The organism is Kribbella sp. NPDC051586 (genome assembly GCF_044453965.1).
GTDB lineage: Bacteria > Actinomycetota > Actinomycetes > Propionibacteriales > Kribbellaceae > Kribbella.
Genome location: NZ_JBITDF010000005.1, coordinates 449307 through 504538, shown reverse-complemented (window position 1 = coordinate 504538; position 55232 = coordinate 449307). Strand labels below are relative to the sequence as shown.

The window sequence follows — 55232 nt, the reverse complement described above, 5'->3', positions numbered from 1 at the left end:
TCGGGAAGCATCCATGGCGCATTCTGCGCCGGTAGAGGTCAGCAGTCCATGGCTGGGAAGCTGTAGCCCTGGGCCTTCAGCAGCGGGAGGACCTTGTCGAGGGCCGCGACGGTCTCCGCGCGGTTGCCGCCGCCGTCGTGCATCAGGATGATGTTGTGGTTGTGCGCGTGGGTCATGATGTTGTGCACGATCGCGGTCGTGCCCGGGCGGGCCCAGTCGCGCGGGTCGACGTCCCAGAGCACCTGCACCATGCCGGCCGCCTTGATGTCGGCGCGGACCTTCGGGTTCGAGGCGCCGTACGGCGGGCGGAAGCAGGTCGACTGTGGTCCGTCGAAGATCTCGTGGTGCCGCTTGGCCGCTGAGATCGCGGTCAGCTGCGGGTGCGTGATCGAGTGGCTGCCGATCGCGTTGCCAGCGGCAAGCACCTGCTCGCGCAGACCCGGGTGCGCGGTCTGCATCGCGCCGAGTTCGAAGAACGTTGCGTGGGCGCCGTACTTCGCGAGCACCTGCAGCACCTTCGGTGTCCAGACCGGGTCCGGGCCGTCGTCGAAGCTGAAGAACAGCGCCTTTTTGTTGCCTGTGGCAAGCGCTGCGGTCGGGTCCGGCGCCGGCTTGCGCGGTGTCGACGGCGGTGCGTTCAGCGTCGGTGTGTCGGTCGGCGTCGGCGACGGTGTCGTCGAGGCCGACGTCTGCGTGGTTGCCGCGGTCGGCTCCGGCTGGCGTTGATGGCTGAGCGCCAGCACCAGCAGCGATCCGACGACGACGGCCAGCGCCACGCCGGTCGCGACGAAGGCGGCAAACTTTCGCGACATCATGCTCCCCTTGCACATCAGGCGGTTGTTCCCCAGCAACAGCTCCCCCTCAGGAAGCCTCACACCCCTGAAGACGCCTTACCTGTCAGCATGGTTGGCGTCCTGATGTTGCGGTGCGATCTCGACTGTTGCGGTCGTGCCACGGTGGTACAGCCGCCCCTCCAGCGACTTCACACTCGCGACCAGCACGAAGCTCATGCTGACCAGCAGCGACCACGCGCCGAACTTCGCCGGGTGCACGAGATGCCACACGTTCACCTGGTCCGGGTAGTTCCACGCGTCGAGGAACGTGCCCCCGTTCTCGGCGATCCACAAGAAGAATCCGATCAGCGCGAACGACATTGCGAGCGGCATGCGGTACCGCCGTACGCCGACGGTGAAGAAGACCCAGGTCCGACGCAGCACGACGAGCAGGCCGAGCGCGATCGGGATCCGCAGGTCGGGCAGCCACTGATGGGTGAAGAAGTTCGCATAGATCAGCACCGCGAAGATCGTGGTCAGCACCGGGCGGTAGTTGCTGACGCGGAGGTCGAACCGGCGCCAGGCCTGACACAGGTAGCTGCCGACCGCGGCGTACATGAACCCGGCGAACAGCGGTACGCCGGCGAACTTCGTCACCGCGTCGCCCGGGTACTGCCACGAGCCGACGCGCACCTTGAACAGCTCCAGCCCGAGCCCGACCAGGTGGAACCCGAAGATCACCGCGACCTCACGCCACGTCTCCAGCCGGATCACCCAGAACAGGAACGTCAGGCCGACGCAGTAGATCAGCAACGCGTCGTACCGGGCGATCGGCAGGTCGACGTACTTCGAGATCGCCAGGCCCGCGAACAGGAACGCCGGGAACAGGCAGGACACCAGCTCCAGGCAGCCGAAGCGCAGGAATTGCAGGCAGCCGAACACGAAGCGTGAAGGAATCCTGATGCGGTCCGTCCAAGTGGTCACCGAGTGGAGACGTCGCTCGATCCCGCCTGGTTGGGACCGATGGAGCCGTTCGTGCTCCGACGATTGGGGTACTTCGGGCTTCGCCGCGTAACCTTGACGCCCGTGGCACTCACCATTGGAATCGTCGGGCTCCCCAACGCGGGCAAGTCCACCCTGTTCAACGCGCTGACCAAGAACGACGTACTCGCCGCGAACTATCCGTTCGCGACCATCGAGCCGAACGTCGGGGTGGTCGGTGTGCCGGATGCGCGGCTCGGCAAGCTGGCCGAGCTGTACTCGTCCGCGAAGGTGATCCCCGCCACCGTCCAGTTCGTCGACATCGCCGGCATCGTCCGCGGCGCGTCGGAGGGTGAGGGGCTGGGCAACAAGTTCCTCAGCCACATCCGCGAGTCGGACGCGATCTGCCAGGTCACCCGGGTGTTCCGCGACGACGATGTCACCCACGTCGACGGCAAGGTCTCGCCGTCCGACGACATCTCCACCATCCAGACCGAGCTGATCCTCGCCGACCTGCAGACCGTCGAGAAGGCGATCCCGCGGCTGGAGAAGGAAGCCCGGCTGAAGAAGGAGTCGGTCGCCGTCCTGGACGCGGTCCGGGAGGCGCAGAAGCACCTCGAGGCCGGTACGCCGATCATCGCGACCGACGTCGACCGCGACGCGATCCGCGAGCTGATGCTGATGACGGCCAAGCCGTACCTGTACGTCTTCAACTGCGACGCCGACGAGCTCGCCGACGACGAGTTGAAGCAGCAGATGCGGGACCTGGTCGCGCCGGCCGAGGCGATCTTCCTGGACGCGAAGTTCGAGGCCGAACTGGTCGAGCTCGGCGACGAGGACGAGGCCCGCGAGATGCTCGCCGAGATGGGTATCGACGAGCCCGGCCTCGACGTACTCGCCCGCGTCGGCTTCGACACGCTCGGCCTGCAGACCTACCTCACCGCAGGCCCCAAGGAATCCCGCGCCTGGACGATCAAACGCGGCGCCACCGCCCCCGAGGCCGCCGGTGTGATCCACACCGATTTCCAGCGCGGCTTCATCAAGGCCGAGATCGTTTCGTACGACGACCTGATGTCAGCCGGCTCCATGACCGCCGCCCGCTCCGCCGGCAAGGTCCGCATGGAAGGCAAGGACTACATCATGCAGGACGGCGACGTGGTGGAGTTCCGCTTCAACGTCTGAGCTGCAAGGAGTGACGGTGTTCGATGCGCTGCCCTGTGTCGAGGGGCAGGTGCGGATCCGTACTCTCGAGCATGCGGATGCTGCTGCCTTCGCTCGGGGGTCCGATGATGAGTCGGTCAAGCGGAACGGACACCTGCCGCTGTCCGAGTACACGGAGAGCATCGTGCGGGAGCAGATCGACGGCGAGATCGCGGCCGTCTAGCCGACGGTTCTCTGGCTGTGCTCGCAATTGCCGATGCCGCCTCCGACGAATTCCTCGGCAGCATCGTCCTGTTCAACGTACGAGCCGACCGCGCGGAGGTCGGCTTCTGGCTGGCTCCATGGGGCCGAGGCAGAGGCGTGGCCCGAGACGCTCTTGTCGCGGCTGGGCGCGTTGCGGCTCACCAGGGGCTGACCTTCCTGGACGCCAGGACCGCCCCGGACAATCGGGCGTCGCAACGGACCCTGCTCAGCTCCGGCTACCGTCAGGTCGGCGAGCCCGAGACCGTGACCTCACCGTCCGGAGCAGACTTCACCGCCCTGACGTACGAGCGCTCGGTGGCCGAATTCCGCTCCACCATGTAGGACTAACGGCATGGCAGACCTGGGGCAGTTCGAAAACGCGTACGACCAAGCCGAAGCCGCTTATCTGAGCGGACTCCAGACGGACCTACCCAGGGTGGAGCTGGCCCGACTGGCCGGTGCAGTCGCCACGGCCGCAGCGGAGTTCAACACCGAGGCGTACCGCAGCCTCCACTCCGCCTCCGACGACGACGATCGCGAAGAACTAGACCGCCTGACCGACATCACGGAACCTCTCGCCGAGCTCTGGACCGACATCCAAGCGGCCTACCAAGGCACCTACCACGGGGTAGGCAGCTGACCCTAGTGGGACTTGGTGATGGAGTCCGCGGCTTTGTGGATGAGGGTTATTAGTTCTGGGGGGTCCAGGGCTATGGCGGCGCCTGCTTGGGATAGGACGGCGGCGCAGGCTTCGTGGGGGGATTCGAGGTCGGTGTGGATCAGCCACCAGCCGTCGGTGGTGGGGATCATCGGGGTGGTGGGGCGGAAGCGGCGGATTGCGTGGTCGCGGACCTTCAGGGTGATGAGGTAGGACGGACGGGAGGCTTGGAACTCTCGTTGGGACTGGGCCCAGTAGGCGGCCAGGTCGAAGGTGGGTGGGCGGGTGAAGGGCTCGCTGGTGAGCTCGGCCGAGGTCAGGCGGGAGAGGCGGTACGTGCGGAGGCGGCCGTCGGTGCGCGCCGCCACGAGGTACCAGGTGCGGGCCTTGGCCACCAGACCTAAGGGCGAGACCTCGAACGGTTCGGTGCCGTCGCCGTAGATGATCGCCAGGCGCAGTTCCTCCCACAGGGCTTGGCGGCAGAGGTCCAGCCAGCGCGGGGTTTCGCGGCGGTCGTCCCAGCCGGCGTGGTCGATGAGGAGGCGTTGGCGGGCGTACTCGGCCTCGCGGCGCGTGCCTTCGGGAAGTGACGCGATGAGCTTTCTGACGGCCAGATCGCTGGAGGCGTCGAGGCCGAGGTCGGCCAACACATGCGCGGTCGCGCCGACGAAGACCGACATCACCTCCGACGGCGTGAGTCCGGTCAGCCGCGTGCGGTAGTCGGGGAGGAGCGCCCAGCCGCCGCGGCGGCCGCGGATCGAGTAGATCGGGACGCCGGCCAGGCTGAGGACCTCGAGGTCGCGCTGGATCGTGCGCGGTGAGATGTCGAGCGCCTCCGCGAGTTGGGCGACCGTCGTCTGACCGTGGGTCTGCAGGTACAGCAGCAGCCGGAGGAGGCGTTCTGCGCGCATACGTCGACTATCTCAGGAAAATAAGACATAGATGGGCGTCTTTTCTTCCTACGGTCGCTCCATGACTGCAGTCGAGGTGGAGAACCTCTCGATGTCCTACCAGGCCCCGGTCCGCAAAGGCGGTCTCCGCGCCGCGCTCGGTTCGCTGATCAAACGCGAGTACAAGACCGTCCAGGCCCTGGATCAGATCTCGTTCACGATCGCGCCGGGCCAGGTCTCCGGCTTCATCGGCCCGAACGGCGCCGGCAAGACCACGACCATGAAGATCCTCTCCGGGATCCTGCATCCGACCAGCGGCCAGGTCCGCGTCCTCGACACGGTCCCGTGGCAGCGCCGCTCCACGTTCCTCAAGCGGATCGCGTTCGTCCGCGGCAGTCAGCCGGTCGGCGGATCGCAGGAGCTGACCGTGATGGACTCCCTCGAGTACCAGCGCCTGCTGTACGACGTCCCGCGCGCCACGTTCCGCCGTACGCTCAGCGATCTCCAGGCCCTCCTCGACCTCGAACCCCTGCTGGAGCGGCAACTCCGCGCCCTCAGCCTCGGTGAACGGATGCGCGTCGGTCTCGCGATGGCGCTGATCTACCGCCCCGAGGTCCTGTTCCTCGACGAGCCGACGATCGGCCTCGACGTCACCGCGGCGAGCCAGATCCGCGAGTTCGTCTCGGAGTACGTCGAACAAACCGGCGCGACCGTACTCCTGACCAGCCACTACATGGCCGACGTCGCATCGCTGTGTCCGCGCCTGATCCTGATCGACCACGGCCGCGTCCAGTACGACGGCCCGCTGGCGGAGCTTTCCGCCCGCCTGTCGCCGTACAAGCTGATCCGGATCTCCACGCAAGGCGATCCGACGGCGTTCGGCGAGGTGGTCGAGAAGGCGGAGGGGCAGTGGGTCCTGCGGGTGCCGCGGGACGAGGTGGCGGGGACGACGGCGCGGTTGCTGCAGGCGCTGGAGGTCGTCGATCTCGCCGTGGAGGAGCCGCCGCTGGAGAAGGTCATCGACCAGGCGTACCGCGAGGGGCTGCGATGAGAACCGCGGTACTGCTGGGGTTCCGGCTCCGCCAGGAGGTGCTCGAATGGTCGGGCGCGTGGTGGTTCCTGCTGACGCTCGTGGTGCAGGCCGTGGTGGCGCCGCTGATCGGGCTGTTCGTGTGGTCCGCGGTCTACCCGGACGATCCGGCCATCGCGCGCTACTACGTCGCGGTCATCCTGGTGACGCTCATGACGGAGTCCTTCGAGCAGCACACGTTCTCCGAGCGGATCTACGACGGGACGCTGAGCCACGAGCTGCTCCGCCCGCAACCGGTGGTGATCGGTGTCATCGGGATGAACCTCGCGATCCGCGCGTGGCTGACGTTGCTCGGGGCACCGATCGTGCTGCTCACCGGGGTCGGGTTGCGGGTCGGGTTCGAGTGGTCGGCGGTGCTGCGTTCGGTGCCGTACCTGTTGTTCGCCGCCGTCCTCGTCTTCCTGTGGACGTTCCTCCTGGCGTTGACGGCGTTCTGGACGGATCGCGTCCACGCGGTCGTGGGGTTCGGCAGTCAGTTGATGTTCCTGTTCGGCGGTACGGCGGCGCCGATCGGACTGCTGCCGGACACGTGGCGCCGGGTCGCGGAGGTGCTGCCGTTCTACGGGATGAACGGTCTGCCTGCCGAGATCGCTGCCGGGAGTGGGAGTGGCTCGCTGGTTTATCAACTGATCTGGGTGGTGGTGCTGGTGGCTGTGGTCACGGTCGTCTGGCGGATCGGCGTACGGCGGTACACGGCGGTGGGATCGTGAAGCTGCTTCGGTTGATGGGTGCGGGGTTCTCGATGGCGCTACGGCGGAGCGTTGCGTTCCGGGTCAACCTGGTGTTCGACGTACTGCTCGCGTTCACGGGACTTGGTACGGCGGTGGCGGCGGTCCTGATCGTGTTCTCGCGGGCCGACAGTCTGGCGGGGTGGTCGAAGGCGCAGTTCCTGGTGCTGATCGGGACGTACCAGCTGATCACCGGGCTGCGCGCGACGTTCATCGATCCGAACTTGTCGTGGTTCCCGGAGACCGGCATCCGGAACGGGAAGCTCGACGGGTACTTGCTGCAGCCGGCACCGAGTTTGTTCCTGGCGAGCCTGTCGTTGTCCTCCCCGCTGCAGCTGATCCAGCTGCTGCTGGGCTTCGGCGTGCTGGGTTGGGGAGTCGCGGATCAGACGCCGAGCCTTGCCGGAGTGGTCAGCTGGTTGGTGCTGGTCGTGGCGGGGCTGGTGGTGACGTGGGCGTTGAGCGTGTTGTTCGCCTGCTTGGCGTTCTGGGCGCCGAAGCTGCAGCTGGATGTGTTCTTCCACTCCGCTTGGCAGCTGGGCCGCTACCCGACGGACGTGTTCGCCCGCCCGATCCGCGTCGTCCTCACCTACGTCTTCCCGATGGCATTGATCGCCTCGGTCCCATCGGCCGCGTTGCTGCGCGGTCCGCGGGTGGGTGTTGTGGCCGCCGGGGTTCTTGCGGCTGGGGTAGCAGCCGCGCTGGCCGGGCTGGCGTGGCGAGCCGGGCTGCGGCGTTATACCGGAGCGACGTCGTGATGGTGGCCTAACGACAGGAGGTAGTGCCTCTCCGGCCGCGATCTCGCGCGCGCTCAGGCGGGAGGTGGGCTATACGTACAGATCTACGTCCTGTCGTTACGCACAGGAAATCAGGTCGCCGGGCGGCGGGTGGTGGGGATAGCGTCGCGGGATGGTTGATGCTTTGTTCGGGGTGCCTCGGTTGGTTGCGATGTATGACGTGCTGGAGGCGGGGCGGGGGGATCTGGAGCATTACGTCGCGATGGTGAGCGAGTTCGCGGCTCAGCACGTGCTGGATGTGGGGTGTGGGACGGGGGAGCTGGCGTGTTGGCTGGCTCGCGTCGGGGTGGACGTGGTCGGGATGGATCCGGCCGAGGCCTCGTTGGAGGTTGCCCGGGGCAAGGAGTTTGCCGACCGGGTGCGGTGGATCCACGGGGACGCGACGACCTTGCCGCCGTTGCAGGTGGATCTCGCGGTGATGACGGGGAACGTGGCGCAGGTGTTCCTGACCGATGCGGAGTGGTCGGCGACGCTCGACGGCGTACATGCGGCGTTGACGCCGGGCGGGCGGTTCGTGTTCGAGACGCGGGATCCGGCGAAGCGCGCCTGGGAGGAATGGACGCGGGAGAACACGCATCAGGTCCAGCCCGCCCCGGGAGGCGGGACAGTCGAGAGCTGGAGCGACCTGGTCAGCGTGGAGCCGCCGTTCGTGTCGTTCCACGCGACGTACGTCTTCTCGGCGGATGGCGCCGTACTCACGTCGGACTCGACGTTGCGGTTCCGGGAGCGGGACGAGGTCGAGGAGTCGCTGGTGGCAGCCGGGTTTGTCGTTGACGAGGTGCGCGACGCCCCGGACCGGCCGGGCAAGGAGTTCGTGTTCGTGGCTAGGCGACTTTGAGCAGCTCGGTCAGAGTGTGGTGGGCGGTGCGGGACATGACCGGGTTGGTCTCGACGTAGTACCAGAGACAGCCGACGGCCTGCGCCAACGCCCAGCCCATGCCGCGGCGCCATTCGGCGTCGTCGCTGCCGACCGCGATGCGGAAGACCTCGCGAGCGGTCGGATCGAAGAGATTCCAGGCGGGCTGGAGGTCCATCGCGGGGTCGGAGACGGTGAACGTGCCGACGTCGATCACGCCTGCGAGCCGGCCGTCCGCTACCAGCAGGTTGCAGGGCATGAGGTCGCGATGCGTCCACGTGTCGGGCTCGGTGCGCGGTGTCGTCCGGAGGTCGGCCCACAGGCGGGCGAGTCCGTCGACGTCGATCATGCCGCGGCTACGTTCGAGGCAGTCGGGGACCCACTCGTCCTGCGAGGTGAGTACGCCGCCGCGCCAGGAGCCCGTGAACACCCTTCCTTCGGTCGGCTCCGCCCGCAGCGCGAGTACGAACCGGGCGAGATCCTCGGCCAAGGCGGTCGATCCGGCAACGTCGGCGTCGTGTGCGATCGTCCCGTCGATCCAGCTGTACACGCTCCAGGCCTGCGGATAGTCGAGGCCCGGCGCACCGATCGCGATCGGCTCCGGCGTCGGGTACGGCGAGATGCGCCGCAACCGCCGTGCCGCATCGGCCTCGTCCTCGAGCTCGGCGCGTACCGTCGCCGGGTCACCGGGCATGATCGGGAACCGCGCCACCAGTTCGTCGCCGATCCGGAACAGCGCGTTGACCGTCCCGTTCGACGCGACTGGCCGCACCGCGAGCCCGCTCCAGTCCGGGTACTGCTCCTGGATCAGCCGCTCGACCAGCTCGACGGTCACACTCAGTTGCCCGACATGCATCATCACGCCCAGCAGTATCCGCGAGCCATCCGTCTACTGCACATCAATTAGCAGCGCCGGAGCGACCCGCGCCGAACCGATGCCGCGGTCCGGTTTGCCCAGCCGGAACCGGACCTTGCCCTTCAGCACGGTCCCGGACTCGGCCTGCCCGTCGACGAGCTCCTCGCCAGGGAACAGCGTGAACGTCCACCGCTCATTGTCCTCACAGTCCGGCGGCGTCGCACCACACTGCAACACGCGAGCCCCCCAGACCTGGCGCGTCATCCACCGCCGCGTGTCCTGTCCCAGTACGACGAAGTCGTCGGAGTCGATCACGTCGTTGTAGCTGCCGAGCGACGGCCCGTAGGACCCGATGACGCTCACCACGAGCTGCCACGGGCCGAGTCACCGGAAGCGCAACGCCGGCCGGCAGACGTTCGTCGAAGAGGTCGCTCGTGGCTCCGCCGAGCCGTACCTCGCTCGGGAGCGGGCGCCGGGTGTCGAGCCGACGCGGATCCGGCACGAGCCCCAGGCTGCGACCAGCCGATCGATGTTCATCGCGGGTCACGCTAACGGCCCGGTCCGACAGCTCTCAGTGGGTGGCGAGTGGGCGGGCTCGGTCGGTGGCGAGGCGGACGGCGAAGACGGCGAGCGCTGTGCCGGTGACGTAACGGTGGATGCGCATCCAGGTGGGGCGGCGGGAGAGGAAGACGGCGACCGAACCGGCGGTGATCACGAAGACGGCGTTCATGACGACGCCGACGGTGAGCTGGGTGAGGCCGAGGACGAGGCTCTGCGCACCGAGATGGCCGCGGGACGGGTCGAGGAACTGGGGGAGCAGCGAGATGTAGAGGATCGCGATCTTCGGGTTGAGCAGGCAGGTGAGCAGGCCCATCCCGAACAGCTTGCGTGGGCCGTCGGGCTCCAGCTCCTGGGTGGCGAAGACCGACGCGCCGCCGGGGCGGAGCGCGTTCCAGGCGAGCCAGAGCAGGTACGCCGCGCCGGCGAGCTTCAGCGTCAGGTAGATCTCGGGGACGAGCGCGAACAGGGTCGCGAGGCCGGCGCTCGCCGCGAGCAGGTACACCAGGAAGCCGATGCCGACCCCGGCGAGCGAGATCAGCCCGGCGCGGCGGCCCTGGACGATCGAGCGGGACACGAGGTAGATCATGTTCGGCCCCGGCACGATCACCAGGCCGAGCTCGACCAGCGCGATCCCGAGCAAAGCCTCGTTGCTCACCAGCATTTCGTGTCCCTCCGTCGGCGTACGGCGAACCTAACAGCGGCGCTCGGGCTGTCGGCGGGGGTTTTCTCCTGGTGAGATCGGTGGTATTCCAGTCGCGGTTCGCGTTCACCCTCGGTTAGCGTGGGTGCGTACGCCTGACGGTTTGTGAAGGAGACGGTATGAGCGACAAGTCCAGCGAGCCGGCGGACGATCTGCAGAAGAAGTTTCGGGAAGCGCTCGAGAAGAAGAACGCCGGGAAGCACTCGCATCCGGGATCCGGAGTGCGGGGGCAGGGCGTAGGCGACGCGCACAACGACAAGCAGAAGCGCCAGTTCCGGCGCAAGTCCGGCAGCTGAAGACCGCCACTGTCCATCCATCCGCATGAGCCCCGGGTTACCGCCCGGGGCTCGACCTTTCTCCGGGGCCTTCTACTCCTGGAGCCGGCCCGTACCACGTCGCGGCATCAAGCGGTCAGCTTGCGCCGACGGAGTTCAGTAGGTCGGTTAGTCGGACCAGCTCGGGCTCCCAGCCCTGCTGGTGGTTGGCGGCGTCCTCGGCGTCGGCGAAGCCGGTGTGGCTGAGGACCATCCGGGTGCCGTCGGCCACTTCGGCCAGGTCGACCTCGACGCGGGTCGGCTCGTCCTCGGTGCCGTCCCACTTCCAGCTGAACACGAGCCGCCGCGGCGGCTCGACCTCGAGGTACGTCCCGCGCACCACGTGCGGTCCCATCTCGACCATCCAGTCGCCGCCGACCCGGACGTCGGCGTCCACCTTCAACTCCCAGGTGGGATTCGGGCAGTACCACTGGACCAGCAGGTCGGCCCGCGTCCAGGCGTCGTACACCCGCCCGATCGTTGCCGGAAGCACCCTTTCGATCCGGATCTCAGTGTCCATCGTCGTCCCCTCGCAAGAGTTCTTCCAGCCGGTCCACGGTGCTGTTCCAGTACGTCGTGAGGTCGCCGAGCCACTGCTCCAACTCGGAGAGCGCCTCCGGCCGGAGCGTGCACACCACGGTCCGGCCGACCCGCCGCCGACGTACCAGACCCGCGTCCACCAGCACGCCGACGTGCTTGGTGATCGCGGGTGGGGTGATCCGGTGCGGCTCGGCGAGCTCGCCCATCGTCGCGTCGCCCCGGCTCAGCCGGCTCACGATGGCCAGCCGGGTCGGGTCCGCGAGCGCTCCGAACGTCCTCGTCAGCACGCGCAACACTTCACCAGGTGGTGAACTATCCTGTCAAGGGCGCACCTCGAACACCAGGTTGAACGGCGTCTCCGCGACGGTCCGGAACCGGGTGAACCCGGCCGCCTTGGTGACGTCCCGGATCCGCGCCGGGCCGGCCTGGGTGCCGAGCGCGAGGCCGACGGGCTGGGACAGCGAGGCCGGCGTGCAGAGCAGCGTGGAGAAGCCGTAGTACGCCCGGCCGACCGGGTTGAGGTTGTCCTCGACGTGATCGCCGGCCATCGGCTCGACCAGCATCCAGGTGCCGTCGGCCGCCAGCGCGTCCCGTACGTGCCGGGCCGCGCCGACCGGATCGCCCATGTCGTGCAGGGCGTCGAACGTCGTCACCAGGTCGAACCCGGACCCGCTGAAGCGGTCGGCCGCCGCGACCTCGAAGGACGCCCGATCGCTGACGCCCGCATCTGCCGCCCGCAGCCGGGCAGTCTCGATCGAGGCCTGGTGGTAGTCCGAGCCGACGAACGTAGACCGTGGGAACGCCTCGGCCATCAGGATGGTGGACGATCCGTGCCCGCAGCCGATGTCGGCCACCGTCGCACCCTGCTGGAGCTTCTCCACCACGCCGTCCAGCGCGGGCAGCCAGCTCGGCAACAGGTTCGCGTTGTACGACGGCCGGAAGAACCGCTCACACCCCACGTGAACGTCCGACGTGTGCTCGTGCCACCCGACCCCGGCGCCGCTCCGTGCTGCCTCGATCGTGTCCGTGGTGTGCTGCAGCGTGCCCAGTGCGATCTGGAAGAAGCCGGGCAGGTACGCCGGGCTGCTCGGATCGGTCATGGCCACGGCGTGCTCGGGTGGCAACGTGTAGCGACCAGTGCCCGCGTCGTACTCGACGATCCCGCCCGCTGCTTGGGCGTTCAGCCACTCGCGGGTGTAGTGCTCGTCGGTGCTGGTCCGCTCGGCCAGCTCGGTCGGTGTGGCCGGGCCCTGGTCGGCGAGCACCTGGTAGTACCCGAGCCGATCTCCCATCACCACCAGCGCCGCGTTCAGCGTCGCCCCTACCTCGTCGACCGCCTTGAACACGAAGCCCATCAACTTGTCGGCGTCGATTGCAACAGTCATTTGCTTTGCCCCCTAGTGGTTTTCGTACGGCGAACCTAGGCAGCGTGGACGGACCATCGCATCAGGTGGGCCCCCTAGGGCACACTGCGAGACATGCTCATCGGGCGGGAGGCGGAGCGCCGGGTGATCGAGCAGCTGGTCGCGGGGGCGCGGGTCGGAGCCGCTGGGGCGTTGCTCGTCACCGGCGAGCCGGGCATCGGCAAAACCAGCCTGCTGGACGAAGCCGCCGAACTGGCCGGCGGACTGCGCATCCTGCGAGCTCGCGGCGCCGAGGCCGAACGTGAGCTCCCGTTCGCTGCGCTGCTCCAACTGCTGCGACCGGCGTTGTCCAGCCTCGACCGCATCCCCGGCCCGCAGCAGTCGGCGCTCGCATCGGCGCTCGCACTACGACCTCAGACCGCGACTCCCGCGGATCGTTTCGCTGTCGGTGCCGCAACCCTCAGCCTGATCTGCCGGTACGCGGAGGACGCGCCGCTCGCACTGATCATCGACGACGCCCATCTACTCGACCGGCCATCCGCGGAAGCCTTGCTGTTCGCGGCCCGGCGTCTGGTTGCCGATCCGATCGTCATGCTGATCGCGGCCCGCGCCCACGAGCCACATCCGTTCGAGGCGGATCTCCCGAGACTGGAGCTGAACGGGATCACGCTGGAGGCCGCCCAGCAACTCGTGCAGCACCTCCCGGGTGACCTGGTCGAGCAGCTGTACCAAACCGTGGCAGGCAACCCACTAGCGCTCCTGGAGCTCGCAGACGACCCGGACCGCCTGCACCGTACGCCGCCTGGTGTGCCGCTCCCCGTCCCCGCGATGCTCGCAGAAGCCTTTGTCAGCAGAGCAAATCGGCTCAGCCAGGACGCCCGCACCGCACTGCTGGTGTCGGCGATCGACGACTGCGAACTCGGAGCCGTCGCGCGTGCGTGCGCAGAGCTGGGTGTCGACGTTGTTGTGCTCGAGGAGGCCGAAGCAGCCGGGCTGGTCGCGATCCGCGAGGGCGAGGTCGTCTGGCGGCATCCCCTGGTCCGCTCCGCGATCTACACGAGCGCAGACCCGGCAAAGCGACGTACTGCGCATCGCGCGGTGGCTCGGACCACGCCGGACGGGGACAGACGGGCCTGGCACCTGTCCGAGGCGGTTCTCGGCGCTGACGACGAGGTGGCGGCCGGGTTGGTCGTCGCGGCCGAGCACGCTGCTTCCCGCGGTGCACATGCGGTCGCCGCTACGGCGTACGAGCGTGCTGGTCGACTCAGTCAGGGACTGCAGGACCGTGCACTCAGACTGGTTGCCGCTGGTGAGGCGGCGTGGTCGGCTGGACTGGCGGAGCGTGCAGAGGCCTTGCTTGCCGACGCGTTGAGCCTGCAGCCGCCGCTGCCGGTGAAGCTCCGGGCGCACGAGATTCGCGGCGACATCGAGGTGAAGTGCGGGTCGCCGCGCCGGGCTCGCGACATCCTGGTCGCAGCTGCAGCGGAGTCCACCGACCCCGAGGTCGCTACCGGGCTGCTCGTTGATGCGGTCGCTGCGTGCTTCCGGCTGTGCGATGCTCCCGCCGGGCTGGAGATCGCCCACGAGATCGACCGGCTCAGGCCGGCTATCGATCGCCCTGGTCCGCGGATCATGAGCATGCTCGCGAGCGGAGTCGCGAAGGTCCTTGCGGGCAGCGGCGGTACGGATCAGATTCGCGCGGCGATCGGACTGGAACCGTCGGACGAGCTGGACCGCGACCGCCGTCGTCAGGTCTGGATGGTGCTGGCTGCGTTGTTCCTCCGGGAGACCGGCACCGGCCGGACGCTACTGCAGCAGGCGATGCTCGAACGGCGGGAGGAGGTCGCTCTGGGGACTCTGCCCGGTCTCTTGTTCGTGCTGGCCCGCGATGACGCCACCACTGACCGCTGGGCCGACGCGGAGACGTCGTACGACGAGGGGATCCGGCTGTCGCGTGAGACTGGTCAGACGACCGAACTGGCGATGAACCTGGCCGGGCTGGCGTGGCTGTGGTCCCACCAGGGCAGATCGGAATGCCAGGAGGTCGCTGCGGAGTGTCTGCGCATCTGTGCCGAGCAGGAGATCCACCTCGGGACGCTGTGGTCGCTGTTTGCACTCGGCGACCTGGAGCTAGGGCGTGGTGATCCGGCGGCGGCCCTGCCGCAGTACGAGCGGCTGGTCGACGTACTGGCCGAGTATGGGTTGAAGGACCCGGACCTGTCGCCCGCACCGGAGCTGGTCGAGGTGTACCTGCGGTTGGGGCGTGTCGAGGATGCGAAGCGAGTAGCTGGCGAGCACTCCGCTCTGGCGGAGGCGAAAGGTCAGCCATGGTCGTTGGCGCGAGCAGCGCGGGCGCGTGGTGTGGCCGGTGACAGCGAGGAGGACTTCCATCTGGCGCTCAGCCGGCACGAGGTGACGCTGGACGCGTTCGAGCTGGCCCGGACGCGTCTGGCGTACGGTGCGTGGCTGCGACGGGTACGGCGGCGCGTGGACGCCCGGACCCAGCTCAGGCTCGCTGTGGAGGGTTTTGACGCGCTCGGTGCGCTCGGTTGGGCAGACCAGGCCGCGGCGGAGCTCAAGGCGACGGGTGAGACCGCACGGCGGCGTGTGCCGAGCACAGCGGACGAGCTGACTCCGCAGGAGCGGCAGATCGCCGTACTGCTCGCTGACGGGCACAGCATCCGGGATGCCGCGGCCCGGCTGTTCCTGAGCCCGAAGACCGTCGAGTACCACCTGCGCAAGGTCTATACGAAGCTGGGCATCCACTCCCGCACCGAGCTCGCTGAGCAGCTGGGACGGCGAACGTAGGCTGGCCGCATGAGGCAGCCGTTCACGGAGACCAGCGGAATAGCCCGGCACTGGGGCTTCGAGGACCTGGCGGCCAAGGGACCCGTGCAGCGGCTCACGCTGTTCACCGGCGTCCCGGTCTGCCTGGTGACCGGGTACGCCGAGACGCGCGAGCTGCTCGCCCACCCGGACGTGGTGCGCTCGCCGCTGGACGGGCCGCATCGCGACACGATGATGGACGAGCTGATCAACCGGACCGAGCGGCACATGCTCGGCGCGAATCCGCCGGACCACACCCGGTTGCGCAAGCTCGTCACCGCCGCGTTCACCCGCCGCCGGATCGACGCGCTCGAGCCGCGGATCCGCGAGATCGCGGCCGGCCTGCTCGACGACATGGCGGCGACCGGCGATCGCGTCGACCTGGTGAACGCGTACAGCTACCCGCTGCCGATCACGGTGATCTGCGAGCTGATCGGCATCCCGCCGGTCCGCCGCGAGGACTTCCGCCAGTGGTCCTCGGTGTTCGTGAACGCGACCATGCACACCGCCGAGGAGTACATCGACGCGACCACGCTGATGCTCGATTTCGTCCACGAGCTGATCACGCAGAAGCAGCAGGCGCCGACCGACGACCTGCTGTCGGGCCTGATCGCGGCCCGCGACGGCGGCGACCGACTGAGTGAGGACGAGCTGACCTCGATGATCTTCCTGCTGCTCGCAGCCGGCCACGAGACCACAGTCAGCCTAATCACGAACGGCGTACACGCCCTGCTGCGGCACCCTGACCAGCTGGAACTGCTGAAGGCCGAGCCGGACCGGTTGCCCGCCGCGGTCGAGGAGTTGCTCAGGTACGACGGCCCGCTGCAGGCCGCGATCCCGTACATCTCCCAGGCGCCGATCGAGATCGCCGGGACCCGGATCGAGGCCGGCGAGGTGATCGTGTTCGCGCTCCTGCCGGCCAACCGCGATCCGCGCAAGGTCGAGCGGCCGGACGAGCTGGACATCACCCGCCCGGACTCCGCGCACCTCGCCTTCGGCCATGGGATCCACCACTGCCTCGGGGCGCCGCTGGCCCGGCTGGAGGGCCGGATCGCGCTCGGCATGCTCTTCGAGCGCTTCCCTGACCTGCGCCTGGCCGAGCCGGAGCGCGACCCGGTCCGCACCCCCGGCCTGCTCATGAACGCGATCCGCGAACTGCCCGTACAGCTCTGACCACGGTGAGCCGTCAGGACTGAACATCGGGTGAACCGCGGCTGAATCACACCGATGGGATTGCGGCGATGTTGGCAGGAGATGGCATCCTTTCCGGGTGACAGAGTTGATGGAGGTCGCGCGACACCTGCTCGGCATCGCGATGGCCTCGCACTGGCTGCTGCTCATCCTGTTCATCGCCGCGGCGGTCGACGCGGTGTTCCCGGTGGTCCCGAGCGAGGGCATGGTCATCACGGCCGGCATGGCCGCTGCCGCCGGCCACCAGAACCTGCTGCTCGTGATCGCGGTCGCGATGGTCGGCTCGGTCATCGGCGAGTCCACCTGCTACTTCATGGGCCGCGGTTCGGGCCCGGCGCTGCACCGCTGGATGAAGCGTCAGGAGCGCCGTCAGCAGGTCTACGACCGGGTCGCCGGCGCCCTGCACTCGCGGGGCGGGCTGATCCTGATGACGGTCCGCTACATCCCCGGCGCCCGGATGGTCGCCACGCTGACCGCGGGCGCGACGCGGTACTCGTTCAAGAAGTTCATCGTGTTCACGTTCTTCGGGGTGACGATCGCGTACACGTACGTCGCCCTGCTCGGCTACCTGGGCGGCGACGCGTTCGCGCACGACCAGTTGAAGGGGCTCGCGTTCAGCTTCGGCCTGGCCGCGACGGTCGGTCTGGTCGTCGAGACGTCCCGCCGGATCGTGGTCAAGCGCCGCGCGGTGAAGATCACGAGCGCTTAACGATCCCCGCCCCGGTTTCGCCGCGGGCGCGTGTCCCGGGCCAACCTCGGCCGGGTTTCGTGCGTCAGTAGGGGCGTGGTGAGGCCTGGGGCGAACCTCGTGGGCGCCGCGCTCGTTGTCGCGGCGGTCCTGGCCGGGTGTGCCGACGTACCACTCGAAGGCGCTCCGTCGACCACCACGTCACCCAGTGGCTCGCGCGCTACGCGGCCGTCGCACAAGCCGCCTCCGGCGCCGGCAACCGCCAAACCGACGCCCAGCCGCACGCCAACGCCGAGCCACACACCTACCTCGAAGCTGCCGGCCGCGGCGCCCGTCCTGCGGTCGTTCCCGGGACGCCTGCCGAGCGGCAAGCCGCCTCTGTTCGTCGTGGTCTCCTTCGACGGCGCCGGCGACCTCGCGCTCTGGGCGCACTGGCGTGCGGTCGCGAATCAGGTCAACGCGCGGATGACGTTCTTCCTCTCCGGCCCGTACCTGTACCCCGGTGACCACCGCACCGACTACAAACCGCCGTACCACCGGCCCGGCGCCTCCGACATCGGCTGGGGCGACGCCGCCAACGTCCTCGCCCGGACGAAGGTCCTGCGAGCGGCCATCGCCGAAGGCCACGAGATCGGCACCCACGCGAACGGTCACTTCTGCGGCAAGACCGGCATCGGCCGGTGGACCACCGCGCAGTGGACCGCTGAGTTGAGCGCATTCGACCAGATGGTGCGGACCGGGCCGACGCTCGCCGCCGGCAAGACCGTCGAGCCGCCGTTCGATCCGTCGACGGTCAAGGGCATGCGCACGCCGTGTCTGGAGGGCAACCGGCCCGCGTACCGGCAGGCGATGGTCCAGCGCGGCATGCTGTACGACGCGTCCGCGCCCGGCTACATCACCTGGCCGAAGAAGCAGAACGGGCTGTGGGACTTCCCGCTCGAGTCAGTGATCCTGGCCGGCACCAGCAAGAAGACGCTGACGATGGACTACAACCTGTGGTTCGCCCAGACCCAGGCACGCAAGGCTCCGCTCGCCCAGGCGCCCGCGCTGAAGGCGCAGGTGCTCGCGACGTACCAGCAGGCGCTGGCGAAGTCGCGGGCGAGCGGCAACCCGCCGCTGTTCCTCGGCAACCACTTCAACAGCTGGAACAACAGCGTGTACTCCGACGCCCTGACCGACTTCGTCAAACAGACCTGCACGCAGCCCGATGTGCGCTGCGTGTCCAACATGGAGCTGGCGAGCTGGCTGGCGAAGTACGGCGTACCTAGTGGGCAGAACCGCCCGTCATAGCTTCAGGTAGCCGTAGGCGCTCTGCCAGGTGCCGCCGTCCTTGATGCGGCCGACTACGAGGCGCTGCAGGCGGGTGTTCTGTGGGAGCTCGTCCAGGTGGTCCGTGCCGTGCGTGCGGAAGGTGAAGAAGATGGCGCTGTCCTGGCTGTCGTTCGGCGTGCCGTACGGCGTGAAGCGGCGACCGAACTTCACCATGTTCGAGTCCTGGGGGAGGTTGTCGAGCAGGTACGGGTCGAGCAACCAGGACCAGAGGTTCGCGGTCTTGACCGGGTACTCCGGGAAGTAGCGCGGGAAGAACTCGCGGGCCTGCTGGAGGCTGTCGTCGACCAGCTCAGGTGTCAGCGGGCCGGTCTCGGGGATGTGCACGCCGATGATCCATTCGCCCGGCTCGGTGCCCGGGACCGGCTGGTCCGCTGTGACCTGGAAGAGCATGTACTGCAGCCGCCCCAGCGTGTAGAGGTTGCCGACCCAGAAGTTCGTCAACCACCAATGTGTCTCGAGGCTGTACTCGCCGTGGGTCCGGCGGCTGACCTTGAGCTGCTGTCCGAGGTCGGCCAGCGAGGCCCAGCTGATGTCGTCGGGGATGCCGCGGCCGGAGTGGAACGCGCGGATGTCCGGCACGGTGTCCAGGTACGCCTGGACCGAGTTCCGCGCGTCCTCCGGCATCCGGAACTCCGGCTCACTCCCGAGCTTCCCGATCGCGGCCCGGATCTGGTCGGCCAGGTCCTTCACCACCGCCGCATCCGGCGTGAACGCCTCGGCCGCCTCCCGATCGGCATCGGCGAAACCCAGCAGGCGGTACTCCTCGGCAGTCGTCACTCATCAACGGTAACCGATACAAACGAGCCAGAGACTTACGATTCGCGTCGTGAGCCGGGGAAGGAAGAAAGAACGAGAGCGGGCTCGGGTGGGTTGGGTGGGTAGGTCGGGCGGGGGATTTCGTGCGCAGTTCCTTGGTGCGAGACGGTGGGGCATGGCTTATGAGCGGTTCTCGCCGGCGGTGCAGTTGCGGGAGGTGATCGACCACGTGTGGTTGGTCGACTCCGCACCGCTGCCCTCGCTGCGGCAGGAGATCTTGATTCCGAACGGCCGGCCGGGGCTTGCGGTCGCGCTCGGTGATCCCGGTACGCGACACGATCCGGTGACCCGCGCCGAGTGGCCGAACGCCGCGTCGGTGTTCGGGGTCATGACCCGGCCGCAGATGATCGGGCAGGTTGGTGTGGCGAGTTATGCCGGGGTCGAGTTCACGCCGTGGGGGCTCGCGGCGCTCGGCCTGCCCGCTCTCGTCGACGAGGTGCGGCCGATGACCGACTGGGTCGGACCGGAGACCACAGCGGGCCTGGTGGCGGAGCTGCGGTCGGAGCCGTTCGGCCAAGCGCGTGCGGACCGGTTGGCGGGCTTCCTCGCGGCGAGGATGACGACCACAGCCGCTCCGCCGATCGTTGCCGAGGCAGTCCGGGCGATCGACGAGCTACGCGGTCAGGTCGCCGTGGCCGACGTCGTACGCCGGTGCGGCACGTCGTACAGCACCTTGTATCGCGTGTTCCGGAGCAGCGTCGGCATCGGACCGAAGCAGTACGCCGAGATCATCCGGTACTACCACTTCGTCGGCGGCCTGCTCGGCGGTCCGGCAGACGCGGCAGCCACCTTGTCGGCGTTGCACGGGTACTACGACCAGGCGCACGCCGCACGCGACTTCAAGCGCTACACCGGGGTCAGCGCGACGTCGTTCCTCGCAGTACAGAACGGGATCGCGGAGTTGATGCACGGAAGATCTGTCCAAGACGACGCCGGCCCTGATGCGTGACGATCGGACACATGGGACGCATTGTGCATGTCGAGATCGTTGCCGAGGACCACAATCGGGCCGCGGAGTTCTACAGCAAGGTGTTCGGCTGGCAGGTGACGCCGGCGCCGGTGCCGGACGGCTACCTGCTCGCGGAGACCGGCCCGGGGGAGGGGATCGACGGCGCCATCATGAGCAGCCGGTACCAGTCCCAGCCCACGATCGCCTGGATCGAGGTCGACGACCTCGAGGCGACCCTGGAGGCCGCCCGTGGTGCGGGCGGCACTCCGGCCGGCGAGATCCAGGAGCTGCCTGGCATCGGACGCCTCAGCTACCTCCGTGACACCGAAGGAGTCCTGATCGGCCTTCGTCAAAGCTCTTCCGCCACCCCCAGCTAGAGGATGCGGCGGTGGTTGGGCGGCATCGTGCCGTGGGGGTACTGCGAGGCAATTGGTCCGTGCTAAATTCATCGGAAAGCGCGGATTAGTCTTTAGTCCGGGGCGCAACGGCGCAAGACGCCGAAAGGGCAAGGCCCACCTACTCCAGCTCACCCCTGGGAGGGACGCCATGCCCACACTCGAAACCTACAAGAAGCAAGCCAAGCAACTCCTGCGCTGGCACCACGACCGCAACCTCTCGGTCGGTGGCCGCATCCGCCAGCTGCCGCGATACCGCGAGGTGACGGATCACGAACTGCTCGCGCTGAACTTCAAGCTCACGGAGGCGCAGGAGATCATTGCGCTCGAGGCGGGCTACGACGGTTGGGCCGCGCTGAGGGCGGACGTCGAGGATGCCTCGCCACGATCACCCGAGGCTCCGAAGCCTGTCCTGCTCGGCGCCGCGCGGCCGGTCCTGTTCGTCCGCAATGTACAGGCGGCCGCCGAGTTCTATCGCGATCGCCTCGGGTTCCGTGTCGACTTTCTGCACGGGCACCCGCCGTTCTACGGCTCGGTGTCGCGCGACGACGCTACCTTGCACCTGCGGCTCGTGCATGAGCCGGTGCTCGCTGCAGACACCGCGCGCGAGGAAGGGCTCATCATGGCCTTCATCGAAGCTCGAAACGTCAAGGACTTGTACGCGGAGTATCTCGCGGCGGGCGTGGAGCCGGCCCAGAAGCTCACCAAGCAAGCCTGGGGCGGCACGGACTTCATCGTGCGCGACCTCGACGGCAACACAGTCGCCTTCGTCGGCTGACGAAAGCGGTCTCAGGTTCGCCGAGTCGTGGAGAGGGGTTCTGAGAATCTGCCTTGATCCACGACTCGGCGTTCGGGATCGGAACCATTCGCCACGACTCGGCGAGGCTGCGCGCGACTGCGGCCACCCCGAGGCGGTGAGCAGAGGGCCGGTTCGAGCGGCGGCATGACCCAGCGGTGGATCGGCGCTACCGGCGGCTGACCGATCCCCGTGCAGGTCGATGCACGTTCTGACCCGCCAATTGCCCTCTTCTTGAATACTCCTCTGGAGATCTTGTCAGCGCTCTTCCGCGAGGCCCAGGTAGAGGATCTTCGGGTTGGAAGGGTTGAAGGCCAGGGACGGGATGCCGTCGTTGCGGTTGTGGTGTTTGCTGAGCTCGCCGGTGGACGGGCGGAAGCGGTAGAGGTCGGCGCCGAAGTTGGCGAACGACGTGCCGTAGCTGAAGTAGACGAGGTCCGGGTCGACCGGCGACGCCCACATCCTGTTGCCGTTGATCAGGTCGGCCCGGCTCTGGTCCAGCACCTCGCGGAACTTCTGCCCGCCGTCGGTCGACTCCCAGATGAACCGCGTCGCCCGATCCCGGTCGTACCCCTCCATCCAGACCTTCGACGGATCGGCCGGCGAGATGGTCAGGCTGAACGCGTTCACCCGCTCCACCGCCCGCGACCGGATCCAGCTGCGACCGCCGTCGTACGTGACGTAGACGCCGTTCGACATCACCCCGATGACGATGTGGTCCGGGTTCCGCGGATCCACCACGGCGTCGTACACGAAGAGATCGCGACCGGGCAGTACGCCGGTGCGCTGCCACGTCACGCCGTCGTCCGAGGAGTCGTACAGCTGCCCGTCACCGGCGACCACGCGCAGCCGCCCGGGCCGCGCATCCAGTGCGGCGAGACCACCGCCGTCGACCGGTCCGAGCACTGTGCTGACGTGAGAGCCGTGTACGCGATGGATGGGCTGGTCGTTGACGCTGTAGATGTACGCCGAGTCACCCGGGCCGGGCTGTACGTCGTACGTGCTGAGGTCGTCGGGCGCCTTGTCGAGCAACTGCCAGCTGCAGCCCGCGTCGCTGGAGCGCTGGATGGACTGCTTGCCGATGGTGATGAGCGTGTTCGGCTCCTGGAGGGCGGCGACCTTCGCGTAGGTGACGGGGCGCAGCTTGCCGGTCGTCGGTGCGAGGGTCTCGCCGTCGGACTCGGTGATCGTCACCGAGCCGTCGCCGTACACGGTGTCGCAGTGCGGAGCGTTCCAGAACCAGCCGGGGTCAGCGGTACCGGCTTGGGACGGGACGAGTGCCAGCAGGACGGTCAGAGCACTACCTAGGGCGGTCATGCCTTAGATTCAATGGATTCCGGGCACGCCGGACCAGCGCCTGTCCTGGCGGACAGGCGTCATGACGGGAACAGGTCAGCCGGCCGCCGTGTCGATGTGCCGGGCCAGCACCAGGTCGTCGTCGGTGATTCCACCGGCGTCGTGGCTGGTGACCCGGAACGTGATCGTGGTGTAGCGGATGTCGATGTCCGGGTGGTGGTTCATCGACTCGGCCAGCTGCGCGACGGTCGCCACCAGCCGGATGCCGTCCAGGAAGGCGGCCGCCTTGACCTCGCGGACCAGTTCCTTGTCCACGACCTTCCACTGCGGCAGGTGGTCGCGGATCGCGAGGTCGATCTGGTCGTCGGTCAAGAGCTCAGCCATGCGCTCACTCTAGCCCTGCTTCAGGACCGCCAGCGTAGCGATCAGGTCGGCGCGCCAGGCGCGGTACAGCACAGGGTCCTCCGTGAACGTGCGCTGGTTGGTGACCACGTCGTCCGCGTGCAGCAGCTTGGTGGCGTGGGCCTTCAGGGGCGGCGGGACATGTGGGTTCGTCCGCAGGTCCTCGGAGAGCAGCCAAAGGAGGTTGTAGTCCTCCATACCGTCCCGGAAGTTCTCCAGCCGGATCGATGCCATCGGCCCGTTCGGTCCGGGATAGAACATCGAGCCGTCGCCGGCGGTCCCGTTGAACGTCGCGGCCTTCCACGCCGACAGGATGCCGTCGTTGACCAGCAGTTGGTTGGCGTGGTCCGTGCGAAGCCAGCGGTTCGTCGCGTAGTACAGCATGCCTTCGACGCCGGCCTTGTAGGACATGGGGCCGGCCAGCATGCGGGTGTCGATCGGTGGGTAGCCGTTGAACCAGTTCGGCAACGGCGAGCCGGTGCCGATGTCCGGGTACCACCAGGCCTGATCGCCGCGCGCTCTGGTGCGCTCTGCCACCGTCTGGTCGTACAGGTCCTGTTGTGGCGCCCAGATGTCGACCAGCCCGGCCAGTCCGGTGTCGACGCCCATCGAGTTGTCTCGCAGCGTCGTGAGGATCGGCAGGTCAGGAAAAGCCTGCTTGACTGCGGCGAAGGTCTGCTTGGCCGCCTGCAGCAGTGGTCCGGTGGCCTCGTCGAAGCCGTACACGTACGCGTACTTGTCGACGCCGGCCGCACGGTAGCTGTCCATCGCAGTCCGCAGCTGAGCGATCCACGTGTCGATCTGCGCCTGCCAGGTCTCCGGCTTGGCCGGGTTGAGGAGTCCGGCCCACAGGTAGAACGCGTTGAAGTCGCGCAAGCCGTAGTGGTCCCGGATGTACAGCACGTCCTCGACCGGGGTCGGAACGATCACCGGGCCAGGGTTCGAAGGGATGCACGAGCAGGTGTAGAGCTGGTCCGGCTCGATCTTGTAGTCGTGCAGGAAGGACCAGTACTGGTGCTTGGTCGCCTCCTGCGCCGCCGGGTCGGTGATGCCGTAGAGGTCGTTCACGATCGCCGGTGTGAACTGGAACGTGGTGTTGAGTTTCGGCGCATCCGGCACGGTCACCGGCCAGACCCTGGCGGTCAGCGTCATCGACCGGGTCCGTTTGCCGGCCGCCGAGAACGCGACCTTGACCTGATACGCACCGGGCGCTGCAGTCGGTGCGGCCTTCAGCCGGATCCAGTACGGCTGGATCCCATCGGCCGGCACGTCCACCGACGTCAGGTCGTCGCGGATCGGGTCCGGTGTCCAACCGGCGTACGTCGGCCGGTGGTACACGCTGGTCGGCGTCACGTTCAGCGAGCCGACCGGAGCCACCGTCGCCTGCAGCGCACCGCGCTTGCCGGACACAGACGTCACCCGTGCCTGTACGCCGGCCAGAGGCTCAGCGAACGGCAGTACGACGGCCTGCACGTTCTCGTACTCGCCACGGGTCAGCGACACCGCAGGCGACGTGCCAGTGGAGGTGAACGGCAGGTCCTTCGGATACACCAGCGTCATCGAGTCCGCGGACTCCAGGCCGAAGTCCGCGTGCCGGTCGTGCGCCCGTGCCTGGATGGTGTTCGCCAGCCGCGGCACAGTCCGCTGCAGTGCGGCGACGCCGGCGTTGAAGGGCTTGTAGTCCGCGTAGCTCATCGGACCCAGCTTCTGCCGCAGTGCGGTGCACTGCGCGTCCGCAGCCTGGACCTGCTCCCGCAGGCGCTCGTCCGCAGCGGTGTGGCCGAGCGACCGGCCCAGGCCCCTGATCTGGTCGGCCAGCTTCGTCAGCACGCCGTTGAAGTCAGCCAGCCGGAGCAGCTGCGCCGCAGCCTGATCGCCGTACGGCGTCTCGTCGTACGGGTAGCTGTCGACCAGGCGGAATGCGTCGTAGTGGCCGATCACCGGAGTGGTCGACCGAGGCATCGAGAAGCCGATGTAGGCGATCCGGGTGATGTCCACGCCGGCGGCTGCGATCGTGCTCAGCCGCAGGTCGATCGGCGTCCAGTCCCGGGCCCTGATCGGGTAGTCCATGCCCCAGGCCTTGTTGGCCTTGTCCCGGACGGTGATCCGGCCGACGGTCGTGTAGTCCAGCTCGGTGAAGAAGTCGAACCCCAGCACGGTATGGCCGGACCAGTCGGAGACCGGCAGGCTCGGCGTACCGGCGTACAGATTGATGCCGGACGAGGCAGTCGCACCCGGAGTGTTGGCCGGACCAATGGTGAACTTCAGTCCGGAGCTGCCGTGCGTGGGGTCGGCAGTGCGTTCGATCTGGTCGGCCTGCGGCAGCGTGACGGTCGCGCCCTGCAGATCCGCGTCGGTCTCGAAGTCCTGGAACACCCCGGCGGGCGCCGCCTGCGCCGTACCCGCCTGCACTAGGCCGGCCGCGACGAGAGCGCCGGCCGCCAACAGCAATCCGAGCTTCCTCATGGGGACACCCTGCCCGGTGCTGCTTCATTTAGGCAAGGGTCTAAATCGGATTTGTGGCGTCCCTAATTGTTGAGGCGTTCGTCGAGGAGCTGGTAGACCATCGGCGGCCGGCCGACCTTGCGGGCCGCCCGGGTCGCCGGCATCGGCCAGGCAAGCCCGCTGTCCACCAGGCCGCGCAACGTCCGGCGCGCGGTCCGCAACGTGACGCCGAGAATGCCCGCCACCTGCTCGGCGTCGACCAGCCGTGCCTCGTCGCCGGCCTTGTCCAGGCTCTCGACCAGCATCCGCAACGTCTCCAGGTCGCGGGTTTCGTCCGCGACCGGCGCCGGCGTCGCCTCGGCGTCGGACTCCGCCGGCAGCTTGAGCACCAGCTCGTCGGATCCGACCAGGTAGGCCAGGTCGTCGGTGTCCGCGGTCGCCATCGCTACCGCGCGGTACGCGTTGTTCTCCGCCTCCAGCGTGGACCGGCCGAGGCCGATCCCGACCTGCAGATCCAGGTTGAGCGTCTCCCTGACCCGGGCCAGGAACGGCGCGATCTCCAGGTCGCCGGTGATCGTCCGCAGCGATCCGAGCGTGGTGATCACCAGGAAGCTGGTCTGGTCGTGGGGCAGCACGATCGCGTCCATCCGGCGGGCATCGTGCAGGAGCTCGTGATGCAGCGACAGCTTCAGCTCCTGGTACCAGTACTGCGCCGGGCTCGTCCGGGTCGGCAACGCCGAGTCCGGCACCTGCACGATCACGATCGCGATCCGCGACCGGGACAGCCGGGCGCCGCTTCCGGTGAGGATCGCGGCCCGCAGCGTCTCCCGGAGTGTCTGCGTCGACGGCCGCATCAGCACAGTCGGCACGCCGTCCGCCTCCAGCGACTCCGCCACGCTGGGGATCGTCGTGACCGCGCCCCCGGTCCGGCCGTCCTTGAAGAGCTTGCGGTGGAAGGACAGGTAGTCGGCCGGCTCGAGCTCCTCCTGGTACGGCTGCACCCGGACGCCCTTCGCCGACAGGGCGACCTCGGCGTAGCAGTCCTTGACGTCCTGCTCGGTGACCGAGTCCACGCTGATCCGGCTGGGGTCGAACGCCGACGTGTTCATGGCCTGCACGAGCGCTGCGTGCAAGGCAGCGCTGCCGGGCGGCACGTACATCGCCGGCACGGACAGGTCGCCGCCGGCCAGCGTGAGGTCGTACGGGAGCGGACCGGCGAACAGCAGTACGTCGACGCGCTCCATCACCTGCCGTGCCTGCTGCGGCGCGTCGGTCTCGTGCCGGTACACCGCGGGCTCGACACGCAGCCCCGGAGTACTGCTCTGGCGGGCGACCGAGATCATCCGGCGGACGAATGACTCTCCGCCGACCAGCCCGACCGCGACCTCCTCGTAGCGAGTGCCGGTCCCCTGATCCGCCATGACCGCACTGTAACCGCTGAGACCGTCGAGCTCAGGTACGGCGGGACCGCGGCGCCGCGAGGAAGCCGAGCAGGGCCAGTACCGCGCCGGCCGTGACGATCGAGCCGAAGACCCAAGGACGCGGGTCGTCGGCGTTGAAGGCCAGGAGCGTCCCGCTGATCGCCAAGCCGGTCGCGATGCTCATCGTCGCGGCCATCTGGCCGGCGCTGCTGTTGCGGCCGGAGTTGTGGTGGTCGGACAGGTCGAGCGTGAGGACCGACAGGCTGGACGAGCTGAGTCCCATCCCGATGCCGGCGAAGCCCCAGCCGATCAGGCCGATCCAGCTCGTCGCGTCCGTCCAGGCGAGCAACGACGTGACGAGCAGCCCGAGCGTCATGAACGCCAGACCGATCCGGAGTACGGTGACTCGCTCGATCCCGTGATCCCGGCCCTGCAGCCAGGAGCCGAACGCCCAGCACACGCCGGTGATCGACAACGTCACACCTGCTCGCGACGGACTGAAGTTGTGCTGCAGTGTCAGCAACAGCGGGAGGTACGCGCCGGACACGGTGAACGCGGCCCCGCCGAGGGCACGAACCGCGACGACGGCCGGGAAACCGCGGCGGGCGACGAACATGCCCGCGGGCATCACGCGTACGGCGGCTCGGGCGAGGACGGCGAGTGCCACGACGACCGCCGTGCCGCCGAGGAACGGGTGCGCCTCGAGGTGGTCGCCGGCCAGCGTCATCGAGAACAAGGCGACGGAGGCGGCGAGTGCCCAGGGGAGTGCGGCTCGCCAGGCCTCGAGTTCGGCGATGTCGTCGGCGCTGCGTTCGGGCGCGGGTGCGGTCGCCGACTGATGCATCGCCGGGCCGAGCAGCAGCCAGCTCGGGATCAGCAGGACGATCGCGCCGAGGAAGACCCAGCGCCAGCCGAACTGCTCGGTCACCACACCGGTGAGCACCGGCCCGAGGACCGACGGCAGGATCCACATCGCGGCGAACAACGAGAACATCCGTGGCCGCAGTACGGCGGGGAGCGCCCGGGCCACGAGCACCATCAACGAGACGTCGAGCAGCCCCTCGGCCAGGCCGCTGAGCAGGCGGCCCGCGATGACCATCGGCATCGCGGTCGCGGTCCCGACCAGCAACTGGGCCAGCGCGAACGAGATCGCACCGGCGCGCAGGGTCGGGATCGGGCCGCGCCGGTCCGACCAGAGCCCGGCGACGGCGAGCGAGATCAGGTAGCTCGCGGTCGGCGCCGCGTTCGCCAGACCGAAGCTGCCGAGCGCGTCGAACTCGCGGACCATCGTCGGCAACGCCGTACCGACCGCGCGATTCTCGAACGCGCCGAGTGTGACGAGCCCGATCACGCCGAGCACCAACGGCAGGTGCTGCCCGGTGAACAGCCGGGGGCGGGACTCAGTGGTGGAGGGCATGATGGCAATGGTGAAAGTTCAAGTTAGGTTTAAGTCAAGTGGCGCGCGGTAGGCGGAAGATCAGGACCAGGACGCGCAGGACGAGAACGGCGCAGATCACCAGCAGGTTGTAGCCGATCAGCTGGTACAGCGTCATCGAGGTGGTGACCTGCGGACCGCCCGGCGTGCCGAGCAGCAGCACGGCCATCAGGCCCGCGGTCGCGCCCAGGATCGCCAGCAGGGCCTGGTGGAGCAGGCCGGTGACGTGCCGCCGGTCGCGCTCGTCGGCGAGCAGCCTGACGTTGACGCCGAGCCGGCCGCTCTCGGCGGCCGCCGCGATCCGGTCGATCCGGCGAGGCAGCCGGCGCAGCATCGGCAGCAACGTCGCCAGCTCCTCGGTCGCCGTACGGCGCAACGCCTCCGGCGCAAGGCGGTCCGTGACGTGGGCGGCCGCGAACTGGCGCGACGCGGCCACCAGATCGAAGCCGGGGGAGATCCGCGAGATCGTGCCCTCGATCGTCGCCAGCGCACGGAAGACCGCGGCCACCTCGGGAGGTACGCCGAGGTCGTGCGACGTGATGATCTTGAACAGGTCGTTGAACATCGCGGCTCCGAGCGTGACCCCGGCCGCGAGGTGCCGGGTCATGAACTGGCCGACGGCACGCTCCAGCGCGCGTTCGTCGATCACGTCCGGGCGGTAGACGATCTCCAGCAGGGCATCGGTCGCGGACACCGGGTCGCCGTGGTCGATCGCGAGCAGGAAGCGCTGCAGGGCCTCCCGGGTGCCGGGGTCGAGACGGCCGACCGAGCCGAGGTCGAGCATCCCGATCCGGCCGTCGGCAAGCAGCAGGAAGTTGCCGGGATGCGGGTCGGCGTGGAAGACGCCGTCGATCGCCACCTGGCCGAGCAGGCACTCGAACAGCGAACGACCGAGGCGGACCGGGTCGAGGCCGCGCTCGGCGATCGCCTCGCGGGCGTTGCCGAGACCGACGCCGTCCAGCCGCTGCATGGTCAGGACCCGGCGGGTCGACTGCTCCGGATACAGCTCGGGTACGACGAGGTCGTTGCTGGCGGCAATCGACCGTCCGGCCGCGACCGTGGTCATGTTGCCGGCCTCGACGGTGAAGTCGAGCTCCTCGCGCATCGCGTCGGCGAACCCGTCGGCGAGCGCGCGGACGCCCATCGACCGGCCCCAGTCGGTGTTGCGCTCGAGCAGCCGGGCGAGGCGGCTGACGATGTCGAGGTCCCGGTCGACGATGCCGGCGATCCCGGGGCGCTGCACCTTGACCACGACGCGCCGGCCGTCCTCGTCGTGGGACGGGACCCGCAGGCGGGCCGCGTACACCTGCGCGACCGAGGCGGCCGCGAGCGGTTCGCTGTCGAAGTCGGCGTACAGCTGGTGCGGCGGGGCACCGAGCTCCTCGGTCAGGACCTGCTCGATCTGCGGCCAGGGCGCGGGGGAGACCTGGTCCTGGAGCCGGCTGAGCTCGGCGGCGACCGAGCCGGGGATGATGTCGCTGCGGGTGGACAGGACCTGTCCGAGCTTCACGAAGGTGACCCCGGCCTCGTCCAGCGCCAGCCGGAGCGACCGGGCCAGCTCGGCCTGCCCCGCGGCGTTCTCCCGGCCGGGCCGGCGGCGGCCGCGAAGGTACGGCCCGAGGCCGTGCTTGATCGCGATCCGGAGGATTTGCAGGTACCGCCGGGTGCGGGCGATCCGGCCGCTCAGGTCCCGGCGCAGATCGCGGGCCCGAGGCAACGATCCGGTCGGTACCAGCGCCTCCGCCAGGACCAGGAACACCAGCCCGGCGAGCATCGAGCAGAGCGTCGTCAGGACCAGGAACGCGATCGCGACGCCGTTCGACCCGGTGTACGGCGGTTTGCCGACCAGCGCGTTGGCGATCGGGCTGAACAGGCTCAGCGTGATGGCGCCCGCGAGCACCATCCGCACCACGCCGAACCGGACGCCCAGCAACCGCTGCGCCACCGGCACGAAGATCACCAGGAACACACCCAGGCTGAACAACCCCGCCACCACAACGTCCATGTCCGGAACGATAGGGGCTGGAGCAGGGCGCCCGGCTCCCCCACACGGGTGAGGCTTCCCTGGCAACAGGAAGGCCCTGGAACCAGGGACGGTTCCAGGGCCTCGCTGTTCGGCTACGTCAGGCCGGGCGACGGCGGATCTTGTTGCCGAGCCAGACGATCGGGTCGTACTTGCGGTCGGCGACGCGTTCCTTCATCGGGATGAGGGCGTTGTCGGTGATCTTGATGTGCTCGGGGCACACCTCGGTGCAGCACTTGGTGATGTTGCAGAAGCCGAGGCCGTGCTCCTCCTGGGCCGCGTGCTGCCGGTCGGCGGCGTCGAGCGGGTGCATGTCCAGCTCGGCGACGCGCATCAGGAAGCGCGGACCGGAGAACGACTCCTTGTTCTCCTCGTGGTCCCGGATCACGTGGCAGGTGTCCTGGCACAGGAAGCACTCGATGCACTTGCGGAACTCCTGCGAGCGCTCCACGTCCATCTGCTGCATCCGGTACTCGCCCGGCTTCAGGTCCGCCGGCGGCTTGAAGGCCGGGATCTCGCGGGCCTTCTGGTAGTTGAACGAGACGTCGGTGACCAGGTCCCGGATCACCGGGAAGGTGCGCATCGGCGTGACCGTGACGACCTCGTCCTCTTCGAACGTGTTCATCCGGCACATGCACATCAGCTTCGGCATGCCGTTGATCTCGGCGCTGCAGGAGCCGCACTTGCCGGCCTTGCAGTTCCACCGGACCGCCATGTCCGGCGTCTGGGTCGCCTGCAGCCGGTGGATGACGTCGAGGACGACCTCGCCCTCGTTCACCTCGACCTCGTAGTCCTTGAGCTCCCCGCCCTCGGAGTCCCCGCGCCAGACGCGGAATTTGCCCTTGTAACTCATTTGGCCGGCAGCTCCTCATCCGTCAGGTACTTCTTCAGTTCGTCGACCTCGAACAGCTCCAGCAGGTCCTCGCGCATCGGGATCTGCTGCTCCTCGGTCACGTTCACGTGGCCCTCGGCGTCGAGCTGGCAGACCAGCAGCTTCTTGCGCCACTCCGCCGACATCTCCGGGAAGTCGTCACGGGTGTGACCGCCGCGCGACTCCTGCCGCAGCAGCGCCGCACCGGCCACGCACTCGGACACGGTCAGCATGTTCCGCAGGTCGAGCGCCAGGTGCCAGCCGGGGTTGAACTGCCGGTGGCCCTCCACCGTCATCTTCGCGATCCGGCCGCGGAACTCGGCCAGCCGGCCGAGTGCCCGCTCCATCTCCTCTTCCTTGCGGATGATGCCGACCAGGTCGTTCATCGACTGCTGCAGGTCCTGGTGGATCGAGTACGGGTTCTCACCGCCCTCGAGCTCGAACGGCGCGAGCGCCTCGGTCGCGGCCGAGTCCACATCGGCCTCGTCGATCTTCGGCCGCTCCTGCAGACCGTCGACGTACGTCGAGGCGCCCATGCCGGCCCGCCGCCCGAAGACGAGCAGGTCGGACAGCGAGTTGCCGCCGAGCCGGTTCGACCCGTGCATGCCGCCGGCAACCTCACCGGCGGCGAACAGACCGGGCACCGTCGACGACGCGGTGTCCGGGTCGACCTCGACGCCGCCCATCACGTAGTGGCAGGTCGGACCGACCTCCATCGGCTCCTTGGTGATGTCGACGTCGGCCAGTTCCTTGAACTGGTGGTGCATCGACGGCAGCCGCCGGGTGATCTCCTCGGCCGGCAGCCGGGTCGACACGTCCAGGAACACGCCGCCGTGCGGCGTACCCCGGCCGGCCTTCACCTCGGAGTTGATCGCGCGCGCGACCTCGTCCCGCGGCAGCAGCTCCGGTGGGCGCCGGTTGTTGTCGGCGTCCTTGTACCAGCGGTCGGCCTCTTCCTCGTTGTCCGCGTACTGCTCCCGGAACACGTCCGGCACGTAGTCGAACATGAACCGCTTGCCCTCGGAGTTCTTCAGTACGCCGCCGTCGCCGCGGACCGACTCCGTGACCAGGATCCCCTTCACCGACGGCGGCCAGACCATGCCGGTCGGGTGGAACTGGATGAACTCCATGTTGATCAGCGTCGCGCCGGCCCGCATCGCCAGCGCGTGCCCGTCACCGGTGTACTCCCAGGAGTTCGAGGTGACCTTGAAGGACTTGCCGACGCCGCCGGTGGCCAGTACGACGGCCGGTGCGTCGAACAGGATGAACCGGCCGGACTCGCGCCAGTACCCGAAGGCGCCCGAGATCGCGTCGCCGTCCTTCATCAGCTCGGTGATCGTGCACTCGGCGTACACCTTGAGGTTGGCCTCGTAGTCGCCGGTGGCCTCGAAGTCCTCCTGCTGCAGCGAGACGATCTTCTGCTGCAGGGTGCGGATCAGCTCCAGGCCGGTGCGGTCGCCGACGTGCGCGAGCCGCGGGTAGGTGTGGCCGCCGAAGTTGCGCTGGCTGATCCGGCCGTCCGGCGTCCGGTCGAACAGTGCGCCGTAGGTCTCCAGCTCCCAGACCCGGTCGGGAGCCTCCTGCGCGTGCAGCTCGGCCATCCGCCAGTTGTTCAGGAACTTCCCGCCGCGCATCGTGTCGCGGTAGTGGACCTGCCAGTTGTCGTTGGAGTTCGCGTTGCCCATCGCGGCCGCGCAACCGCCCTCGGCCATCACCGTGTGCGCCTTGCCGAACAGCGACTTGCAGATGATCGCGGTCTTCTTGCCCTGCTCACGGGCCTCGATCGCCGCGCGCAGACCGGCGCCGCCGGCCCCGATCACGACGACGTCGTAGGAGTGTCGTTCCAGCTCAGTCATATCTCGAGATTCCCGGTCAGTTGATGAAGCGCAGGTCGGAGAACCATCCGGCCGAGACGGCCATGATGTAGAAGTCGGTCAGGATCACGGTGAACAGCGACGTCATCGCGAAGGTGCCGTGCTTCGGGTTCAGCTTGGACACGAAGGTCCAGTACCGGTAGCGCATCGGGTGCGTGGAGAAGTTCTTCAGCCGGCCGCCGACGATGTGCCGGCAGGCGTGGCAGGACAACGTGTACAGCCACAGGCAGACCAGGTTGACCCAGATGATCAGGGTGCCGAGTCCGATACCGAAGCCGCCGTCCTTGCCGTGGAAGGCCTGGGCGCCGTCGTAGATGTTCAGCACACCGAAGATCAGCGCGCCGTAGAAGAAGTAGCGGTGCAGGTTCAGCGCGACCAGCGGGAACTTGCTCTCACCGGTGTAGTTCTTGTGCGGCTCGGGCACCGCGCACGCGGCCGGCGCGAAGAACAGCGACCGGTAGCCCGCCTTGCGGTAGTAGTAGCAGGTGCCCCGGAAGCCGGCCAGGATCACGAACGTGATCAGGCTGAACGGCAGGAACCGCGGGAAGTCGCCGAACCAGGTGCCGAGGTGGCTGGAGCCTTCGACACAGCTGCTGGTGACACAGGGCGAGTACAGCGGTGTGAGGTAGTGGAAGTCACTGACCCAGTACCACTTGTTCATGAAGATCCGGATCGTCGCGTAGACGATGAAGAACAGCAGGATCACGCCGATGCGCAACGGCGCGAGCCACCATCGATCCGATCTCGCGGTCTTGAGGCCGACCTGTGCGCGGCCCGGGCTGTCTACTCCGGTCGCCATCAGGGAGCGTGCCTGTCGGGCGCGCCGAAGCCTTCATGCTCCGCGTCTGTCCACATGGACGCGTCATACTCCACGTCGGGAATCTCCTCGAGTTCCTCCGGAACGGGTCCGGGCCTGTGCCTGGGGTCGGGTGGGCCGAGCTCTGCGAGATCGTCGCTCAGCCGGGCCACGTCGGACACCAGGCGGCGAATGCCGAGGGTGTCACCGTACTCCTGGCTCAGTTTGCCGACGGCAGCGTGTAGCCCTTCGAGCGCGCGAGCGACCGCGGCAACGCTGTTGTTGCCTTCACCCATGCCTACTCCAGTGATGGTTATGTAGCTGTCAGTATGGGCACACTTTGCCCCTGCGGAGCGCCCAACGGAAGACCCCTCGGTACGGCGTGTTTCCGGTTAGGGTTACCTCAGTTGCGACCGTGCCGACGGGTGGAGTAATGGAGCGAATCCGGCCTTCAGCACAAGAAGATTCGCCGGTGGTGTGAGGGTCTCGACCTGATGCAGCCCGGGTGGTCGCAGCGCCTCGCCGTACCCCTCCCAGGACCACGGCAGCACCTGGTGATCGAGCACCAGGGCCGGGCGTCCGTCGAAGCGCACCATCGCGCCGTCCGGCAGGTCGGGGAAGTCCTGGGTGGTCGTCAGTTGCCGCCGGGTGCGTGATTCGACCCGCTCGTGGTGCAGTACGGCGTCCATCGCGGTGGCTCGTGGGCGCTCGTCCAGACCGTTCGCGCTTGCCCAGGCCCCGGCGTACAGCAGGAAATCCCTGCTCCGGCAGTAATGACACGGTCGATGCCCGGCCGCCAGCGCGACCGCCTCGTCGAAGAAGAACAACGCGGTCCAGCGCCCCGGCGGCATCGGATCGCGCCGGATCCCCTTCCAGTCAAGGACGCAGCAGATCCACGCCTTCGAGCGCCAGCGGGTGGCGCCGAGGCGGCGATCCGCGCCGTGCAGGCTGCCGCGGTTGCCCATCAGCAGACCGCGGCCGGGGTCGGCGACGATCTCCTGGGTGGGCAAAACCCTGTTCTGCAACGGCATACCGGCATCATGTCTGCTTCGGCCGACAGTTTCTGGCAGAGTCGCGACAATGCAGACAGTTGTCGGAGTAGCGGTCGTGCAGGGCGGTCTGGTGCTGGCGGCGTACCGACCGGACGCCGGCTGGGAGTTCCCGGGCGGGAAGGTCGAGCCGGGGGAGACCGACGAGCAGGCCGCGGTGCGGGAGATCCGCGAGGAGCTCGACCTCGAGATCAAGGTCGGCGAGTCGCTCGGGCCCGGCGTGGACATCTCCGCGGACTACCGCCTGCACGTCTATCTGGCCACGGCCGTCGCGGGTGACCCGGTCCTGCGGGAGCACTCGGAACTGCGCTGGTTCGGGGCGGCGGAGCTCGACGAACGGGACTGGCTTGAGCCGGACCGGCCGTTCGTCCGGGCCCTGCGCAATCGATTGTGAGTGGCAGAAGTCACACCGCTGTCCGCCACCAGAACCTCACGCACCGGAACTGTATGGGTGGTTTGTATGGGTTGTACCTGGCGAGTGGTCTAACCCGGCGACGAGAATCCTTCCCTGAGACTTCTGGGGAGGAGTGAGGTATGTCGGTTTATCCGGCAGTTCCGGTGGTGCGAAGAGAGGACTTCGCGCCCGAGGTCGTGTGTGAGGTGTACGAGCTCGGGTCGCACCGGCGGACCCCGGCCGCGGTCAGGGAGCTGACCAGCCGCCAGGTCACGATCGGCCGGATGATGTCGACCGGCGCGAAGGACGCCGCGATCGCCCGCGAGCTGGGCCTGTCGTTGCGGACCGTGCGTGCCGAGATCAGCGCGCTGATCGCCGGGCTCGGCGCGAAGTCGCGCTTCCAGGCGGGCTGCCTGCTCGTCCGGCGCTTCGGCTGACAGGACTGTGGCTGACAGAACTGTCCGAGGGCCGACGTAGGCTTTCGGCATGGTTGAGCTTGCTGAGCGCCGGCTGATGCTGGTGCACGCCCACCCGGACGACGAAACCATCAACAACGGTGTGACGATGGCGCGCTACGTGGCCGAGGGGGCGCACGTCACGCTGATCACCTGCACCCTCGGCGAGGAGGGTGAGGTCCTGGTCCCTGAGCTCGCCCACCTGGCCTCCGACCAGGACGACGGCCTCGGTGAGCACCGGATCGGTGAGCTCGCCAACGCGATGGCCGAGCTCGGCGTCACCGACCACCGCTTCCTCGGCGGCGCGGGCAAGTACCGCGACACCGGGATGATCTACAACGACGAGGGCAACGCCGACGTCCCGCCGCAGACCCGCAAGGACAGCTTCTGGCAGGCCGACCTGGTCGCCGCGGCCGACGACCTGGTCCCGATCATCCGCGAGGTCCGGCCGCAGGTGCTGGTCACCTACGACCAGTGGGGCAACTACGGCCACCCGGACCACATCAAGGCCCACCGCGTCGCGACGTACGCCGCTGCCCTGGCCGCCGCCCGGTCGTACCGGGAGGACCTCGGCCCGGCCTGGGACATCCCGAAGATCTACTGGACGGCGATGGCCGAGTCGCGGATGCGCTCGCAGTTGCGGCTGCTCCGTGACTCCGGCGACACGACCACCTTCGAGGGGATGGACCCGGACGGCCCGATGCCGCCGATGATCACCCCCGACCGGCTGATCGACTGCCTGATCGAGGGCGAGCAGTTCGTCGACCGCAAGATGAACGCGATGAAGGCGCACGCCACCCAGATCACCGTCGACGGACCGTTCTTCGCCCTGTCCAACAACCAGGGCAACCAGATCTGGAGCTCCGAGCCCTACCGCCTGGTCAAGGGCACCTCTGCGCCGGACGCCGACGGTCTGGAGCACGACCTCTTCGCCGGCCTCTGAGCCGGTTCCCGGACAAGTAGGCGCCGATCAGGATCAGCACACATCCGGACAGCTGGAGCACGGTCGGCCGCTCGTGCAGCACCACCGAGCTCAGCACGAGCGCGCCGACCGGCGTCAGCATCAACAACGCGGCGCCGACGTGACTCGGCAGGTGCGGTGAGTACGTCGCCACCAGCAGCCAGCCCAGCACCGTCCCCGCGAGCGCGACCCCGATCAGCCATCCGATCACGCGGAAGCCGGGCGCGAGGTCGACCCCACGCCACAGCCAGCCGGCGATGAGCGAGACCACGCCGGCCGAGGCGATCACGACGAAGTAGTTCTGGATCGGCCGCCCGCCCATCCCCGTCCGGCGGAGCAGGTAGAGGAACACCGAGTAGCAAGCCGCCGCCAGGACGGCGTGGATGGTGCCCCAGACGGGGTCTGTGCCGGCCGCACCGCCGTCGACCAGGCCGGCGGTCAGCGCGACGCCGAGGATCATCACCGGCACCCAGGCGACGAAGCGCCGTGGGACGGTCTCGCGGTCGATCGCCCAGGCGAGCAGCGGTACGCCGATCACCTGCACGTTCACCACCACTGTCGAAAGCCCGGCGCCTACCTCGTCGATCGCCCGCGTCCAGAGCAGCATGTCGCCGGCGAAGAATGCTCCGGCCAGCAGACCGAGGAGGAGTTCGTCCCGGCGCAGGGTGCGGTGACGGCGGCGCTCCAAGTAGGCGGCGACGGCGAGGAACGGGACGGAGAGCACGCAGCGGTAGAAGCTCGCGGTGCCGGGCGTCGTACCGGCGAGGTCGATGAGGACCGAGGAGACCGAGACGAACAGGGCTCCGGCCGCGAGCCAGGCGGCCGCTCTAGGTGGTGCGTTGTCAGCTGTCATCGGCTGTCCGGTACCCAGGAGCGTGATCGGCCCCACACGCTCGGTTGAGGCATCAACCTTGAAGCGGGCATAACCTGCAGTGGTGTCCTCGACCGAGCCCAGTGGGAGCGTTCCGCCTGCGGAGTTCCGTGCTGCGCTCGGGCGGTTCGCGTCGGGGATCACGATCATGAGCACGCTGCAGGAGGGCGTGGCGCACGCGATGACGGCGAACGCGTTCACCTCGGTGTCGCTGGATCCGCCGCTGGTGCTCGTCTGCGTGGACAAGGGCGTGCGGATGCATGCCGCCGTACTCGATTGCGGGTACTGGGCGGCGTCGGTGCTGTCCGGGGCGCAGCGGGACATCGCGGAGCGGTTCGCCCGGTCGGGGCGCGACCTGTACAGCCAGTTCGACGGCATCGGTACGACGGCCGGCCCGAAGACGGGGTGCCCGGTCGTCGACGGCTCGTTGTCCTGGCTCGAGTGCCGGACCTGGGCGACGTACGACGGGGGCGACCACACGATCGTGGTGGGTGAGGTGCTGAGCCTAGGCACCGGTGAACCGGCCGACCCGAGCGCGCTCATCTACCACTCGAGTCACTACCGGAAACTCCCCGGAAACTGAGCGTCACGCCGGGGGCATCCGGGGGCTGCCCCGACGGTCGGAAGGCCTCGTTGCGTCCCGTAGGATGTGCCCTTGTGCCTTGACCACGGCTCGAGCAGGAGGACTCTGTCCGGTGGGGAGAAAGCAGCTCGCGGGGATCATTGCCGCCGCGGGGCTCGGCGTGCTCGCCGTGGGGTACGGGGCGGCGTTCGCGTTCGCCGGCGACAAGGTTCCCGGTGACACCACGGTGCTCGGGATCCCGATCGGCGGTCTGTCCAGGTCCGACGCGAAATCCCGGCTCGAGACCGGCCTCAAGGACCAGATCAGTGCCCCGATCGCGCTGAAGGCGGGCGAGACGAAGTTCACGGTGGCGCCGGCCGACGCCGGCCTGTCGGTGGACGTGGATGCCACCGTCGACGCCGCGGGCGCGGGCCGCAGCCTGTCCCCGGCCCGGATCTGGCACGCGCTGGCCGGCGGCGACGCGGTCGCGCCGGTCGTCGCCAAGGACGACGCGAGGCTCAAGGCCGCCATCGACAAGCTCGCCGCGCAGGTGAACCGGCCGGCCACCGAGGGCACGATCACGTTCAAGGGCGTCCAGCCGGTCACGCATCAGCCGGCGCCCGGCCTGCAGCTGGACGGCGCGAAAGCGCCCGCTGCCGTGGTCGCGGCGTACCCCTCGGACGGGAAGCCGAAGGACCTTCCGGTCGGCGTGACCCAGCCGAAGGCCGGGGACGACGCGATCAAGAAGGCGCTCTCGGACTTCGCCGAGCCGGCGATGTCCGGCCCGGTCCGGCTGACCGTGGGATCCAAGTCGGTCGAGCTGCAGCCGGCCGAGATCGCGCCCGCGCTGACGCTGACCGCGGCCGAGGGCGAGGTCACTCCGACCCTGAACACGAAGTCCCTGGAGCCGCTGTTCCAGCAGCGGTTCAAGACGCTGGAGACACTGCCGAAGGACGCGACGGTGCAGATCGTCGGCGCCGGGCCGAAGGTGGTTCCGGCCGTCGACGGCATGGTCGTCGACCGGGCGAAGGTCGGGGCGGCGATCCTGGCGATCCTGCCGAAGCCGACCGGTGAGCGGCGGGCCGCCGTACCGCTGACGCCGACCAAGGCGGCGTTCACCACCGAGCAGGCGACGGCGCTCGGGATCACCCAGAAGATGGGCGAGTTCCAGACCGAGTTCCCGCACGCGCCGTACCGCAACACCAACATCGGCACCGCTGCGCGCAAGATCAACGGCACGCTGCTGAAGCCGAACGAGACGTTCAGCCTGAACAAGATCGTCGGTGAGCGGACCAAGGAGAACGGGTTCACCGAGGGCTACATCATCAGCGGCGGGAAGTTCGAGAAGGATCTCGGCGGCGGTGTCTCGCAGTCGGCGACCACCACCTTCAACGCGGCCTTCTTCGCCGGGCTGAAGGTCCTCGAGCACAAGGCGCACAGCGTCTACATCTCGCGCTACCCGGTCGGGCGGGAGGCGACCGTCGCGTGGCCGAACGTCGACCTGAAGTTCCTGAACGACTCGGGCCACGGCGTGCTGGTGCAGACGGTCTTCAAGGCGTCCACCCCGGGGAACTCGGGCAGCATCCGGGTGATCATCTGGGGCACGAAGGTCTGGGACGTCACCGCCGGCCAGTCGGAGAAGTCGAACTTCCGGCAGCCGGTCGTCCAGTACAACCCCGCCGCGGGCTGCGAGGCGCAGGCGCCGACCCCTGGCTTCGACATCACCATCTACAGGTACTTGGCGAAGAACGGCGCACGGGTCAAGACCGAGCAGTTCACCACGAAGTACAACGCCGCCAACGACATCCGCTGCGGCCCGAAGCCCGGCACCACCCCGACACCGCCGCCGGGCGGCACCACGACGCCACCGGGCCGGGTCAAGCCGCCGACCCGCCCGGCCAGCTGACGTTCGCCCGGCCGGGCCTGGGTTTCAGCTGCGGTGGAGCCTGTGTAGCTCTGCCGCTACCTGGTTGAACAGCTGCTCGTCGATCACGGCGCCCTCGCGGCGCACCTGCTTCGGGTCGATCCGCAGGACGCGGTCGAGGCGGACCTCGCTCGGCCGGTGCTCCTTGTCCCAGGACCCGCTGCCGATGTCCAGCCAGACCCGGCCCCAGCGCGCCTCGTCGGCGGCGTCGCGGTCGTGGTCCTTGCTGGTGAGGATGAGCGCCAGCAGGTAGACGTCGTCCGAGCCGACCACCAGCACCGGCCGGTCCTTGCCCCGGTGGAAGTCCTCCTCGAACGGCACCCAGGTCCAGACGATCTCACCCGGGTCCGCCACCCCGTCGTCCGGGTGCGGCGTGTACTCGACGTGCACAGTCCCCTCGAAGTCCCCGGGGTACTCCGGACGCTCCACCACGTGATCCGCCATGGCACCGGAGCCTAACGCCCCTCACATCTCGGTGGCCTCACACCGTTCCACCACCGTGCTCACCACAGAAACCCGAACAGTCAACCGCGGCGCGGTCCTCGCCGTGCTGCTCACCGGTCAGTTCATGGCCAACATCGACACCGCGGTCGCGAACGTCGCCGGTCCGTCGATCGGCGCCGACCTGCACGCGTCCGAGGGCGCGGTCGGCCTGGTCGTGTCCGGGTACGTCGTCGCGTTCGCCGTACTGCTCATCACGGGTGCCCGCCTCGGCTCGTCGCTCGGGTATCGGCGGACGTTCCTGCTTGGTCTGACGATCTTCACCGTTGCATCGCTGTTGTGCGGCCTCGCCCCCGGAATCGGCACCTTGGTCATCAACCGCTTCATCCAGGGTGCCGGCGCCGCGCTGATGGTCCCGCAGGTGCTCAGCGGCATCCAGCTGCACTTCCAGGGCCGCGACCGGCTCAAGGCGCTCGGCTACTTCTCGATCGCGCTGTCCGGCGGCGCCGTGGCTGGGCAGCTGCTCGGCGGCGTGCTGATCGCCGCGGACCTCTTCGGCACCAGCTGGCGCCCGATCTTCCTGGTCAACGTGCCCATCGGCATCGCACTGGCCGTGGCCGGCCGTCGATTGCTCCCCACTGATGCTCCCGGGCGGCGCAACCGTCTGGACCTGGCCGGCGTACTCGCCTTGTCCACAACAGTTCTGCTCGTCATCGTGCCGCTCCTGCTCGGCTCCGAGCGCGGCTGGCCCACCTGGTCCTGGCTCTGCCTCCTGCTCAGCCTGCCCGCGCTGGCGCTCTTCGAGTACGGCGAACGTCGTACAGCTGCCCGTGGCGGCCGTCCGCTCGTCGCCCGCGAAGTACTGGCCGACCGCTCCGTCCGGGCCGGTCTGCTCGCCCACGGGTGCACCAGCGGTACGTACTTCGCTCTGCTGTTCGTACTGGCCCTCTACCTGCAGGGCGGTCTCCACAAGGGTCCGGCGTACTCAGGCTTCGCCATGGTCGTCTGGGTGGCTGCCTTCGGTCTGGCCGGGCCGATCCTGCCCAAACTGCGCAGGGGAGTGCGCTGGATGCCGGTGGTCGGCTGTCTGGTCCTGACACTCGGCTACGTGTCCGTGCTGGCCTACCTGCTGCTGGGCGGTCACACCGGTCCGCTTCTGTTCGCTCTGCTGGGCATCGGCGGGCTGGGGCTCGGTATCAGCGCCAACACCTTGATCGGTGCGGTCACGTCGCGCATGTCGTCGGAGTACGCCGCTGACCTCTCCGGCGTGGTCGCGACCAACGCGCAGCTGTCTGGAGCGCTAGGTGTCGCGTTGGCAGGCTCGACCTACGCCGCGCTGGCTGCGGACCCCGCCCGCGCGCTGGGCGTCGTGGTGGCGGGCTTCGTCGTACTGACGCTCATCGGGGCCGGAGCGGCTCACCGATTGGTCAGATAGCGGTACCGGTAGGCCTCGCGGTAGCCGAGGCGGGTGTACGTCGCGACGGCGGCGGCGTTCTCGAGCAGCACCTCGAGGTACGTACGCCGCCCGTCGTGCGTCCCCGCCCAGCGCGCCAGCCCCTGCACGATCGCCGTACCGAGCCCGCGACGCCTGTACGCCGCACACACCCGGATCGCGTCCACACCCAGCCAATGCCCCGTCATAGCCCCCCGTCCGACCGCCACAACCTGCCCATCGAGGGTGACCGACGCGAACACCGCCTTCGCGGCTCCCTCGAGCACCTTCGGCGCCACATCCGGCACCGGGCCCTCGAAAGCAGCCGCATACCACTGCGCATTCGGCTGCTCTGCCAGCTGTACGTCGTACCCAGGCTGGGCGTTCACGTGGTCGAGCGTGGTGTGCATGACCAGCACGTCGGACTGCTCGGGCCGGGCGTCCACCCAGCCGCAGGCGCGAATCTCCTCCTCCTGCGGACTGCCGAGGCGGACCTGGGCCTGTGGGGGAAGACCGCGTTCGTTGTAGAAGGTCTCCGCTTGCCTCAGCGCGTCGGCGACGGGCATCCCGGGCCGGCCGGTCGGGAGGAGGGAGTTGCCCCGGCCTGTCCAGCCTGAGGATGCGCGGAGCAACCAGTGGCCCACGTACGCCCGCTCGACCGCCGGGCGGCCCAGTGCAGTCGTCAGGAACAGCTGGTCGACGTCCACCGGCCGGAGCGGCATCTCGGGGATGGTCTTGGCCGCGGTGACCTCTGTCACCGGGATCTCGTGCACCGTGCTGTCCGCGTGCCGGACGGCCAGGGTCTGGGGGTCGCCGGACTGGAGAACCCCGATCACATCGGTCAGACCGCCCGGTATCCGGTGCCGGACGACGACACGGTGGCCGATATCACGGGCACCCAGGCCTGACACGATCCGGACTCCTGGCAAAGTGGGCGAAGTACTACCGTGATACTAGAGACACGAGCATCACCGCATCGCAGCACCCCGAATCCCCCGCTGCGCTTGCCTGCCATAGGAGGAGTAGCAGTGACCTACGTCATCGCGCAGCCGTGTGTTGACCTGAAGGACCTCGCGTGTGTCGAGGAGTGCCCCGTCGACTGCATCTACGAGGGCAACCGGATGCTGTACATCCACCCCGACGAGTGCGTCGACTGCGGAGCCTGCGAGCCGGTCTGCCCGGTAGAGGCGATCTACTACGAGGACGACACCCCGGAGCAGTGGAAGGACTACTACACCGCGAACGTCGACTTCTTCAACGACCTGGGCTCGCCCGGCGGTGCGTCCAAGCTCGGCAAGATCGACAAGGACCACCCGTTCATCGCCGCGCTCCCGCCGCAGGAGCACGACGAGTAACCAGTTGGACACAGAAATGGGACGTCCTGCGTGGGCGTCCCATTTTCTATGGGTCCAGAACGTCGACGTGGACGTGGTCGAGGTGGCGCAGGATCTTCGGGTCGCCTGAGCGCTCCGGCGGGGTGTAGGCCCGCCAGCCGCTGTCCGACCGCCCGCCGGCCGTCCAGATCTTGTCGCTGAAGATCACCGTCTTGATCTTCAGCAGATCGGCTCGGGCGACCAGGTACTGCGCCATCGCCCAGCCCTTGGTCGTGTTCGCCGTCGAGATCGGCCGGACGAACACGTCCACCGCCCGCCCGTCGTAGTGCGCCGACCCCTCCATGTGCCCGGTCGACACCCCGCCGGCGGCGTACCCGCCCGTCGACAGCTTCCCGAACGTCCGGACCAGGTCCTTCCGTACGGCGTCGGCGCGGGGCGTCAGCCCGTTGGTCCCCATCTTCTCCGCGGGCGCCGAGTCGGTGTTCACGGTGCAGCTGAAGACGCTCTTCGACTGCCCGGTCAGCGCCGACGCCAGCACGCGCGCGTCCGCCTCGTGGTCGGCGTACGCGTTCGGGAACGCGCTGCGCTGCACCTTGTCCGCCGCGACCGTGATCGCGAGCTTCTGGTAGTTCTTGATCTTCACCAGCGCGTCGTAGAACTTCCCGGTCGCGTAGTACGGGTCGCGGACCTGGGTCGCCGTACCCCAGCCCTGTGACGGCCGCTGCTGGAACAGCCCGAGCGAGTCGCGGTCCCCGTGCGCCAGGTTGCGCAGGTTGGACTCCTGGTACGCCGTCGCGAGCGCGATCGTCGCCGCCCGGGCCGGCAGGCCCCGCCGTACGGCGACACCCGCGATGATCGCCGCCGACTCGGCCTGCTCGAAGTCGAGGACGGTCTGCTGGCCGTTCACCGTCGCCGTGCACTGCTCGCGCGGCGGCAGGATGTTGCCGACGTGCTTGCCGCCGAGCCAGGCGATGCCGACGCCGACCGCGAGGCTGAGCACGCCGACGGCCCCTACGGCCACCAGGGCACCACGCTTCACCGGCATACCGCTCCCAACGTCCGGGGGCGGGGGACAGGTTCCGGTTCGTGCGTCACGAACTGGTTGACGTGTGCATCCTCACGTTGGTTGGCAAAGTCATACTTTCGGACGGTCAGGCGTTGGCGTGCAGCGCCTCGTTGAGCGTGATGCCCTCACCCTTGCGCGGACGGACCTCGACGGCGCCGGTGACCGAGTTGCGGATGAACAGCAGTCCGGGCTGGCCGGACAGGTCGCGGGCCTTGACCACGGCGCCGTCCGGGAGGGTGACCTTGGTACCGGCGGTCACGTACAGCCCGGCTTCGACCACGCAGTCGTCGCCGAGCGAGATGCCGGTCCCGCCGTTCGCGCCGAGCAGGCAGCGCTTGCCGATCGAGACGACCTGCTTGCCGCCGCCGGACAGCGTGCCCATGATCGAGGCGCCCGCGCCGATGTCGCTGCCGTCGTCGACCACCACGCCGGCCACGATCCGGCCCTCGACCATCGACGTGCCGAGCGTGCCGGCGTTGAAGTTCACGAAGCCCTCGTGCATGACGGTGGTGCCGTCGGCGAGGTGGGCGCCGAGCCGGACCCGGTCCGCGTCGCCGATCCGGACACCGGACGGTACGACGTAGTCCGTCATCCGCGGGAACTTGTCGACGCTGGTGACGCTGAGGTGCTGACCGGCGGCGCGCGCCCGCAGCCGCACCTGCTCGATCTGGTCGACCGGGACCGGACCGAGCGAGGTCCAGGCGTTGTTCGGGAGGGCGGCGAAGATGCCGTCCAGGTTCACGCCGTGCGGGCGGACCAGGCGGTGGCTGAGCAGGTGCAGTCGCAGGTACGCGTCCGCGGTACCGCTCGGGGCCGCGTCCAGCGCGATCTCGGTCGCCACGACCTCACGCCGTACCTGCCGCAGGTCGTCGTTGCCCTCCGCGGCGATCAGCTCGGCCGGCGCCTTGCTGTCCTCCGGCCGCGTCCCGAGCGCGGGTGCCGGGTACCAGACGTCGAGGACGTCTCCGGCGGTCGTGACGGTGGCAAGGCCAAAGCCCCAAGCGTGCGTGGCGTTCTCGGTCATGGCTACACCCTAATTCGGCGGCGGTTTGGTCTTCAGCGTGGTCTACTCTTCGGATGCTTCCTGCCTGGCTTGAGGTCGTGTCGGATCCGGTTCTCGAGGCCACGAAGGCGCCTGGGGTTGGCGAGTTGCACGGTGAGTTGCTGCGGCGGTGGGGATCGTCCGAGGTGTGGCGGTTGTCGTTCGGGTTGCGCAGCGTGATCGTCAAGCGGGGTACGGACGGGCAGGCGGACGAGGCAGCGGCGTACGAGCGCTTCGTCGTACCGCTCGAGCTGCCGGCGCCCGCGTTGCTGCACAGGTACCGCTCCCCGGATGCGGGCGTGCTGGTGCTGGCGGACGTCGGGCGGGTGACGTTGGAGCAGGAGCCGAGTGCGGACGGTTTTCTGGCGGCTGCCGAGTTGGTGGCGGCGATCCGGTCGCGGACGGTGTCGCAGCGCAGTGAGTTCCCGCCGGAGCGGGTGAAGGAGATGGCGGAGCGGATCGGGCGGATCGACTTCGACCTCAGCCCGCTGACCGAGGCGTTGGCAGCGTTGCACCGGGACGCTCCTGTTGGGGTCGTGCACGGCGACTTCGTGCCGAAGAATCTGGTCACCGACGGCACGCGCTGGACCGCGATCGACTGGCCGGGCGCCTATCTGGCGCCGCACCTCAGCGATCTCTACACCTTGCTCCGCGACGCCGAGTCCCTCGGTCTCGACCGTGCCCCGATCGTTGCCCACTACATCGATGCCACAGGCACCAATCTGTCCTTGGTCGAACGTCAGCTGCTGGTAGGCGGGGGATGCTTCTACCTGGTGGCGTTGCGATTCATCGTCGAGGAAGGTCTGCGGACGATCCCTGATTCGGTGAACTGGATCGACGGGCTGCTCACCGAACTCGCGGACGTCGTCGGAGCCTTGTCGTGAAGCTCCTCGTCCTGGGCGGTACAAAGAACCTCGGCCGCCACGTCGTCGAGGCAGCCCTTGCCTCCGGCCACGATGTGACGCTCTTCAACCGCGGTCAGACGAATCCGGAGCTGTTTCCTTCTGTACGCCACCTCGTCGGCGAGCGTGCGGCGCCTGACGTGCTGGCCAGGGGCGAGTGGGACGGCGTGATCGACATGTCCGGCCTCCTCGTCCGCGATGTCTCGTTGAGCGCTTCGATACTGCGGGACCGCTGCGGTTTCTACACGTTCATGTCGTCCATCGCGGTCTATGCCAGCAAGATCACGCCCGGCATGACGGAGTACGCCGACCTGTTGCCCTGGCCGGACGGCGCACCCGAGGACCACTTCACGATGGACCTCTACGGCCCGTCGAAGGTCCGCTGCGAGTCGTTGCTCACCGCCACCTTCGGCCACCGCACAGCCGCCGTACGCTCCGGGTTCGTCGTCGGCCCCTACAACCCCGACTTCGGCAACTGGGGCTGGGCGCTGGCTCACGGACTTCCGATGGAGTGCGCGGCTCGCCCCGACCAGCCCATCCAGTACATCGACGCCCGCGACCTGGCCGGCTTCCTCCTCCACCTCACGGTCGAAGGTCTGAGCGGCCCCTACAACGCAGTCGGCCCCACCCACACCATGACCGACCTCGCCGACGCCTGGCGCTCCGCCGTACCCACACCCCCACCCGTGGATTGGCACCCCACCGAGGACCGCTTCCACCTCCCCCACAACGGCACCAACGACGGCACCTTCCAACTAACCAACACCCGAGCCCTACACGCCGGCCTGAACCTCCGCCCGGTCGTTGAGACTGCCCGCGACTACATCGCCTGGGTCCACGATGGAAACGTTCCTCCCGCGGCGCCGCACTGATACGTAACATTGCGCCGTGATTATTGAGACCGGTGGTGGGCCAGGTGGATCGACCAGTGCGCGGGCTGGGTTCAGCAGTGTGGAGGGGACTCGGTACTCCGGGACTTCCGGCGGGAGGCAGGAGGTTGTGCTGCCGGGAGTCGGGGGAGTGGTCCAGGCCGGTGATCGGTTGCGGTACAAGGTTTATCCGGAGCTTGATGCGGGGCTGAGCTACTCGGCTACGTATGTGGCGGTGGAACTGGTTTTCGCGGACGGGTCGCGGTCGGCGGGGGTTGATCAGTACGGGAAGCCGGCCTCCGCGGCGGGGCAGGGGGCGGCGAAGATTCTGTACGCCGACCAGTGGAACGACGTACAGGTGGATCTGACCGCGTACGCCGGGAAGACGATCGCGGACGTCGTGCTTGTCGTGGATGCGCCCGAGGCGGGGCACGAGTTCGCGGGGTGGATCGACGACGTGGAGATCGGGCCGGCGCCGGTGGAGCCGGACGGTTCGGGCCTCGCGGCGTACGTCGACACCCGTCGCGGCACCAACGCCAGCCACGACTTCTCCCGCGGCAACACGCTGCCGATCACCGCCTGGCCGAACGGGTTCAACTTCCTCACCCCGGTGACCAACGCGTCGACGTACCGCTGGCCGTACGAGTACCACCGCGCGAACAACGCGGACAACCGCCCGGAGTTGCAGGGCCTCACGTTCTCGCACCAGCCGAGCCCGTGGATGGGCGACCGCGATCAGCTCACGATCATGCCGGTCGCGGCGGCCGAACCGCTGGGCGATCCGGCCGAGCGCGCGGTCGCGTTCAGCCATGACGACGAGGTCGCGCGGCCGGATCTCTACTCGGTCGCGCTCGCGAACGGCGTACGCGCGGAGATCGCACCGACCGACCACGGCGCGATCTTCCGCTTCACGTTCCCGGCCGACGCTGCGGGTCGGCACTTGGTCTTCGACACCATCGACGAGAACGGCGCTTTCTCGTACGACGGGACTGCGCTCGCGGGCTGGGTCGAGAACGGGGCGGAGTTCGGGCGGACACGGATGTTCTGCTACGGCGAATTCTCGGCGGCACCGATCGGTTTCGGTGCGACGTCAGGCGGTCGCGAGAACGCGCGGGCCGCGAGTTTCGACGTACCCGAGGTGACGTTGCGGATGGCAACTTCCTTCATCGGTGTCGACCAGGCGCGGCACAACCTGTCGCTGGAGCTCGGCGGGACGTTCGAGGAGATCCAGGCCGCGGCCAACGCCGTGTGGAACGAGCGCCTCGCGGTCATGCGGCCGGAGGGCGCGACGCCGCCGCAGCTGCGGACCGTGTACGGCAACCTTTATCGGCTCAACCTCTACCCGAACTCGCACTTCGAGAACGCCGGAACGCTGGACGAGCCGTCGCACGTGTATGCGAGCCCGGTGCTTCCTGTCGACGGTACGGCGACCGAGCGATTGTCGAATGCTGTTGTGAAGCCGGGCAAGATGTATGTGAACAGCGGGTTCTGGGACACGTACCGGACCGCGTGGCCGGCGTACGCGTTCTTCTATCCCGCGTTGACCGCGGAGCTCGTCGACGGGTTCGTGCAGCAGTACCGCGACGGCGGGTGGATCGCGCGGTGGTCCTCGCCGGGGTACGCCGACTGCATGACCGGGACGAGCTCGGACGTGTCGTTCGCCGACGCCTATCTCAAAGGCGTCGCGTTGCCGGACCCGCTGGCGACGTACGACGCCGGGCTCCGGAACGCGACCGTCGCGCCGGAGGCGACCGAGGTCGGGCGCAAGGGCGTGGAGACCGGGTTCTTCGCCGGGTACGTGAGCACGGACACCGAGGAGAGCGTGTCGTGGTCGCTCGAGGCGTACCTGAACGACTTCGGCCTCGCGGCGATGGCAACGCGGCTGGCTTCCGAGGCCTCGGGCGAGCGTCGGGCGCAGCTGCTGGAGGAGGCAGAGTACCTGCGCCGGCGGTCGCTGAACTACGTCCTGCTCTTCGACCCCGCGGTGAACTTCTTCCAGGGTCGCCTGGCCGACGGGACCTTCGCCAAGCGCCCTGACGACTTCGATCCTGAAGAATGGGGCGGCGACTTCACCGAGACGGACGGATGGAACTTCGCCTTCCACGTCGCGCACGACCCGCGCGGTCTGGCCAACCTGTACGGCGGTCCGCGTGGGCTCGAGGCCAAACTCGACGCCTTCTTCTCCACGCCCGAACTGGCGGTGAAGAAGGGCACGTACTCGATCGTCATCCACGAGATGCTCGAGGCGCAGGCCGTCCGGATGGGCCAGTTCGGCTTCAGCAACCAGCCCGCCCACCACATCGCCTGGATGTACAACTACGCCGGCGCTCCGCACAAGACGCAGGCGATCGTGCGCGAGGTGTTGGACCGGTTGTACGTCGGAGAGCAGATCGGCCAGGGCTATCCCGGCGACGAGGACAACGGCGAGATGTCGGCGTGGTACCTGTTCGCCGCGCTCGGTTTGTATCCGCTGCGCGTCGGCGCCCCGGAGTACGCCATCGGTTCGCCCCTCTTCCCCCGCGTGGTCGTGACACCCCTCGGCGGTCAGCCCTTGACGATTACGGCCTCAGGAGTCGAAAACCCTTATGTCCAAGAGCTCCTCGTCAACGGCAAGCCGTTGCCCACAGCATCCATCACGGCTGTTGAGTTGGCTGCGACCCGGCAACTCGACTTCACCCTCGGCGCCGCCCCTTCCGACTGGGCGACGCTGGACTCCCCGCCGGCCCTGACCCTCGACGACGCCGTACCCAGTCCACTCGTCGACCTGATCCCACGCCAACCCGACAACCCCCTCTTCGACGACACCTCCACCACCGAGGCCGTCCTAGCCCTCACCACCACGTGGTCCCTTCCGGCTCCGGCGACTGCAACCCTCTACACCCTCACCTCGGCGGCCGTCGAAACCGCCCCCACCGCTTGGCGCCTGGAAGCCTCCACCGACGGGACCACCTGGACCACCCTCGACGACCGCACCAACCAGTCCTTCCGCTGGCCCCGCCAAACCCGCCCCTTCACCATCCCGAACCCAGGCGCCTACCACCACTACCGCCTGACCGTCCCCACCCAAGCCACCCTCACCCAACTAGAGCTCCTGCCGTGACCGGTCGCCGACTCGTGGATATCGGCGCGGAGAATGCGCCTCTATCCACGACTCGGCGGACCGACCATCAACCTTCCGGCACGACTCGGCGAATCGCGCCGGCCTGGTTGTACCAGTGGCGGCCCTGGCGGAGATGCTTGACGATTGCGTGTTCGAGCGTCGTGCGCTGCGGTACTTCGTCCAGCAAAGCCAGCGGTACGACGGAACCGTCGTACCGCCGGTGGAACACGTGCTCGAGCGGCGCCCAATCAGCCTCCACCCGATCGCCGAACCCGCTGAACCGCCGCTGAAACCGGATGATGTTCGAAGACACCGGCAGGTACTGCGCCAACTGCGTATCCATCAACCACGAGTGACACACAAACCCGGCGACGTCCTCGGGAAACTTGGTGGCTACCTCGAGCGCCCGAGCGAACGACACATCGCACGCCGCATCGCTCAACGGCTCCCGGCTGCTCGGTATGTGCGTGTTCAACAGCGTGGCGTCACCGTCAACCTGCGGCTGCCGCTCGAACGCCAACCGCCCGAGCCTGAACCCCGTACCGCTGAACACCAACGGCAAACCCGAGCTAGCATCCAACCCCGCCCGGTAAGCCGCCGCGACAACCTCAACTCGTCCCCAAGAGCGTCCGGTGGTTACTTCTTTGGGGCTGAGGTGGCGCGGATGTGGAGTTCGGTGCGGAGGGTGACTGTGGAGGGTGGGCGGCCGGGGGAGGCGGTGCGGTCTTTTAGGAGCATTCCGGCGGTGCGGCCTAGCTCGTACGTCGGTTGGGCGACGGTGGTGAGGCTGGGTACGACGAGGTCTGCCCAGGGGATGTCGTCGAAGCCGACCACGGCGATGTCGTCGGGGGCCCGGAGGCCCTTGCGGGCCAGGCATTCCAGCGCGCCGACGGTCATCAAGTTGTTCGTGGCGAAGAGCGCTTCCGGCGGGTCAGCCAGCTCGAGCAGGCTTTCCATCGCGGCGTACCCGCCGGCCTCGCGGAAGTCGGCGTGCCGGACCAGATCCTTGTCGTACCGGATCCCGCCCGCACGCAGCGCGGACCGATACCCGCCCAGCCGATCCATCGCAGTAGAGACCTTCCGCGGCCCGGTAATACAGGCGATCCGCCGATACCCGCCGTCGATCAAGTGCTTGACGCCCTCAAACGCCCCATGCTCGTTATCGACAAGCACAGTGTCCGCCTCGACCCCCTCAACCCGTCGGTCGATCATCACCAGCGGGATCTTGGCGTCTGCAAGCAGCTGTACACCCTCAGCGGTCGACGTCGGCGAGATCACCACACCCGCCATCTGATCAGTCAATACAGCCGAGGCGTAGGCAGCTTCCTTGGCCGGGTCCTCGTCGGAATTGCACAGTACGACGTGATACCCCTCGGTCTGCGCAACATCTTCGAGCCCGCGCACCAACGAGGTGAAGAACGGGTTCTCGATGTCGGAGATGACGACGGCCCACAGGTTCGTGGAGGACTTGCGCAGGTTCCGGGCGACGCCGTTCGGACGGTAGCCGAGCTCCGCGACGGCTGCGCGTACCTTCTCGGACAGCTCGGGGTCGACGTTGCGCCGGCCGCTCAGGACCCGCGACACCGTCGCCGGAGACACCCCCGACCTACGCGCGACGTCGTAGATCGTCGTCATACCCGCTCCCCGCTGGAGATCCGATGGTCGTCTGGATCGCACTCTAACTCCGATCCCGACTCTTGCGCCCACGGACCACCGTGCAACGGCATCCCGCGGGCACAAAGGATCTCATGACGCGGCCGAGTCCAGCAGGGCTAGGGCGGCGGCGCGGGCAGGGGCCGAGTCGGCGGCGCCGTTGACGGTGGTCGAGAGGGCGCCGGCGGCGTTCGCGAGTCGTACGGCGTCGACGAGGCCCGCGCCGTCCGCGAGCGACGCGGCCAGCGAACCGCAAAAGGCGTCGCCCGCGCCGACCGTGTCGACGGTCGCGACGTCATAAGCCGGGATCCGCTCCTCAAAGCTGCCGGCGCGGTCCAGCACATACGCTCCGCGCGAGCCGAGCGTGACCACACAGCCGCGAAGATCCCAGTCCTCGGCGAGCTTGCGGGCGATCATCGGCACCTGCGAGTCGTCGTCGCAGTCGAGTCCGGTGAGGGCGGCCGCCTCGACTTCGTTCGGCACCAGGATGTCGACGTACCCTGCCAACCCAGCCAGCGAATGATCCACCGGCCCGACCGGAGCCGGAGTCAGGACCGTGGTGACGCCCGCGGTCGAGGCGAGCCGGAGGGCGGTGTGGCTCGCCTCGACCGGGAGCTCGAGCTGGACGCTGAGCACCTTGCTGGAGGTGAGCACCTCCGTCGCGGCCTCGACGTCCGAAGTGGTGATCGCCGCGTTCGCGCGGGACACGATGATGATCGAGTTCCCGCCGTCGGGCAGCACCAGCGGTAGCCCGACGCCGGTTCCCAGCGAGGGGTGCCGCACGATCCACGAGGTGTCGACGCCGTTCGACGAGAGCAGTTCGAGGAACTCCTCGCCGTACCGGTCGTCGCCGATCGTGCCGACGATTGCCGTCCGCGCACCCATCCGCGCCGCCGCGATCGCCTGGTTCACGCCCTTGCCGCCGAGGAACTCCGCGAACCCGGTCCCGTGCAGCGTCTCTCCCGGCAGCGGCCGCCGCTCCGCCGACGCGACCAGATCCTTCATGAACGAACCGAGCACGCACACGTCGTTCATGCCTGGTCCTCGGCGAGACGCTTGCCCAGGGCACCGGATGGATGGAACTGGGCGAAGTCGTGATGGCTGAACGATCGCAGTACGACGAGAGCGCACGCCAACGCATCGCCCATCGCCAACGAGGCGGTGGTCGACGCGGTCGGCGCCAGATTCAAGGGATCCGCCTCGCGCAGCACCATGGTGTCGAGCGTGTACGTCGCCAACTGCGCCAGCGTCGACTCTTCCCGCCCGGTCATCGCGATCACCGGGATCGCCCGCTCCCGCAGCATCCGAGCGAACGCGCACACCTCGGCGGTCTCGCCGGATGCAGAGAGCGCCAGGACGATGTCGCGCGAGGTCACAGCGCCGGAGTCCCCGTGTAGTGCGTCGCCGGAGTGGATGAAGGTGGCCGGCGTACCGGTGCTCGCCAGCGTGGCGGCGATCTTCCGCCCGACCAGACCGGACTTTCCGAGACCGGTCACCACCAGATGACCCTCGCACCGGGCGACCGCGATCAGCACCTCCAAGAAGACCCCGTCCAGCCGGTCCGCGAGCGCCGAGACGGCCGCTGCCTCGGTCTCGATGGCGTCGCGCGCCGCTTGAAGTCCTCGTGCCACCAGGTCCCTGGACAGCTCGTCGGCCGTGCGGTGGGCGGACGCACGGTTCGGCACAACTGGCATCCCAGCGCCTCTCATCTCAGAAATCGATTTCCGCAGATTAGGCAGTGCGGCCGATCGGTGTCAACGCCTGCACCTAGGTCGAATCCCTTGTCAGCACGCGGGAAATCGCCAGAGTTGATCACATGGTCACCGACTCAGCCCTTGACCGGCCAGGCCGCCGATCGTAGATTGCGAGAAATCGATTGCCCCTCGAAGCCCACGGCTAGGCCGTTCGAGAGACCCCTGGAGCACCTGATGGCCGCAACACCCTCCCCTGCCAGGCAGTTCAGCCGCCGCTCCGTCCTGCGCGGCGGACTGGGCGCCTTCGCCGCGACGGCTGCCGGCGTACCGCTGCTGTCCGCCTGTGGCGGTGACGACGCCGGCGGCAACGCCAAGGAGATGTCGTTCTGGAACTTCTACGGACCGTCCGACGACCAAGGACCGCAGAGCAAGTGGTTCGTCGACACCGTCGCCGAGTGGAACAAGAACAACGACGTCCAGGTCAAGCTGCGCTACATCCCCGGCAAGGACTACCTCAACGGGACCACCCTGCAGACCGCGTTCCAGTCGGGGCAGGGCCCGGACATCTTCCTGATCAGCCCCGGCGACTTCCTCCGCTACTCCAACGGCGGCGTCCTGCAGGACCTCGGCTCCGCGTTGCCGGACGAGGCCAGGAAGGACTACCTGCCCGGTCTGCTCGAGGCGCGCAGCGTCGACGGCAAGGTCTACGGCCTGCCGATGGAGATCGAGCCGCTTGCGATGTACTACAGCGAGGCCGCGTTCGAGTCGGCCGGCCTGTCCGAGGCCGACCTGCCCAAGACCTGGGACCAGACCATCGCGATCGCGCAGAAGCTGACCAACAGCAAGCGGTACGGCGTGATGTTCGAGACCCTGCCCGGCTACTACCAGAACTTCACCTGGTATCCGTTCATGTGGCAGGGCGACGGCAACGCGGTCAAGGACGGCAAGTCCGCATTCGACTCGCCGGCCGCCGTCCAGGCGCTGAAGTTCTGGGGCGACACCATCAAGAACAAGGTCGCCCCGCGCAAGGCCCTCGGTGACGGCGGCGGCGACGTGGTCTCGAACCTCGGCTCCGGCGCGGCCGCGATGCAGCAGAGCGGGATCTGGGCGGTCGCGGACATGCGGACCAAGGCGAAGAACTTCAAGTACGGCATCATTCCGCTGCCCACGCCGGACGGCGGCAAGGCGGCGACGGACCTCGGCGGCTGGGCGTTCGTCGCCAACTCCAAGGGCAAGAACCCGGAGGCCGCGGCGAAGTTCATCGCGTGGGCGCTCGGCTCGACCGACGCGGCCGGTGTCGAGCGGCAGCGGCAGTGGAACACCGTGGTCAAGACCAACCTGCCGCCGCGCAAGTCGGTGCAGCAGGCCGCGGACGCGAAGGGCGCCTTCGCCGACGGCGCGCTGAAGAAGTTCGT

General features: G+C 68.4%; 59 protein-coding genes (2 of these 59 cut by a window edge). 27 read left to right on the top strand and 32 right to left on the bottom strand.

Annotated elements, in window-relative coordinates; all coding sequences use genetic code 11:
* The 3 genes from ACIA58_RS35970 to ACIA58_RS35960 all read right to left on the bottom strand — a co-directional run.
* Positions 1-15, bottom strand: partial view of a methyltransferase gene (locus tag ACIA58_RS35970; protein ID WP_396408314.1) — the 5' end (the start) only. The gene continues 990 nt to the left of window position 1, outside the view; the window shows 15 of its 1005 coding nt (coding positions 1-15); it begins with the start codon at positions 13-15; its stop codon lies off the left edge, out of view.
* A gap of 23 nt (positions 16-38) precedes the next feature.
* Positions 39-812: a polysaccharide deacetylase family protein gene (locus tag ACIA58_RS35965; RefSeq protein ID WP_396408313.1), complete on the bottom strand. Its 774-nt coding sequence runs from the start codon at positions 810-812 to the stop codon at positions 39-41.
* A gap of 78 nt (positions 813-890) precedes the next feature.
* Positions 891-1757, bottom strand: coding sequence for a DUF817 domain-containing protein (locus ACIA58_RS35960; RefSeq protein WP_396408312.1), 867 nt, complete (start codon positions 1755-1757; stop codon positions 891-893).
* 102 nt (positions 1758-1859) lie between these two features.
* Here ACIA58_RS35960 and ychF point away from each other — a divergent pair, with 102 nt between their 5' ends.
* The 4 genes from ychF to ACIA58_RS35940 are packed head-to-tail and all read left to right on the top strand — an operon-like array spanning position 1860 to position 3798.
* Positions 1860-2936 (top strand): redox-regulated ATPase YchF, encoded by a 1077-nt coding sequence (gene ychF, locus ACIA58_RS35955; RefSeq protein ID WP_396408311.1) that lies wholly within the window; start codon positions 1860-1862, stop codon positions 2934-2936.
* A gap of 16 nt (positions 2937-2952) precedes the next feature.
* Positions 2953-3138, top strand: coding sequence for a hypothetical protein (locus ACIA58_RS35950; RefSeq protein WP_396408310.1), 186 nt, complete (start codon positions 2953-2955; stop codon positions 3136-3138).
* Between the two features lie 17 nt (positions 3139-3155).
* Positions 3156-3500 carry a GNAT family N-acetyltransferase gene (locus tag ACIA58_RS35945; RefSeq protein ID WP_396408309.1) on the top strand — a complete coding sequence of 115 codons (345 nt, stop codon included), beginning with the start codon at positions 3156-3158 and terminating at the stop codon, positions 3498-3500.
* A gap of 10 nt (positions 3501-3510) precedes the next feature.
* Entirely contained in the window at positions 3511-3798 is a 288-nt protein-coding gene (locus ACIA58_RS35940; protein ID WP_396408308.1) for a hypothetical protein, read from the top strand.
* A 2-nt stretch (positions 3799-3800) separates the two neighbouring features.
* On the opposite strand, the gene ACIA58_RS35935 is transcribed toward ACIA58_RS35940, so the two are convergent.
* Positions 3801-4727, bottom strand: a complete 927-nt coding sequence (locus ACIA58_RS35935) for a helix-turn-helix transcriptional regulator (protein WP_396408307.1) — start codon at positions 4725-4727, stop codon at positions 3801-3803.
* A 61-nt stretch (positions 4728-4788) separates the two neighbouring features.
* Here ACIA58_RS35935 and ACIA58_RS35930 point away from each other — a divergent pair, with 61 nt between their 5' ends.
* From ACIA58_RS35930 to ACIA58_RS35915, 4 genes are all read left to right on the top strand, one after another.
* On the top strand, positions 4789-5757 hold the full coding sequence (locus ACIA58_RS35930) for an ATP-binding cassette domain-containing protein (protein ID WP_396408306.1): 969 nt from the start codon (positions 4789-4791) through the stop codon (positions 5755-5757).
* On the top strand, positions 5754-6506 hold the full coding sequence (locus ACIA58_RS35925) for an ABC-2 family transporter protein (protein ID WP_396408305.1): 753 nt from the start codon (positions 5754-5756) through the stop codon (positions 6504-6506). The genes ACIA58_RS35930 and ACIA58_RS35925 overlap by 4 nt, the downstream gene beginning before the upstream one ends.
* The gene (locus tag ACIA58_RS35920; RefSeq protein ID WP_396408304.1) at positions 6503-7282 is read left to right on the top strand and encodes an ABC transporter permease; all 780 of its coding nucleotides are present in this window, start codon (positions 6503-6505) and stop codon (positions 7280-7282) included. The genes ACIA58_RS35925 and ACIA58_RS35920 overlap by 4 nt, the downstream gene beginning before the upstream one ends.
* 151 nt (positions 7283-7433) lie before the next feature.
* Positions 7434-8159, top strand: a complete 726-nt coding sequence (locus ACIA58_RS35915) for a class I SAM-dependent methyltransferase (protein WP_396408303.1) — start codon at positions 7434-7436, stop codon at positions 8157-8159.
* Here the strand turns inward: ACIA58_RS35915 and ACIA58_RS35910 are convergent.
* Genes ACIA58_RS35910 through ACIA58_RS35895 form a run of 4 tightly spaced genes read right to left on the bottom strand, consistent with a single transcriptional unit; the run spans position 8146 to position 10255 of the window.
* Positions 8146-9036, bottom strand: a complete 891-nt coding sequence (locus ACIA58_RS35910; protein ID WP_396408716.1) for an aminoglycoside phosphotransferase family protein — start codon at positions 9034-9036, stop codon at positions 8146-8148. The genes ACIA58_RS35915 and ACIA58_RS35910 overlap by 14 nt on opposite strands.
* Positions 9037-9066: 30 nt before the next feature.
* On the bottom strand, positions 9067-9396 hold the full coding sequence (locus ACIA58_RS35905; RefSeq protein ID WP_396408302.1) for a hypothetical protein: 330 nt from the start codon (positions 9394-9396) through the stop codon (positions 9067-9069).
* Positions 9397-9417: 21 nt separating this feature from the next.
* Positions 9418-9570 (bottom strand): hypothetical protein, encoded by a 153-nt coding sequence (locus ACIA58_RS35900; RefSeq protein WP_396408301.1) that lies wholly within the window; start codon positions 9568-9570, stop codon positions 9418-9420.
* 34 nt (positions 9571-9604) lie between these two features.
* Positions 9605-10255, bottom strand: a complete 651-nt coding sequence (locus ACIA58_RS35895) for a LysE family translocator (RefSeq protein ID WP_396408300.1) — start codon at positions 10253-10255, stop codon at positions 9605-9607.
* 158 nt (positions 10256-10413) lie between these two features.
* On the opposite strand from ACIA58_RS35895, the gene ACIA58_RS35890 reads away from it, so the two are divergent.
* Entirely contained in the window at positions 10414-10590 is a 177-nt protein-coding gene (locus ACIA58_RS35890) for a DUF5302 domain-containing protein (protein ID WP_157996243.1), read from the top strand.
* A 115-nt stretch (positions 10591-10705) separates the two neighbouring features.
* Here ACIA58_RS35890 and ACIA58_RS35885 read toward each other — a convergent pair whose 3' ends face one another.
* Genes ACIA58_RS35885 through ACIA58_RS35875 form a run of 3 tightly spaced genes read right to left on the bottom strand, consistent with a single transcriptional unit; the run spans position 10706 to position 12533 of the window.
* Entirely contained in the window at positions 10706-11128 is a 423-nt protein-coding gene (locus ACIA58_RS35885) for an SRPBCC domain-containing protein (RefSeq protein WP_396408299.1), read from the bottom strand.
* Entirely contained in the window at positions 11118-11435 is a 318-nt protein-coding gene (locus ACIA58_RS35880; RefSeq protein WP_396408298.1) for an ArsR/SmtB family transcription factor, read from the bottom strand. Before ACIA58_RS35880 ends, ACIA58_RS35885 begins: the two co-directional genes overlap by 11 nt.
* A gap of 33 nt (positions 11436-11468) precedes the next feature.
* A complete protein-coding gene (locus ACIA58_RS35875) occupies positions 11469-12533 on the bottom strand; it encodes a class I SAM-dependent methyltransferase (RefSeq protein WP_396408297.1) in 1065 nt (354 codons plus the stop codon).
* Between the two features lie 93 nt (positions 12534-12626).
* On the opposite strand from ACIA58_RS35875, the gene ACIA58_RS35870 reads away from it, so the two are divergent.
* The 4 genes from ACIA58_RS35870 to ACIA58_RS35855 all read left to right on the top strand — a co-directional run bounded on the left by ACIA58_RS35870 (position 12627) and on the right by ACIA58_RS35855 (position 18507).
* Complete coding sequence (locus ACIA58_RS35870) at positions 12627-15320, top strand: helix-turn-helix transcriptional regulator (protein ID WP_396408296.1); 2694 nt, start codon at positions 12627-12629, stop codon at positions 15318-15320.
* A gap of 9 nt (positions 15321-15329) precedes the next feature.
* The gene (locus ACIA58_RS35865; RefSeq protein ID WP_396408295.1) at positions 15330-16511 is read left to right on the top strand and encodes a cytochrome P450; all 1182 of its coding nucleotides are present in this window, start codon (positions 15330-15332) and stop codon (positions 16509-16511) included.
* 97 nt (positions 16512-16608) lie between these two features.
* A complete protein-coding gene (locus ACIA58_RS35860) occupies positions 16609-17238 on the top strand; it encodes a DedA family protein (protein WP_396408294.1) in 630 nt (209 codons plus the stop codon).
* A 75-nt stretch (positions 17239-17313) separates the two neighbouring features.
* Positions 17314-18507: a hypothetical protein gene (locus ACIA58_RS35855; protein WP_396408293.1), complete on the top strand. Its 1194-nt coding sequence runs from the start codon at positions 17314-17316 to the stop codon at positions 18505-18507.
* Here ACIA58_RS35855 and ACIA58_RS35850 read toward each other — a convergent pair.
* Complete coding sequence (locus tag ACIA58_RS35850) at positions 18502-19326, bottom strand: acyltransferase domain-containing protein (protein WP_396408292.1); 825 nt, start codon at positions 19324-19326, stop codon at positions 18502-18504. The genes ACIA58_RS35855 and ACIA58_RS35850 overlap by 6 nt on opposite strands.
* A 154-nt stretch (positions 19327-19480) precedes the next feature.
* Here ACIA58_RS35850 and ACIA58_RS35845 point away from each other — a divergent pair, with 154 nt between their 5' ends.
* The 3 genes from ACIA58_RS35845 (at position 19481) to ACIA58_RS35835 (ending at position 21487) form a co-directional block, all read left to right on the top strand.
* The gene (locus ACIA58_RS35845) at positions 19481-20314 is read left to right on the top strand and encodes an AraC family transcriptional regulator (RefSeq protein WP_396408291.1); all 834 of its coding nucleotides are present in this window, start codon (positions 19481-19483) and stop codon (positions 20312-20314) included.
* An 11-nt stretch (positions 20315-20325) separates the two neighbouring features.
* Positions 20326-20691 carry a VOC family protein gene (locus tag ACIA58_RS35840; RefSeq protein ID WP_396408290.1) on the top strand — a complete coding sequence of 122 codons (366 nt, stop codon included), beginning with the start codon at positions 20326-20328 and terminating at the stop codon, positions 20689-20691.
* A 169-nt stretch (positions 20692-20860) separates the two neighbouring features.
* Complete coding sequence (locus ACIA58_RS35835; protein ID WP_396408289.1) at positions 20861-21487, top strand: VOC family protein; 627 nt, start codon at positions 20861-20863, stop codon at positions 21485-21487.
* Between the two features lie 276 nt (positions 21488-21763).
* Here the strand turns inward: ACIA58_RS35835 and ACIA58_RS35830 are convergent, their stop codons facing one another.
* The 11 genes from ACIA58_RS35830 to ACIA58_RS35780 all read right to left on the bottom strand — a co-directional run bounded on the left by ACIA58_RS35830 (position 21764) and on the right by ACIA58_RS35780 (position 35099).
* On the bottom strand, positions 21764-22822 hold the full coding sequence (locus ACIA58_RS35830) for a hypothetical protein (RefSeq protein ID WP_396408288.1): 1059 nt from the start codon (positions 22820-22822) through the stop codon (positions 21764-21766).
* A 75-nt stretch (positions 22823-22897) separates the two neighbouring features.
* Positions 22898-23185 carry a 4a-hydroxytetrahydrobiopterin dehydratase gene (locus tag ACIA58_RS35825; RefSeq protein WP_396408287.1) on the bottom strand — a complete coding sequence of 96 codons (288 nt, stop codon included), beginning with the start codon at positions 23183-23185 and terminating at the stop codon, positions 22898-22900.
* Positions 23186-23194: 9 nt separating this feature from the next.
* The gene (locus tag ACIA58_RS35820) at positions 23195-25669 is read right to left on the bottom strand and encodes a glycoside hydrolase domain-containing protein (RefSeq protein WP_396408286.1); all 2475 of its coding nucleotides are present in this window, start codon (positions 25667-25669) and stop codon (positions 23195-23197) included.
* 62 nt (positions 25670-25731) lie between these two features.
* Positions 25732-27069: a hypothetical protein gene (locus tag ACIA58_RS35815; RefSeq protein WP_396408285.1), complete on the bottom strand. Its 1338-nt coding sequence runs from the start codon at positions 27067-27069 to the stop codon at positions 25732-25734.
* Between the two features lie 31 nt (positions 27070-27100).
* On the bottom strand, positions 27101-28486 hold the full coding sequence (locus ACIA58_RS35810; protein ID WP_396408284.1) for an MFS transporter: 1386 nt from the start codon (positions 28484-28486) through the stop codon (positions 27101-27103).
* 34 nt (positions 28487-28520) lie between these two features.
* On the bottom strand, positions 28521-30509 hold the full coding sequence (locus tag ACIA58_RS35805; protein ID WP_396408283.1) for an ABC1 kinase family protein: 1989 nt from the start codon (positions 30507-30509) through the stop codon (positions 28521-28523).
* 118 nt (positions 30510-30627) lie between these two features.
* Complete coding sequence (locus tag ACIA58_RS35800; RefSeq protein ID WP_396408282.1) at positions 30628-31380, bottom strand: succinate dehydrogenase/fumarate reductase iron-sulfur subunit; 753 nt, start codon at positions 31378-31380, stop codon at positions 30628-30630.
* Positions 31377-33254: a fumarate reductase/succinate dehydrogenase flavoprotein subunit gene (locus ACIA58_RS35795; protein WP_396408281.1), complete on the bottom strand. Its 1878-nt coding sequence runs from the start codon at positions 33252-33254 to the stop codon at positions 31377-31379. Before ACIA58_RS35795 ends, ACIA58_RS35800 begins: the two co-directional genes overlap by 4 nt.
* A gap of 16 nt (positions 33255-33270) precedes the next feature.
* A complete protein-coding gene (locus tag ACIA58_RS35790; protein ID WP_396408280.1) occupies positions 33271-34071 on the bottom strand; it encodes a hypothetical protein in 801 nt (266 codons plus the stop codon).
* On the bottom strand, positions 34071-34364 hold the full coding sequence (locus tag ACIA58_RS35785; protein WP_396408279.1) for a hypothetical protein: 294 nt from the start codon (positions 34362-34364) through the stop codon (positions 34071-34073). Before ACIA58_RS35785 ends, ACIA58_RS35790 begins: the two co-directional genes overlap by 1 nt.
* A 102-nt stretch (positions 34365-34466) precedes the next feature.
* A complete protein-coding gene (locus ACIA58_RS35780; protein WP_396408278.1) occupies positions 34467-35099 on the bottom strand; it encodes a hypothetical protein in 633 nt (210 codons plus the stop codon).
* Between the two features lie 49 nt (positions 35100-35148).
* On the opposite strand from ACIA58_RS35780, the gene ACIA58_RS35775 reads away from it, so the two are divergent.
* The 3 genes from ACIA58_RS35775 to mshB all read left to right on the top strand — a co-directional run bounded on the left by ACIA58_RS35775 (position 35149) and on the right by mshB (position 36909).
* A complete protein-coding gene (locus ACIA58_RS35775) occupies positions 35149-35511 on the top strand; it encodes a (deoxy)nucleoside triphosphate pyrophosphohydrolase (RefSeq protein ID WP_396408277.1) in 363 nt (120 codons plus the stop codon).
* Positions 35512-35651: 140 nt separating this feature from the next.
* A complete protein-coding gene (locus ACIA58_RS35770) occupies positions 35652-35948 on the top strand; it encodes a response regulator transcription factor (RefSeq protein ID WP_396408276.1) in 297 nt (98 codons plus the stop codon).
* A gap of 49 nt (positions 35949-35997) precedes the next feature.
* Complete coding sequence (mshB, locus tag ACIA58_RS35765; RefSeq protein ID WP_396408275.1) at positions 35998-36909, top strand: N-acetyl-1-D-myo-inositol-2-amino-2-deoxy-alpha-D-glucopyranoside deacetylase; 912 nt, start codon at positions 35998-36000, stop codon at positions 36907-36909.
* Here mshB and ACIA58_RS35760 read toward each other — a convergent pair.
* On the bottom strand, positions 36848-37780 hold the full coding sequence (locus tag ACIA58_RS35760) for a DMT family transporter (protein WP_396408274.1): 933 nt from the start codon (positions 37778-37780) through the stop codon (positions 36848-36850). The two genes, mshB and ACIA58_RS35760, sit on opposite strands and share 62 nt — an antisense overlap.
* An 82-nt stretch (positions 37781-37862) precedes the next feature.
* Here ACIA58_RS35760 and ACIA58_RS35755 point away from each other — a divergent pair, with 82 nt between their 5' ends.
* Both ACIA58_RS35755 and ACIA58_RS35750 read left to right on the top strand, forming a co-directional pair.
* Complete coding sequence (locus ACIA58_RS35755; RefSeq protein WP_396408273.1) at positions 37863-38381, top strand: flavin reductase family protein; 519 nt, start codon at positions 37863-37865, stop codon at positions 38379-38381.
* Between the two features lie 112 nt (positions 38382-38493).
* Positions 38494-40266: a VanW family protein gene (locus tag ACIA58_RS35750; protein ID WP_396408272.1), complete on the top strand. Its 1773-nt coding sequence runs from the start codon at positions 38494-38496 to the stop codon at positions 40264-40266.
* Positions 40267-40290: 24 nt separating this feature from the next.
* Here the strand turns inward: ACIA58_RS35750 and ACIA58_RS35745 are convergent, their stop codons facing one another.
* Positions 40291-40728, bottom strand: a complete 438-nt coding sequence (locus ACIA58_RS35745; protein WP_396408271.1) for a type II toxin-antitoxin system PemK/MazF family toxin — start codon at positions 40726-40728, stop codon at positions 40291-40293.
* A 55-nt stretch (positions 40729-40783) separates the two neighbouring features.
* Here ACIA58_RS35745 and ACIA58_RS35740 point away from each other — a divergent pair, with 55 nt between their 5' ends.
* Positions 40784-42160 carry an MFS transporter gene (locus tag ACIA58_RS35740; protein WP_396408270.1) on the top strand — a complete coding sequence of 459 codons (1377 nt, stop codon included), beginning with the start codon at positions 40784-40786 and terminating at the stop codon, positions 42158-42160.
* Here ACIA58_RS35740 and ACIA58_RS35735 read toward each other — a convergent pair.
* Positions 42142-43068: a GNAT family N-acetyltransferase gene (locus ACIA58_RS35735; RefSeq protein WP_396408269.1), complete on the bottom strand. Its 927-nt coding sequence runs from the start codon at positions 43066-43068 to the stop codon at positions 42142-42144. The two genes, ACIA58_RS35740 and ACIA58_RS35735, sit on opposite strands and share 19 nt — an antisense overlap.
* A gap of 117 nt (positions 43069-43185) precedes the next feature.
* On the opposite strand from ACIA58_RS35735, the gene fdxA reads away from it, so the two are divergent.
* The gene (fdxA, locus tag ACIA58_RS35730) at positions 43186-43512 is read left to right on the top strand and encodes a ferredoxin (RefSeq protein WP_012923087.1); all 327 of its coding nucleotides are present in this window, start codon (positions 43186-43188) and stop codon (positions 43510-43512) included.
* Positions 43513-43558: 46 nt separating this feature from the next.
* Here the strand turns inward: fdxA and ACIA58_RS35725 are convergent, their stop codons facing one another.
* Positions 43559-44536 carry a hypothetical protein gene (locus ACIA58_RS35725; RefSeq protein WP_396408268.1) on the bottom strand — a complete coding sequence of 326 codons (978 nt, stop codon included), beginning with the start codon at positions 44534-44536 and terminating at the stop codon, positions 43559-43561.
* A gap of 106 nt (positions 44537-44642) precedes the next feature.
* The gene (gene dapD, locus ACIA58_RS35720) at positions 44643-45581 is read right to left on the bottom strand and encodes a 2,3,4,5-tetrahydropyridine-2,6-dicarboxylate N-succinyltransferase (RefSeq protein WP_396408267.1); all 939 of its coding nucleotides are present in this window, start codon (positions 45579-45581) and stop codon (positions 44643-44645) included.
* Between the two features lie 53 nt (positions 45582-45634).
* Here dapD and ACIA58_RS35715 point away from each other — a divergent pair, with 53 nt between their 5' ends.
* From ACIA58_RS35715 to ACIA58_RS35705, 3 genes are all read left to right on the top strand, one after another.
* Positions 45635-46483, top strand: a complete 849-nt coding sequence (locus tag ACIA58_RS35715) for a phosphotransferase family protein (protein WP_396408266.1) — start codon at positions 45635-45637, stop codon at positions 46481-46483.
* Positions 46480-47373, top strand: a complete 894-nt coding sequence (locus ACIA58_RS35710; protein ID WP_396408265.1) for an NAD-dependent dehydratase — start codon at positions 46480-46482, stop codon at positions 47371-47373. The genes ACIA58_RS35715 and ACIA58_RS35710 overlap by 4 nt, the downstream gene beginning before the upstream one ends.
* 232 nt (positions 47374-47605) lie before the next feature.
* Complete coding sequence (locus ACIA58_RS35705; protein ID WP_396408264.1) at positions 47606-50470, top strand: GH92 family glycosyl hydrolase; 2865 nt, start codon at positions 47606-47608, stop codon at positions 50468-50470.
* A 67-nt stretch (positions 50471-50537) separates the two neighbouring features.
* Here ACIA58_RS35705 and ACIA58_RS35700 read toward each other — a convergent pair whose 3' ends face one another.
* The 4 genes from ACIA58_RS35700 to ACIA58_RS35685 all read right to left on the bottom strand — a co-directional run bounded on the left by ACIA58_RS35700 (position 50538) and on the right by ACIA58_RS35685 (position 53817).
* Complete coding sequence (locus ACIA58_RS35700; RefSeq protein WP_396408263.1) at positions 50538-51023, bottom strand: hypothetical protein; 486 nt, start codon at positions 51021-51023, stop codon at positions 50538-50540.
* Positions 51024-51106: 83 nt separating this feature from the next.
* On the bottom strand, positions 51107-52105 hold the full coding sequence (locus tag ACIA58_RS35695) for a LacI family DNA-binding transcriptional regulator (RefSeq protein ID WP_396408262.1): 999 nt from the start codon (positions 52103-52105) through the stop codon (positions 51107-51109).
* A 111-nt stretch (positions 52106-52216) separates the two neighbouring features.
* Entirely contained in the window at positions 52217-53158 is a 942-nt protein-coding gene (locus ACIA58_RS35690; RefSeq protein WP_396408261.1) for a ribokinase, read from the bottom strand.
* Positions 53155-53817 carry an SIS domain-containing protein gene (locus ACIA58_RS35685; RefSeq protein ID WP_396408260.1) on the bottom strand — a complete coding sequence of 221 codons (663 nt, stop codon included), beginning with the start codon at positions 53815-53817 and terminating at the stop codon, positions 53155-53157. Before ACIA58_RS35685 ends, ACIA58_RS35690 begins: the two co-directional genes overlap by 4 nt.
* Positions 53818-54051: 234 nt before the next feature.
* Between ACIA58_RS35685 and ACIA58_RS35680 the strand changes: the two genes are divergently transcribed.
* Positions 54052-55232: the 5' portion of an ABC transporter substrate-binding protein gene (locus tag ACIA58_RS35680; RefSeq protein ID WP_396408259.1), read on the top strand. Its footprint extends 181 nt past the window's final position; 1181 of the gene's 1362 nt are visible here — the first part of the coding sequence; the start codon lies at positions 54052-54054; its stop codon lies off the right edge, out of view.

Bases quoted from the DNA above. Each gene is read 5' to 3' on its own strand.
- ACIA58_RS35965 (WP_396408313.1), bottom strand. From the start codon at position 812: ATGTCGCGAAAGTTTGCCGCCTTCGTCGCGACCGGCGTGGCGCTGGCC.
- ACIA58_RS35940 (WP_396408308.1), top strand. From the start codon at position 3,511: ATGGCAGACCTGGGGCAGTTCGAAAACGCGTACGACCAAGCCGAAGCC.
- ACIA58_RS35935 (WP_396408307.1), bottom strand. From the start codon at position 4,727: ATGCGCGCAGAACGCCTCCTCCGGCTGCTGCTGTACCTGCAGACCCAC.
- ACIA58_RS35930 (WP_396408306.1), top strand. From the start codon at position 4,789: ATGACTGCAGTCGAGGTGGAGAACCTCTCGATGTCCTACCAGGCCCCG.
- ACIA58_RS35925 (WP_396408305.1), top strand. From the start codon at position 5,754: ATGAGAACCGCGGTACTGCTGGGGTTCCGGCTCCGCCAGGAGGTGCTC.
- ACIA58_RS35915 (WP_396408303.1), top strand. From the start codon at position 7,434: ATGGTTGATGCTTTGTTCGGGGTGCCTCGGTTGGTTGCGATGTATGAC.
- ACIA58_RS35910 (WP_396408716.1), bottom strand. From the start codon at position 9,036: ATGATGCATGTCGGGCAACTGAGTGTGACCGTCGAGCTGGTCGAGCGG.
- ACIA58_RS35900 (WP_396408301.1), bottom strand. From the start codon at position 9,570: ATGAACATCGATCGGCTGGTCGCAGCCTGGGGCTCGTGCCGGATCCGC.
- ACIA58_RS35895 (WP_396408300.1), bottom strand. From the start codon at position 10,255: ATGCTGGTGAGCAACGAGGCTTTGCTCGGGATCGCGCTGGTCGAGCTC.
- ACIA58_RS35890 (WP_157996243.1), top strand. From the start codon at position 10,414: ATGAGCGACAAGTCCAGCGAGCCGGCGGACGATCTGCAGAAGAAGTTT.
- ACIA58_RS35885 (WP_396408299.1), bottom strand. From the start codon at position 11,128: ATGGACACTGAGATCCGGATCGAAAGGGTGCTTCCGGCAACGATCGGG.
- ACIA58_RS35875 (WP_396408297.1), bottom strand. From the start codon at position 12,533: ATGACTGTTGCAATCGACGCCGACAAGTTGATGGGCTTCGTGTTCAAG.
- ACIA58_RS35870 (WP_396408296.1), top strand. From the start codon at position 12,627: ATGCTCATCGGGCGGGAGGCGGAGCGCCGGGTGATCGAGCAGCTGGTC.
- ACIA58_RS35865 (WP_396408295.1), top strand. From the start codon at position 15,330: ATGAGGCAGCCGTTCACGGAGACCAGCGGAATAGCCCGGCACTGGGGC.
- ACIA58_RS35845 (WP_396408291.1), top strand. From the start codon at position 19,481: ATGGCTTATGAGCGGTTCTCGCCGGCGGTGCAGTTGCGGGAGGTGATC.
- ACIA58_RS35840 (WP_396408290.1), top strand. From the start codon at position 20,326: ATGGGACGCATTGTGCATGTCGAGATCGTTGCCGAGGACCACAATCGG.
- ACIA58_RS35835 (WP_396408289.1), top strand. From the start codon at position 20,861: ATGCCCACACTCGAAACCTACAAGAAGCAAGCCAAGCAACTCCTGCGC.
- ACIA58_RS35830 (WP_396408288.1), bottom strand. From the start codon at position 22,822: ATGACCGCCCTAGGTAGTGCTCTGACCGTCCTGCTGGCACTCGTCCCG.
- ACIA58_RS35825 (WP_396408287.1), bottom strand. From the start codon at position 23,185: ATGGCTGAGCTCTTGACCGACGACCAGATCGACCTCGCGATCCGCGAC.
- ACIA58_RS35820 (WP_396408286.1), bottom strand. From the start codon at position 25,669: ATGAGGAAGCTCGGATTGCTGTTGGCGGCCGGCGCTCTCGTCGCGGCC.
- ACIA58_RS35815 (WP_396408285.1), bottom strand. From the start codon at position 27,069: ATGGCGGATCAGGGGACCGGCACTCGCTACGAGGAGGTCGCGGTCGGG.
- ACIA58_RS35810 (WP_396408284.1), bottom strand. From the start codon at position 28,486: ATGCCCTCCACCACTGAGTCCCGCCCCCGGCTGTTCACCGGGCAGCAC.
- ACIA58_RS35805 (WP_396408283.1), bottom strand. From the start codon at position 30,509: ATGGACGTTGTGGTGGCGGGGTTGTTCAGCCTGGGTGTGTTCCTGGTG.
- ACIA58_RS35800 (WP_396408282.1), bottom strand. From the start codon at position 31,380: ATGAGTTACAAGGGCAAATTCCGCGTCTGGCGCGGGGACTCCGAGGGC.
- ACIA58_RS35795 (WP_396408281.1), bottom strand. From the start codon at position 33,254: ATGACTGAGCTGGAACGACACTCCTACGACGTCGTCGTGATCGGGGCC.
- ACIA58_RS35790 (WP_396408280.1), bottom strand. From the start codon at position 34,071: ATGGCGACCGGAGTAGACAGCCCGGGCCGCGCACAGGTCGGCCTCAAG.
- ACIA58_RS35785 (WP_396408279.1), bottom strand. From the start codon at position 34,364: ATGGGTGAAGGCAACAACAGCGTTGCCGCGGTCGCTCGCGCGCTCGAA.
- ACIA58_RS35780 (WP_396408278.1), bottom strand. From the start codon at position 35,099: ATGCCGTTGCAGAACAGGGTTTTGCCCACCCAGGAGATCGTCGCCGAC.
- ACIA58_RS35775 (WP_396408277.1), top strand. From the start codon at position 35,149: ATGCAGACAGTTGTCGGAGTAGCGGTCGTGCAGGGCGGTCTGGTGCTG.
- ACIA58_RS35770 (WP_396408276.1), top strand. From the start codon at position 35,652: ATGTCGGTTTATCCGGCAGTTCCGGTGGTGCGAAGAGAGGACTTCGCG.
- mshB (WP_396408275.1), top strand. From the start codon at position 35,998: ATGGTTGAGCTTGCTGAGCGCCGGCTGATGCTGGTGCACGCCCACCCG.
- ACIA58_RS35760 (WP_396408274.1), bottom strand. From the start codon at position 37,780: ATGACAGCTGACAACGCACCACCTAGAGCGGCCGCCTGGCTCGCGGCC.
- ACIA58_RS35745 (WP_396408271.1), bottom strand. From the start codon at position 40,728: ATGGCGGATCACGTGGTGGAGCGTCCGGAGTACCCCGGGGACTTCGAG.
- ACIA58_RS35725 (WP_396408268.1), bottom strand. From the start codon at position 44,536: ATGCCGGTGAAGCGTGGTGCCCTGGTGGCCGTAGGGGCCGTCGGCGTG.
- dapD (WP_396408267.1), bottom strand. From the start codon at position 45,581: ATGACCGAGAACGCCACGCACGCTTGGGGCTTTGGCCTTGCCACCGTC.
- ACIA58_RS35715 (WP_396408266.1), top strand. From the start codon at position 45,635: ATGCTTCCTGCCTGGCTTGAGGTCGTGTCGGATCCGGTTCTCGAGGCC.
- ACIA58_RS35695 (WP_396408262.1), bottom strand. From the start codon at position 52,105: ATGACGACGATCTACGACGTCGCGCGTAGGTCGGGGGTGTCTCCGGCG.
- ACIA58_RS35690 (WP_396408261.1), bottom strand. From the start codon at position 53,158: ATGAACGACGTGTGCGTGCTCGGTTCGTTCATGAAGGATCTGGTCGCG.
- ACIA58_RS35685 (WP_396408260.1), bottom strand. From the start codon at position 53,817: ATGCCAGTTGTGCCGAACCGTGCGTCCGCCCACCGCACGGCCGACGAG.